The 57,671-nt window shown below is 54.6% G+C and carries 47 protein-coding genes, 1 pseudogene and 1 riboswitch (1 of these 49 running past the window's edge); of the genes and pseudogenes, 18 read left to right on the top strand and 30 right to left on the bottom strand.

What is annotated here, in order from left to right:
* Positions 1-121, top strand: partial view of a Sir2 family NAD-dependent protein deacetylase gene (locus ACTOVJ_RS06755; RefSeq protein WP_449503477.1) — the 3' end only. The gene continues 713 nt to the left of window position 1, outside the view; 121 of the gene's 834 nt are visible here — the last part of the coding sequence; its start codon lies off the left edge, out of view; it ends in the stop codon at positions 119-121.
* On the opposite strand, the gene ACTOVJ_RS06750 is transcribed toward ACTOVJ_RS06755, so the two are convergent.
* Genes ACTOVJ_RS06750 through ACTOVJ_RS06740 form a run of 3 tightly spaced genes read right to left on the bottom strand, consistent with a single transcriptional unit; the run spans position 110 to position 2,189 of the window.
* Positions 110-859 carry a TrmH family RNA methyltransferase gene (locus ACTOVJ_RS06750; protein WP_449503476.1) on the bottom strand — a complete coding sequence of 250 codons (750 nt, stop codon included), beginning with the start codon at positions 857-859 and terminating at the stop codon, positions 110-112. The two genes, ACTOVJ_RS06755 and ACTOVJ_RS06750, sit on opposite strands and share 12 nt — an antisense overlap.
* Positions 856-1,377 (bottom strand): type I phosphoribosyltransferase, encoded by a 522-nt coding sequence (locus tag ACTOVJ_RS06745; RefSeq protein WP_449504312.1) that lies wholly within the window; start codon positions 1,375-1,377, stop codon positions 856-858. The genes ACTOVJ_RS06750 and ACTOVJ_RS06745 overlap by 4 nt, the downstream gene beginning before the upstream one ends.
* Before the next feature lie 44 nt (positions 1,378-1,421).
* Positions 1,422-2,189 carry an SDR family NAD(P)-dependent oxidoreductase gene (locus ACTOVJ_RS06740; RefSeq protein ID WP_449501812.1) on the bottom strand — a complete coding sequence of 256 codons (768 nt, stop codon included), beginning with the start codon at positions 2,187-2,189 and terminating at the stop codon, positions 1,422-1,424.
* Positions 2,190-2,248: 59 nt separating this feature from the next.
* On the opposite strand from ACTOVJ_RS06740, the gene ACTOVJ_RS06735 reads away from it, so the two are divergent.
* Entirely contained in the window at positions 2,249-3,070 is an 822-nt protein-coding gene (locus tag ACTOVJ_RS06735) for an exodeoxyribonuclease III (protein ID WP_449504313.1), read from the top strand.
* Positions 3,071-3,175: 105 nt separating this feature from the next.
* Here the strand turns inward: ACTOVJ_RS06735 and ACTOVJ_RS06730 are convergent, their stop codons facing one another.
* The 6 genes from ACTOVJ_RS06730 to ACTOVJ_RS06705 all read right to left on the bottom strand — a co-directional run bounded on the left by ACTOVJ_RS06730 (position 3,176) and on the right by ACTOVJ_RS06705 (position 9,668).
* The gene (locus ACTOVJ_RS06730; protein ID WP_449504314.1) at positions 3,176-4,609 is read right to left on the bottom strand and encodes a coiled-coil domain-containing protein; all 1,434 of its coding nucleotides are present in this window, start codon (positions 4,607-4,609) and stop codon (positions 3,176-3,178) included.
* Positions 4,531-5,763 carry a hypothetical protein gene (locus tag ACTOVJ_RS06725; RefSeq protein WP_449504315.1) on the bottom strand — a complete coding sequence of 411 codons (1,233 nt, stop codon included), beginning with the start codon at positions 5,761-5,763 and terminating at the stop codon, positions 4,531-4,533. The genes ACTOVJ_RS06730 and ACTOVJ_RS06725 overlap by 79 nt, the downstream gene beginning before the upstream one ends.
* A 220-nt stretch (positions 5,764-5,983) precedes the next feature.
* Positions 5,984-6,826, bottom strand: coding sequence for a MetQ/NlpA family ABC transporter substrate-binding protein (locus tag ACTOVJ_RS06720; RefSeq protein ID WP_449504316.1), 843 nt, complete (start codon positions 6,824-6,826; stop codon positions 5,984-5,986).
* Between the two features lie 167 nt (positions 6,827-6,993).
* Entirely contained in the window at positions 6,994-7,665 is a 672-nt protein-coding gene (locus tag ACTOVJ_RS06715) for a methionine ABC transporter permease (protein WP_449503471.1), read from the bottom strand.
* A complete protein-coding gene (locus ACTOVJ_RS06710) occupies positions 7,665-8,651 on the bottom strand; it encodes a methionine ABC transporter ATP-binding protein (RefSeq protein ID WP_449504317.1) in 987 nt (328 codons plus the stop codon). Before ACTOVJ_RS06710 ends, ACTOVJ_RS06715 begins: the two co-directional genes overlap by 1 nt.
* 5 nt (positions 8,652-8,656) lie before the next feature.
* Positions 8,657-8,742: riboswitch (SAM riboswitch) on the bottom strand.
* Positions 8,743-8,864: 122 nt separating this feature from the next.
* Positions 8,865-9,668, bottom strand: coding sequence for a serine hydrolase domain-containing protein (locus tag ACTOVJ_RS06705; RefSeq protein WP_449504318.1), 804 nt, complete (start codon positions 9,666-9,668; stop codon positions 8,865-8,867).
* A gap of 87 nt (positions 9,669-9,755) precedes the next feature.
* Between ACTOVJ_RS06705 and ACTOVJ_RS06700 the strand changes: the two genes are divergently transcribed.
* Positions 9,756-10,376, top strand: coding sequence for an NUDIX hydrolase (locus tag ACTOVJ_RS06700; protein WP_449504319.1), 621 nt, complete (start codon positions 9,756-9,758; stop codon positions 10,374-10,376).
* A 44-nt stretch (positions 10,377-10,420) separates the two neighbouring features.
* On the opposite strand, the gene ACTOVJ_RS06695 is transcribed toward ACTOVJ_RS06700, so the two are convergent.
* The gene (locus ACTOVJ_RS06695; RefSeq protein WP_449504320.1) at positions 10,421-11,293 is read right to left on the bottom strand and encodes a 3-hydroxyacyl-CoA dehydrogenase NAD-binding domain-containing protein; all 873 of its coding nucleotides are present in this window, start codon (positions 11,291-11,293) and stop codon (positions 10,421-10,423) included.
* A 426-nt stretch (positions 11,294-11,719) separates the two neighbouring features.
* Positions 11,720-14,365 (bottom strand): ATP-dependent chaperone ClpB, encoded by a 2,646-nt coding sequence (gene clpB / locus ACTOVJ_RS06690; protein ID WP_449504321.1) that lies wholly within the window; start codon positions 14,363-14,365, stop codon positions 11,720-11,722.
* Between the two features lie 177 nt (positions 14,366-14,542).
* Here clpB and ACTOVJ_RS06685 point away from each other — a divergent pair, with 177 nt between their 5' ends.
* From ACTOVJ_RS06685 to ACTOVJ_RS06665, 5 genes are all read left to right on the top strand, one after another.
* Positions 14,543-15,181 carry a TetR/AcrR family transcriptional regulator gene (locus tag ACTOVJ_RS06685; RefSeq protein WP_449501822.1) on the top strand — a complete coding sequence of 213 codons (639 nt, stop codon included), beginning with the start codon at positions 14,543-14,545 and terminating at the stop codon, positions 15,179-15,181.
* Between the two features lie 107 nt (positions 15,182-15,288).
* Positions 15,289-16,971 carry an MFS transporter gene (locus tag ACTOVJ_RS06680; protein ID WP_449504322.1) on the top strand — a complete coding sequence of 561 codons (1,683 nt, stop codon included), beginning with the start codon at positions 15,289-15,291 and terminating at the stop codon, positions 16,969-16,971.
* Positions 16,972-17,318: 347 nt separating this feature from the next.
* On the top strand, positions 17,319-20,183 hold the full coding sequence (locus tag ACTOVJ_RS06675; protein WP_449504323.1) for a CAP domain-containing protein: 2,865 nt from the start codon (positions 17,319-17,321) through the stop codon (positions 20,181-20,183).
* A gap of 199 nt (positions 20,184-20,382) precedes the next feature.
* Complete coding sequence (locus tag ACTOVJ_RS06670) at positions 20,383-22,236, top strand: BCCT family transporter (protein WP_449501825.1); 1,854 nt, start codon at positions 20,383-20,385, stop codon at positions 22,234-22,236.
* A 115-nt stretch (positions 22,237-22,351) separates the two neighbouring features.
* Positions 22,352-22,525, top strand: a complete 174-nt coding sequence (locus ACTOVJ_RS06665) for an Rv0909 family putative TA system antitoxin (protein WP_449501826.1) — start codon at positions 22,352-22,354, stop codon at positions 22,523-22,525.
* 135 nt (positions 22,526-22,660) lie between these two features.
* Here ACTOVJ_RS06665 and gluQRS read toward each other — a convergent pair whose 3' ends face one another.
* From gluQRS to ACTOVJ_RS06650, 3 genes are all read right to left on the bottom strand, one after another.
* A complete protein-coding gene (gene gluQRS, locus ACTOVJ_RS06660; RefSeq protein WP_449504325.1) occupies positions 22,661-23,593 on the bottom strand; it encodes a tRNA glutamyl-Q(34) synthetase GluQRS in 933 nt (310 codons plus the stop codon).
* On the bottom strand, positions 23,590-24,030 hold the full coding sequence (locus tag ACTOVJ_RS06655) for a hypothetical protein (protein ID WP_449501828.1): 441 nt from the start codon (positions 24,028-24,030) through the stop codon (positions 23,590-23,592). The genes gluQRS and ACTOVJ_RS06655 overlap by 4 nt, the downstream gene beginning before the upstream one ends.
* 127 nt (positions 24,031-24,157) lie before the next feature.
* On the bottom strand, positions 24,158-27,961 hold the full coding sequence (locus ACTOVJ_RS06650) for an ExeM/NucH family extracellular endonuclease (protein WP_449504658.1): 3,804 nt from the start codon (positions 27,959-27,961) through the stop codon (positions 24,158-24,160).
* 343 nt (positions 27,962-28,304) lie between these two features.
* On the opposite strand from ACTOVJ_RS06650, the gene ACTOVJ_RS06645 reads away from it, so the two are divergent.
* A complete protein-coding gene (locus tag ACTOVJ_RS06645) occupies positions 28,305-28,949 on the top strand; it encodes an NADPH-dependent F420 reductase (RefSeq protein WP_449504657.1) in 645 nt (214 codons plus the stop codon).
* Positions 28,950-28,979: 30 nt separating this feature from the next.
* Here the strand turns inward: ACTOVJ_RS06645 and ACTOVJ_RS06640 are convergent, their stop codons facing one another.
* The 5 genes from ACTOVJ_RS06640 to dnaK form a co-directional block, all read right to left on the bottom strand.
* Complete coding sequence (locus ACTOVJ_RS06640; protein WP_449501831.1) at positions 28,980-29,549, bottom strand: NUDIX hydrolase; 570 nt, start codon at positions 29,547-29,549, stop codon at positions 28,980-28,982.
* A gap of 7 nt (positions 29,550-29,556) precedes the next feature.
* Complete coding sequence (locus ACTOVJ_RS06635; protein WP_449504326.1) at positions 29,557-30,384, bottom strand: heat shock protein transcriptional repressor HspR; 828 nt, start codon at positions 30,382-30,384, stop codon at positions 29,557-29,559.
* Between the two features lie 9 nt (positions 30,385-30,393).
* Positions 30,394-31,386, bottom strand: a complete 993-nt coding sequence (locus ACTOVJ_RS06630; protein WP_449501833.1) for a DnaJ C-terminal domain-containing protein — start codon at positions 31,384-31,386, stop codon at positions 30,394-30,396.
* A 35-nt stretch (positions 31,387-31,421) separates the two neighbouring features.
* Positions 31,422-32,054, bottom strand: a complete 633-nt coding sequence (locus ACTOVJ_RS06625; RefSeq protein WP_449504327.1) for a nucleotide exchange factor GrpE — start codon at positions 32,052-32,054, stop codon at positions 31,422-31,424.
* Positions 32,055-32,132: 78 nt separating this feature from the next.
* Entirely contained in the window at positions 32,133-33,995 is a 1,863-nt protein-coding gene (gene dnaK, locus ACTOVJ_RS06620) for a molecular chaperone DnaK (protein ID WP_449501835.1), read from the bottom strand.
* A gap of 294 nt (positions 33,996-34,289) precedes the next feature.
* Here dnaK and ACTOVJ_RS06615 point away from each other — a divergent pair, with 294 nt between their 5' ends.
* From ACTOVJ_RS06615 to ACTOVJ_RS06600, 4 genes are all read left to right on the top strand, one after another.
* On the top strand, positions 34,290-36,353 hold the full coding sequence (locus tag ACTOVJ_RS06615; RefSeq protein WP_449504328.1) for a prolyl oligopeptidase family serine peptidase: 2,064 nt from the start codon (positions 34,290-34,292) through the stop codon (positions 36,351-36,353).
* A 98-nt stretch (positions 36,354-36,451) separates the two neighbouring features.
* Positions 36,452-37,408, top strand: a complete 957-nt coding sequence (locus ACTOVJ_RS06610; protein ID WP_449503511.1) for an ROK family glucokinase — start codon at positions 36,452-36,454, stop codon at positions 37,406-37,408.
* Positions 37,409-37,534: 126 nt separating this feature from the next.
* Entirely contained in the window at positions 37,535-37,993 is a 459-nt protein-coding gene (locus ACTOVJ_RS06605; protein ID WP_449504329.1) for a hypothetical protein, read from the top strand.
* A 1-nt stretch (position 37,994) separates the two neighbouring features.
* Entirely contained in the window at positions 37,995-38,189 is a 195-nt protein-coding gene (locus ACTOVJ_RS06600; protein WP_449501839.1) for a helix-turn-helix transcriptional regulator, read from the top strand.
* Between the two features lie 11 nt (positions 38,190-38,200).
* On the opposite strand, the gene ACTOVJ_RS06595 is transcribed toward ACTOVJ_RS06600, so the two are convergent.
* Together ACTOVJ_RS06595 and pyrB are read right to left on the bottom strand one after the other, a co-directional pair.
* Entirely contained in the window at positions 38,201-39,451 is a 1,251-nt protein-coding gene (locus tag ACTOVJ_RS06595) for an MFS transporter (RefSeq protein ID WP_449504330.1), read from the bottom strand.
* Between the two features lie 57 nt (positions 39,452-39,508).
* Positions 39,509-40,585, bottom strand: a complete 1,077-nt coding sequence (pyrB, locus tag ACTOVJ_RS06590) for an aspartate carbamoyltransferase (RefSeq protein WP_449501841.1) — start codon at positions 40,583-40,585, stop codon at positions 39,509-39,511.
* Positions 40,586-40,842: 257 nt separating this feature from the next.
* Between pyrB and ACTOVJ_RS06585 the strand changes: the two genes are divergently transcribed.
* A complete protein-coding gene (locus ACTOVJ_RS06585) occupies positions 40,843-42,147 on the top strand; it encodes a DUF4921 family protein (RefSeq protein WP_449501842.1) in 1,305 nt (434 codons plus the stop codon).
* Between the two features lie 63 nt (positions 42,148-42,210).
* Here ACTOVJ_RS06585 and ACTOVJ_RS06580 read toward each other — a convergent pair whose 3' ends face one another.
* The 8 genes from ACTOVJ_RS06580 to ACTOVJ_RS06545 form a co-directional block, all read right to left on the bottom strand.
* Positions 42,211-42,474, bottom strand: a complete 264-nt coding sequence (locus ACTOVJ_RS06580) for a DUF4235 domain-containing protein (protein ID WP_449501843.1) — start codon at positions 42,472-42,474, stop codon at positions 42,211-42,213.
* Positions 42,475-42,571: 97 nt separating this feature from the next.
* Positions 42,572-42,922 carry a monovalent cation/H(+) antiporter subunit G gene (gene mnhG, locus ACTOVJ_RS06575; protein ID WP_449501844.1) on the bottom strand — a complete coding sequence of 117 codons (351 nt, stop codon included), beginning with the start codon at positions 42,920-42,922 and terminating at the stop codon, positions 42,572-42,574.
* On the bottom strand, positions 42,922-43,347 hold the full coding sequence (locus ACTOVJ_RS06570; RefSeq protein ID WP_449504332.1) for an MrpF/PhaF family protein: 426 nt from the start codon (positions 43,345-43,347) through the stop codon (positions 42,922-42,924). The genes mnhG and ACTOVJ_RS06570 overlap by 1 nt, the downstream gene beginning before the upstream one ends.
* Positions 43,344-43,991 carry a Na+/H+ antiporter subunit E gene (locus ACTOVJ_RS06565; RefSeq protein ID WP_449504333.1) on the bottom strand — a complete coding sequence of 216 codons (648 nt, stop codon included), beginning with the start codon at positions 43,989-43,991 and terminating at the stop codon, positions 43,344-43,346. The genes ACTOVJ_RS06570 and ACTOVJ_RS06565 overlap by 4 nt, the downstream gene beginning before the upstream one ends.
* Positions 43,975-45,528: a Na+/H+ antiporter subunit D gene (locus ACTOVJ_RS06560; RefSeq protein WP_449504334.1), complete on the bottom strand. Its 1,554-nt coding sequence runs from the start codon at positions 45,526-45,528 to the stop codon at positions 43,975-43,977. Before ACTOVJ_RS06560 ends, ACTOVJ_RS06565 begins: the two co-directional genes overlap by 17 nt.
* Positions 45,528-46,055, bottom strand: a complete 528-nt coding sequence (locus tag ACTOVJ_RS06555; RefSeq protein WP_449503505.1) for a Na(+)/H(+) antiporter subunit C — start codon at positions 46,053-46,055, stop codon at positions 45,528-45,530. Before ACTOVJ_RS06555 ends, ACTOVJ_RS06560 begins: the two co-directional genes overlap by 1 nt.
* Entirely contained in the window at positions 46,052-49,459 is a 3,408-nt protein-coding gene (locus ACTOVJ_RS06550; RefSeq protein WP_449504656.1) for a Na+/H+ antiporter subunit A, read from the bottom strand. Before ACTOVJ_RS06550 ends, ACTOVJ_RS06555 begins: the two co-directional genes overlap by 4 nt.
* A gap of 229 nt (positions 49,460-49,688) precedes the next feature.
* On the bottom strand, positions 49,689-51,557 hold the full coding sequence (locus ACTOVJ_RS06545; RefSeq protein ID WP_449504336.1) for an LTA synthase family protein: 1,869 nt from the start codon (positions 51,555-51,557) through the stop codon (positions 49,689-49,691).
* Positions 51,558-52,142: 585 nt separating this feature from the next.
* Between ACTOVJ_RS06545 and ACTOVJ_RS06540 the strand changes: the two genes are divergently transcribed.
* The 4 genes and pseudogenes from ACTOVJ_RS06540 (at position 52,143) to ACTOVJ_RS06525 (ending at position 56,136) form a co-directional block, all read left to right on the top strand.
* Positions 52,143-54,230: an exo-alpha-sialidase gene (locus ACTOVJ_RS06540; RefSeq protein ID WP_449504655.1), complete on the top strand. Its 2,088-nt coding sequence runs from the start codon at positions 52,143-52,145 to the stop codon at positions 54,228-54,230.
* A gap of 233 nt (positions 54,231-54,463) precedes the next feature.
* Positions 54,464-55,069: pseudogene (locus tag ACTOVJ_RS06535) on the top strand (terminase TerL endonuclease subunit); the annotation flags it as partial.
* Between the two features lie 264 nt (positions 55,070-55,333).
* Positions 55,334-55,921 (top strand): DUF4258 domain-containing protein, encoded by a 588-nt coding sequence (locus ACTOVJ_RS06530; RefSeq protein WP_449504338.1) that lies wholly within the window; start codon positions 55,334-55,336, stop codon positions 55,919-55,921.
* Positions 55,918-56,136, top strand: coding sequence for a DUF2283 domain-containing protein (locus tag ACTOVJ_RS06525; RefSeq protein WP_449504339.1), 219 nt, complete (start codon positions 55,918-55,920; stop codon positions 56,134-56,136). Before ACTOVJ_RS06530 ends, ACTOVJ_RS06525 begins: the two co-directional genes overlap by 4 nt.
* A gap of 215 nt (positions 56,137-56,351) precedes the next feature.
* Here ACTOVJ_RS06525 and ACTOVJ_RS06520 read toward each other — a convergent pair whose 3' ends face one another.
* A complete protein-coding gene (locus tag ACTOVJ_RS06520) occupies positions 56,352-57,251 on the bottom strand; it encodes a GIY-YIG nuclease family protein (RefSeq protein ID WP_449504340.1) in 900 nt (299 codons plus the stop codon).
* Positions 57,252-57,671 lie beyond the last annotated feature (420 nt).

The following is a 57,671-nucleotide window of genomic DNA, read 5'->3' as shown; positions in this document are numbered from 1 at the left end:
TGGAAGCCCGGTAGCAATCATCAATCGCGGCGCAACGGCTGGAGATCAGTTCGCCGATCTACGCATCGAGGCAGGTGCGAGCGAAGTTCTCACTCGCGCAGCGGAGATTTTAGGACTCTAACGCGCCGCTTCCCACCACGCATGGCAACCAGTGCTGACGCATCCACTCGTACTGGACCACAGCCGCCGCGGCTGCCACATTCATTGAACGGGTGGAACCGAACTGCTCAATATACACTTTCATTTGGGCGAGACCTTGAAGCTCGGGCGAAAGGCCAGTGGATTCTTGACCAAAAACCAGCACGCATTTTTCAGGAAGCGCCGTGGTCTGCAAAGGGGTGGATCCGTCCGTATTGTCCACCGCCACCACCGTATAACCTTCCTCGCGAGCCCACTGCTCCAAAGATGCGGCATCGGGATGGTTCATCACGTTCATGTAGCGATCAGTCACTAACGCGCCGCGTCGGTTCCACCGTTTCTTGCCAACGATATGCACACCGGCCACATTGAACGCGTTTCCCGTGCGAACAATCGAGCCGATGTTGAGATCATGGGCAAGGTTTTCGATCGCAATGTGCAGTGAGGTTCGAGTGGTGTCGAGATCAGCTTTGATCGCTTCCACACTCCAGTAGCGATATTTATCAATCACATTACGTCGGTCGCCATTTTCCAAAAGTTCGCGATCATAGCGCGGATCGTCTGGAAACTCGCCCTGCCACGGCCCGACACCGACAAGGACTTCTTTGTTGAAGTCAAAGCGCAAGGGTTCGTGTTCGGTTCCACCTGACGCCTCCGATGCAGGGTTCAGCTCCTCAGAGAGTGATGACTGGTTGGACTGTGTTGTCGAATCGGCACTCATGCTGACTCCTTCGCAAATGTGTCTTTTTCAATCGCAACGTAAAGCGGAAGTTCGCCCGTGATGTCAGCGTCGGCAGGGCGGACGTAACCAGGCCAACCGAGGACGGCGACAGCGAGGGGGTTTGCGCCTGCGCTACGCAGTCGTTGAACAAGCTCGCTGATCTGATCGGCGCTGGTAGCGCCGGTATCGATCACGACAACGTCGGCACCTGCGAGTCGTTCAGCACCGATTAACTCCTGCGACGCCTCGCGTGCGAGTGCCACGTGATATCCGAGCCCGCGCGAACCTGCAGCCGCCTGGACATGCATGGCAAGCAGACCAGCGCTGTCACCGATACCAGCGATCACCTGAGCTTCTTCAGGGCCAGCACCGTTTTCTTCGAGGAGGTCAAGAAGAACGTGTCCGGCGAGGGGACCACGTTCGGCGTCGAAAAGAATACGGGGAACAATCTCGCAGGCTTTGTTCAGCGGTGACATCGCAGAGATCATCGCCGCTTTGAGCGGATCGTTGGTGAACATCAGCTACCCTTTCGTGTCAATGGATGTCGAGAAGCGCGGCGCCATCACTGGCGACCAGATAGCCCCGGACCGGCAAACTTACGGACAAGCGAACGCGGCGCTGCTCGCAGGAGAGCGGCTGCCACTTTATACAGCGGCGTCGGCGTGGTGATGACGCGGCCGACGCGGGCAGCATGGAGTGCGCTGGCGACGACGTCGGATGGGTCAGCAAAGACAAAATCCGGCCACTGCGAGGCGTCTACGCCTGAACGCTCATGAAATTCAGTACGGATCAGGCCGGGTGTCACGGCACTGACGTGGACTGCGCACCCGGAGAGTTCCGCAGCGAGCGATTCGGTGAACGTGCGCAACCAGGCTTTATGCGCGGAGTATGTGCCTTGAGCTGTCAGCGAGGTGAGCGACGAGACATTAATGATTGCTCCGGCTCCGCGTTGTGCCATCACCTGTGCTGCTGCATGGGAGAGGACAAGTGGCGCGCGAACCATCACATCGAGACCTTCGAGTTCACGTTCGACAGACCCCCCAACGAAGTCCTGGCCCAGCCCAAATCCGGCATTGTTTACGAGCAGCCCGATTGGGCGTTCCTGATCGCGCAAACGGTTCGCTACCCGGGCAACGTCGTCGGCACGGGAAAGATCAGCCGGCAGAACTTCCACTTCCACACCGAGTGTGTTGTGAATACGCATGGCAAGGGTGTCGAGCCGCTGCGCATTGCGAGCCACGAGCACGAGGTCAGTGTGTTCGGCCGCTAGTTGCCATGCGAACTCAGCGCCGAGGCCGACGCTTGCGCCCGTAATCAATGCTTGTCCCATAGAAAATAGGGTACCGCGGATATGGGTGTGTACTGAACGCGACGGGTAGGGTTGTGGGTATGAAGATCGCAACGTGGAATATCAACTCGATCCGCACCCGCTGGGAGCGGGCTTTGGCCCTGCTCGAACGTCATGAGCTCGATATCTTGGCACTCCAGGAGATTAAGTGCAAGCCGGAGCAGTTTCCTCTGGCCGCTTTTGAGGACGCCGGCTACCATGTGGCAGCTCACGGCCTCAATCAATGGAATGGTGTCGCACTGATTTCGCGACTTCCGCTCGATGACGTTCGCACGTCCTTCCCTGGCCAGCCAGGCTTCACAAAAGGCGAAGTGGCCGGAACCGAACGCGAAAACGTAGGGTATTTGGACGGGCCACTCGAAGCACGCGCGATCGGAGCACATATCAATGGGGTGGACGTGTGGAGCGTCTACATACCAAACGGACGCGCGATTCACGACCCCCACTACCGCTATAAGCTCGACTTTTTAAGCGCACTGAAAGACACCGCCCGCAGCTGGCTCGAAGACAACGCCGACGCACAATTCACGATCGTCGGCGATTGGAACGTCATCCCCACCGACGCCGACGTGTGGGACCCGGCCGCCATGGACGACGGGCTCTACCTCACGTCAGCCGAGCGCGAGGCATTCTTCGCGTTTGAGCAGGTAGGACTGACAGAGATGAGCCGTGGCTTCGCCACAAACTACACGTATTGGGATTACCAGCGTCTGCGATTCCCCAAGAACGAGGGCATGAGGATCGACTTCCTTTATGGTTCACCAGCACTTGCTGCGCGTGCAATAGCAGGAGAAATCGACCGCGACGAACGCAAAGGAAAAGGCGCCTCAGATCATGTACCGGTGATCGTGGAGTTTGAATAGGTTAGGCATCGCCTGACTATTCGACCGAGACTGCGGGTTAAACAGATAAAAAATGGGGTTGGGCCGTGGAATTGCTCCAAGACCCAACCCCATTTTTAGTATTGATCAGGAGTTGCGGCGATGACGCGGCGAGTATGACGTGGTCATCAAGCCCAAACCACCGAGAATAGCTGCCAGGGAGAGACCTGCAGCGAGACCGGTCGAAGCACCCGTGTTCGGGAGCTGCTGTGCGGGCTTCTCAGTCTTGTTTGTCTTCTTCTGAGGCGACGCGGAGGTGTCCTTCGGAGCAGGCTGAGGCGACGCGGAGGTGTCCTTCGGAGCAGGCTTCGGATCAGTCGGAGCAGGCTTTTCCTTCTTCGGTACGTCCGGAACCGCAGGCTTTTCCTTCTTCGGTACGTCCGGAACCTCAGGCTTTTCCTTCTTCGGCACGTCCGGAACCTTCGGATCAGCCGGAACCTTCGGGTTAGCCGGCTTAAGCGGCATCTGCGGTACCTGGCAAATCTCAAGGTCCTTCGACAGCTTCAGTTTGGTTTCCATCGCGGTAACGCGATCCTTGGCAACCACAAGTTGGCCTTCAGCAGCCTTCACTGCTTGAGCAGCCTTCACGATCTCCGGAGCATCCATGTTCAGGGCACCAGCATTATTGGCATTTGTCTGCGCAGAGGCCCAAAGAGCAAGCTTGACATCCGGATCGCCAGCATCCAGCGATTCCTTCAGGGCTGCGTTAAACTTTGCAGCCAAAGCCTTTGCATTATCCAGTACCGCCTTCAGTGCGCTTGAATCACCAGCGGCGATCGACTTCTTGTTCGCTTCAGCCATCTTGTTGTAGAGCTCGCCCACTTTATCGAAGGCGGCGACGGCGTCGTTGTAGGTGTGAAGAGCCTCTTCGGCGGCCTCATCCACGGCCAGCGCAGCATTGTAGGCAGCGAGTGCATCCTCAACAGCTTTATCCAGGGCAGCTACCTGCTCGTATGCCTTGTTAGCCTCTTCAGCAAAAGCATCAGCCTTGCGCTTAACTTCCTCCAACTTTACCAACTTCTCGCGAAGCTCCTTGACATCAGCCTTGTCAGCATCTGCCTTTGCTTCTTTCAGCCGCTCCTCAAGAGCCTGAACAACTTCGCTTGCACGAACAGCACTGTGGTTCAAAGTCTTCCGAGTAGATTCAAGTGTAGGAAGTTTTTTCGCAGCTTCAACTGCTGCGATCCGGCTTTCTCCCCAAAGCTTGCGCTTCGCACTCGTTTCCCCTGCGGCAGCAATTGAAGCATTGTTTTTCTTTGTAAAAGCCTCTTTAAGCGCTGCCACACGATCCTTGGCACTTTTGGCATTATTCTCAGCGGCAGTCAGCTCTTGTTCAAGCTGCCGTTGGATTTTATCCTTTTCACGCCATAGCAAATCGGCTGCTTTCTGCTTTTCCTCCAGCTCTTTCTCATTCACGCCAGCAGCATCTTGCTGAGCCTGTTTCACGGCAGAATCGGCTTCCTCAACCTGCTTCTCCCAAACGGAAAGGTCATTGTTGTGGTTTGCCTTGGCTTTAGCCAAATTCTCCTTAGCCTCGGCCAATGCAGCTTCAGCTTGTCCAGCTTCTGTTGACCATTTTCTTTCGCTTGTTTGGCGACAACGCTAGCTTGCCACGCTTTCTCTTCTTCTGAATGAGCAGCACGATACGCTGCATCCGCCTTTGATTTGTCTGATTCAGCCTTTTTAAGAGCCTCTTCTCCATTTTCAAGTTCAGTAGTTGCTGACGCCAATTCTTCATCGGCCTTCTTTTCAGCTTTGACGGCGGCATCATATTCTGCCATCAACTTTTCAGCCTGAGCGATTGTCTCCTCAGCCTTCGTCACGGCTTCGTGAGCAGCGGTCGCATCATCGTCCGCCTTTGTCAAATTTTCCTTCGCCTTCGCAAGCGCATCCTCGGTATCCACGACTGCCTTATCCTTGGCAGCGGCGTCCACAATAGCCTCACGCATCTTCTCAACGCGCTCACCGGCAGCGATAGCGTCCTTGTTTGTCTTATCGCGCTTAGCCTTGCGAGCCTCGGTCTTCGCAGCAATAGCTGCCTTATTCTTCTCTGAAAGATCCTTACGAAGAGCATCGGTATCGACAGCAATCGCAGCCTTGTTCTTCTCTGAAAGATCCTTACGAAGAGCATCAAGGCTGATTCCTTCAACACCCTTTGCGGCGGCCTTCCACGCATCATACGCAGCCTGAGCTTCAGTTTCGGCTGCTAGTGCCTTATCAAATGCAGCTTGTGCACGATCAACCGGAGCCGACTCAGTCGCAGCCTTCGCAGCCTTGTATGCCTGATCGGCAGCAACAGCCTTGTCGTAAGCAACGCGAGCGGCGTCAACAGCACGCTTAGCAGCATCAACAGCACGCTGTGCTTTTTCACGCTCTGCAGCGATGGCGCCATCATGCGCCGCCCGAGCTTCCTTCAGAGCCTTCTCAGATGCTGCAAGTCCACGCTTCGCCTCAGCAAGCATGGTTTCAGCGGCTTTAAGTTGATTGAGCTTCTCGGTGGCTCCAACACATTGAGTGTTAGCTTCGGACAATACTGCCTCTGGAGCCGCAACCGCAGTTCCTGCAGTTCCAGCCACCACTAACACAGACGTCACAGCACCTGAAAGCGCACGATTATACATTTCACTCCCTTGGAAGATCACCTCAGGGAACATCCCCTTGAGCCTCTTAAACACGTTGAGAGGCTATGGTGTGCATACCTCCCAATTCCCTAATTTTAGCAAAGCTCCATGTAAATTTTCAGCATTCTTGCAATGAGAGGCTACTTACTTTAGCCCTGTTCACTGACTGTTTTCGCTACTCCTCCCTCTTTTGACCGATGAAATCACTGAAAAAGTTGTCATCAGCATGAGGGGGAGGGCGAGTTTACTCGCCCTCCCTCCCTCATGAATATTGTCAGTTACCAAATGCTGGGATCACAGCACCATCGGCGTATTTCTCCTTGATGAACTTTGCAACCTCTGGCGAATGCAGGAGATCATCAAGCTTCTTCACCGCGGCCTTCTTCTCAGCTGGGACATCAGCCTTCCAGGCAAGGAAGTTAGCGTAAGGATTGTCCTTACCCTCTTCAACTACGATCGCATCCTTCGATGGTGTCAAGCCACCTTCCAATGCAAAATTGCCGTTAATCACCGACGCATCCACTGAATCGAGAGTACGCGGAAGGTTCGGCGCCTCAATCTCCTGGAAGTGGATCTTCTTCGGATTCTCCGCCACATCGTGAATCGTCAGATCCTTCTTATTCTCGTCCACCTTGATCACGCCTTGCTTGGCAAGCAACACCAGTGCACGAGCTTGGTTCGCCGGATCATTCACAATCGAAATCGTGGCACCTTCAGGCAGATCCTTGAGATCTTTTACCCGCTTCGAGTACACAGCATACGGTTCGATATGGATGCCTTCACCATGCTCAAACTTGTAGCCGAACTCCTTCTCCTGAGCTTCGAGGTAAGCGAGATGCTGGAAGTAATTCGCATCAAGCTGGCCATTCTCCAGATTCTTGTTCGGAAGCACATAGTCGGAGTATTCAACAATGTCCAGGTTCAATCCAGCTTTCTTGGCAAGGTTGTCCTTGACAAACTTGATGATGTCACCGTGCGGAACCGGGCTCACACCTACTTTAAGCGTTACGGTTCCGTCCGCGTTCTTCGTCGTCCCTGTCGACGACGACGTTCCGCACGCGCCCAGCGCAAGGGTAGCAGCAGCGAGAGTAGCAACGATGGCAAGTTTGCGATTCATGATTAATCCTTTGCAAATAATAAAGAGGGACATATCCCGAAAGTTTGTGTGGCCACGCCTAGGCGTTTGCGGGCGAGCCGATACGTAGCCGCAGTCGCGGCGCGAAAAGATAAGCGGATCCCGCTGTACAGTGCGGCACTGCAGCCGCGAATTTCCCGGTATGTCTCTCAGCGGTGGTCGACATACCGGCTCAGCATGTCTCCAACCATCTGGATAATCTGCACAATCACAACGATCACAACGATCGTGATCACCAAAACGTCAATCATGTAGCGGCTATAGCCATAGTTATAGGCCAGACCCCCCAAACCGCCGCCACCAACTGCGCCACCCATTGCGGAGTAACCTACCAAAGTGATGAGCAAAACCGTCACCGACTGAATAATCGACGGCATTGCTTCTCGCACTTGTCGCCACAGAATTGACCAACCCGTCGCACCCATCATCTGCAGACCTTCAATCTTGGACGGATCAACTGCCAGCATGTTCGATTCCACGAGGCGCGCAAAGAATGGCACGGCCGCCACCGTGAGCGGAAAAACCATACCCTGCCAGCCAAGATTCGTTCCCATAATGATGAGGGTCAACGGGAAAAGCACAATGAGCAAAATAATGAACGGAATCGATCGCCCAAGATTCACAATGAACCCCAGCAAACGATTGATCACGATGTTCGGCGCAATCCCCTCTTTACGGGTTGCCACCACAGCCATACCGAGCGGCACGCCGAGCACCACCGTCGCCAGACCAGAAATCCCCACCATGAGAAGGGTCTCCCAGATCGACCACGCCAACGATTCAGTAATCGCCGGGTTATTCAACCACATCTGATCGCCCATCAGGCCGCCCTCTCCTCAACATGCGCTCCGCGCTGGCGAAGCTCCTGCGCAAACCGTGCGGCCGATGAAGTCGGCACAGACAGAACCAGGCGCGCAACCTGTGCTTTGCCCACGGTTTCAAAACGCCCCGAAGTCACGTCAGCACCCTTGTCAGCTGCAAATTCAAGAATTGCTGAAGCCGCAGGCTGACCAGGAGTTGCGGAGAAAGCCACGTCCAGGAGCGTTGTTTGCTCAGCGACGACGTCGGGAGACACTCTCGGAGGTGGCACAAGTTCTGCGCCCAGGCGCGAGGTGACGTCGGAGACGACCTCTTCAACCCTGCCGGTTTGCGCAATTTTACCGTGGTCAAGCATGGTGACGTTGGTGCAGATTTCGCGTACGACTTCCATTTCATGGGTGATAATGACGACGGTGACGCCGGTGCGCTCGTTAATCTCCGAGATCAACTGCAGAATCTGGTATGTGGTGGCCTGATCAAGAGCCGAAGTCGGCTCGTCACACAGGAGAACCTTCGGGTTCGCCGCAAGGGCTCTGGCAATCGCAATGCGTTGACGCTGTCCCCCCGAAAGCTGTCTAGGGTAAACATCGCCACGGTCAGGAAGACCAACAAGTTCGAGGAGTTCAGCCGCGCGCTGACGGCGCTGCATCTTCGGTACACCTGCGATCTTCATTGGATAAGCGATATTTTGAGCGTTGGTCAGCGAATCAAGGAGGTGTCCGCCTTGGAACACCATGCCGATCGCCCGGCGTGCGTGGCGAAGTTCTTTCGTCGACACAGCAGCTAAATCTTGACCATCTACGATGATCCGACCCGACGTCGGCCGCTCAAGAGCCGTCAGGCAACGAATGAGAGTAGATTTTCCTGCACCCGATTCGCCTACAATTCCGTGGATCTCACCAGGAGCAATCTCAAGCGAAATACCGTCAAGTGCCATAACCTCGGGCGTGCCAGAGTAAACCTTGGTGACTGAATCGAGTGTGATCATTTCTTCCTCCATCGGTCCTAGCTGTAGCACCGCTCTTGCGCGGTTGCTGTAGCGTCATCGAGCTAGGTCTCTCAGCTACTCTTGATGGTCAAGTGAGCTCCACCTTAGGCACGTAATCGGAATGTGTCAAGATTTCGCCGCTTCGCGTCCACATGATGGACGTTCGCGTCGGAGGTGCAGGAGCCAGGGCTGGCACGCCAGCCGGACTAGCTGTTAGCAGGCACGCATCGCGTTCGTTAGCGCTGGCCAGTTCGCCGCGTGCACCTCACCCCATGGCTGTGCTCCCACAAAGACTCCAGCTTTTCCCACATCAGGATCCACAAAAATGAAGGAGCCGGATTGTCCAAAATGCCCGAATGTACGCGCAGAGAAGTCAGAGCCGGTCCAGTGCGGGGCCTTATGATCTCGAATTTCGAGGCCGAGCCCCCACTGACAATCCGTCTGCCGGCCGTATCCCGGAACCACACCGGAAAGACCAGGAAGGAAAGGAGTGCTAGCAAGTTTAGCCAGTTCAGACGGCAAAAGAGTGGGATGCAGGAGCTCAGCAGCAAATTTCGCAACATCGTCCGCACTACCACGCGCATCCTTCGCAATCGAACCGTCGAGCGTCACCGTCGCCATACCGAGAGGCCCAAAAAGCGCGGCGTGCATCCACTCTTGCGCACTGATGCCTGTTTCGTTTTTGAAAACCGTGGCCAGGAGATCATAGCCGTAGTTGGAGTAGATGCGTTTGGTGCCGACGCGAGTGATCGGCGCACTCGGATCGGGGCCAACCCCGGAAGCATGTGCGAGGAGGTGCGCGATAGTGGAACCTTGAGGTCCTGCTGGTACATCAAGCGAGATTTTCCCTTGAGAAACGGCGATAAGAATTGCCCACGCCGCCATGGGCTTCGTCACTGATGCCAGAGGAAACACCTGATCAACATCCCCACACATAGCGTTCACGCCGTTGACATCGAGCGCAATATACGCATGGTCGAATGGAAAGTGGTCGCTCGTCAAAGGAAAGGTACGCATGTATGTGATTCTACCGCGCCACACACACGTATCAGCCACAGGTGATATCACCCTCCAGCTCATGCCTTCGCGTGCGAGACTTAACTCATGAACGAAAACCTCACTCCCCCGTCGCACATGTCCGCCTCGAACAACACGGTGCTTTTTCCACAGGAAGTCATGAGAGAAATTGACGCCTGGAACAGCGTGCCCAATACAGGTCACACCACACATTCCGCAGCTGATTACGCGAGATATGTTCGCCACGCGGGCGAGGACGCCCTCTTTAAGGGACGCAAGGATGCACACCTGACGGCGTCGGCGATTATGCTGAGTGAAGATTTGTCGCAAACGCTCCTCGTATTCCACAAAAAGGCACAGATGTGGCTTCAGCCGGGTGGTCACCTGGAAGAAGACGATCTATCGCTGCGCGAGGCAGCTTTGCGCGAGGTGCGCGAAGAAACCGGCGTCAGCGATTTCGTCGGCGTTATCCCGACGCCGGCCGATATCAACGTTCACCAGCTCGGCGACGGTTTCTCGCAGTGCCGTGAGCATTGGGATATTGGATTCGCCGTGATCGCGAGCACGCAGGCTCGCCTGCACATCTCTGACGAATCAGCCGGACTCCGCTGGTTTGCTGTGGACGCACTCCCCCAAGACACCGACGTCGCACCGCGTGTCGCTGCAGCGATCAGCGCAGTGCGACGCCACCACTCGGAGCGCGCATAACGCTCAGACGAGAAACGGGGGCGGGCGCCTCACACACTAAGCGCTCAGCCTTCGTTTTCGTCAATTACCTCAAGGAATCCGCGCATCTTCGCATCGCGTGTCTCAGCGCGTGCAGTGAAGCTCGACTCATTGTTTCCGTAAGTCTGTTCGACTTGACGGTAGACCTCGTCCATATGGGTAAGATCAGGTTGGAGCGGCGCAAGCGTGGTATCCCAATCCCCGGCGATCGCTTCGATGAGTTTGCGCATCCCTCCGGTCGGTCCGCCACCAAGTCGGTTCGCTTCGAACGGGCCGACAGCTGCGTAACGCAGTCCAAGCGAGTGGCGCACGATCCGGTCAAGATCTTCGACGTCGATTACGCCTTCCTGAACCAGCGCGATTGCCTCCCACATAACGACTTTCTGGATCCGGTTGCCCACAAATCCGTTGATCTCCTTCTTCAAGCGTGAAGGATCGAAGCCAAGTTCGCGGTAGATTTCCATCGCACGATCCACAATCTTCGGCTCGGTATCCTTTCCTGGAACCACTTCAAGCACTGGCATGATCGCGGGCGGAGTGAAGGGATGCCCGATAAGAATCCGGTGTGCATGTGGATTTCCTTCAGCGATCTTTGAAGGCAAAATCGCCGACGAGGAGCTAGCTAAGACGACTCCCTCGCCTGTCAGTTCCCCAAGTTGCATGAAGAGTTCACGCTTAGCCTCAAGGTTCTCTGGTCCAGCTTCCTGAACGAAATCCACGCCTTTTGCTGCCGTTTCGAGATCGGTGAAAAAAGCACCGCGATCACCAAAATTCTCTTTGACCACGTGTGCTAGTTCGGGGCGCACATCAACAATGTGGACGTCCCATCCCGCGTCAACGAAACGCTGCGCAAACGACATTCCGATCAGACCGCCACCAACAATGAGTGCAGTGCTCATTCTTCCCATCTCCATTCGTTACTGAACTTCGCGAAAGCGACGCCTTCGTGCTCTCTTTCAGTGTATTCCTTGCGGCTCATGTGGGTTGGCCATCTGATCACAAGAACACTTCTTGGAACACCAACACACATTGTTGCTCTGAGCGCCTTATGACTGGTAGGCATGGATTTTCTGGAGTCAGTGTCTTGCTTACTGCTATTTTCTGGAGTCAGTGTCTTGCTTACTGCTATTGCGAGCGTGCTAATTCTTGAATCACTTTCAACAGCATTTGACCAGTATTACGCGAGGAAGCGTCGCCATCATCAGCCTGGTGGATGGTGACCGCTCATTGTGCGAATGGTCGCCGTACTAGTTGAAATGACATCGAAAAAGTGCCTGGCGTCGAGAAAACACACCCGACGCCAGGCAACCTGTGCACAAACTGCATCACTGAACGCGCAGCCTCAGCTCGTGGCCATCACGGCCAAAGCCCAGAGCGTTTGCACCCTTCATCTCAAGCGCGGACGTATCGAGTTCAGCAGGCTCCACCACCACGGTATCGCCGTCGACCACCTCACCCGCAAGAAGCATACGTGCGAGCTGATCGCCGATTTCGCGCTGGATGAGTCGGCGCAACGGACGTGCACCAAAAGCAGGAGAATACCCACCAAAGGTGAGGACATCGCGAGCATCCGGCCTCACTTCGAGCGTGACGCGCCGATCTGCAAGACGCTTGGCAAGCTGAGCCACCTGGAGCTCGACGATTGTGCCGATCTCGCCCACCGAAAGTGGCTCGAAAACAATCACGTCATCGAGACGGTTAAGGAACTCAGGCTTGAAGTGTCCATGAACTGCTGCCATGACAGCCTCGTTCTTGGCGCTCTCATCCATGCCCGGATCGACAAGGAACTGCGAGCCGAGGTTCGAGGTCAAGATGAGGATTGTGTTGCGGAAGTCCACCGTGCGGCCTTGTCCGTCAGTCAAACGTCCGTCGTCGAGCACCTGAAGCAGAATATCGAAAACTTCCGGATGAGCCTTCTCGACCTCGTCAAGCAAGATCACCCCGTAGGGGCGACGGCGCACTGCCTCAGTGAGCTGACCACCCTCTTCGTAGCCCACATACCCCGGAGGAGCACCAATGAGGCGCGCCACCGAGTGACGTTCGGCGTACTCAGACATGTCAATACGGACCATCGCGCGCTCGTCATCAAACAAGAGCTCCGCGAGCGACTTGGCTAGCTCCGTCTTGCCGACGCCAGTCGGTCCGAGGAACAGGAACGAACCGGTAGGACGATTCGGGTCAGCAAGCCCCGAACGGCTACGGCGAACCGCATCCGCGACGGATGCAACTGCACGCTTTTGGCCGATCAAACGCTGTCCGATGAAGTCCTCCATCTTGAGTAGCTTCTCGGTTTCACCTTCCATCAAGCGACCAACCGGGATACCCGTCCAGGCGGAGACAACTTCGGCGATACCGTCAGCGTCCACTCGTTCAGCGATCATTGGCTCGCCACCCGACGATTGTTCAGCAGCCTCAGCCTGCGTAATCTGGCGCTCAACCTGTGGAATCTCACCATTTTGCAAACGGCCAGCATCCTCGTAGCGCCCTTCACGCAAGGATTTCTCCAACTGCGTGCGCAACTCATCGAGTTTCACACGCAGATCGCCGACCTTGTTGCGCCCGGCCTTTTCCGATTCCCAACGCGCGTTGAGCGAGGCAAGCTCCTCACTCTTGTCCGCGAGTTCGGCGTCGAGCTTCTCCAGTCGATCCTTCGCACCGGCGTCGAGATCCTCCTCGGTGTCTTCGAGGTAGGACTTCTCCATCTTCAATCGGTTGACCTGGCGTTGGAGGGCATCGATTTCTTCTGGCGAAGAGTCGAGTTCCATCCGTAGACGTGAGGCCGCTTCGTCGATCAGATCGATCGCCTTATCGGGCAGTTGACGCTCGGTGATATAACGATCCGAGAGGGTCGCAGCAGCAACGAGAGCGCCGTCGGAAATCGTCACCTTATGGTGTGCCTCGTACTTCGGCGCGATACCGCGCAAAATTGCCACGGTATCTTCCACACTCGGTTCACCAACGTAGATCTGCTGGAAACGACGTTCGAGTGCAGGATCTTTCTCGATATGCTCGCGGTATTCGTCGAGCGTAGTTGCACCGACGAGCCGCAGCTCACCGCGCGCGAGCATTGGCTTGAGCATGTTTCCAGCATCCATTGCGCCATCGCTGCCGCCACCAGCGCCGACGACGGTATGAAGCTCATCGATAAAAGTCACCACTTCGCCGTCGGACTGCTTGATTTCTGCAAGTACAGCCTTCAAACGCTCCTCGAATTCGCCGCGGTACTTTGCACCTGCCACCATCGAAGATATGTCGAGGGAGATCAGACGCTTGCCGCGCAGAGATTCGGGCACATCGCCGTCGACGATACGCTGGGCGAGACCCTCCACAACCGCGGTTTTACCGACGCCAGGCTCACCGATCAGAACAGGGTTGTTCTTCGTGCGGCGCGAGAGTACCTGAACGACGCGGCGAATCTCGGAATCTCGTCCGATGACCGGATCAAGCTTCCCTTCACGAGCCATCTGGGTCAGGTCAGTGCCGTATTTTTCGAGTGCCTTGTATGTTCCTTCCGGATCTGCGCTCGTCACCTTTGCTCCTCCGCGCACCGCCGGAAGCGCCGAGGCGAGTTGATCGCGTGTCACTCCGGCTGCGCGCAACAAATCGCCCGCACCAGAAGCCGACGAGGCCAGCGCCATGAGGAGATGCTCCGTTGAAATGAACGCATCTCCGAGGGCGGTTGCCTCCTTACCAGCGTCAGCAAGGACGAGGGAGAGATTACGCGAAGCCTGCGGCTGCGCCACCGTATTTCCCGACGACGACGGCAACGCAGCAAGAGCTGCGGATGTTCGCTGCGTGATCGCATTACGGTTTGCGCCGACGGCGTCGAGCAGACCATTTGCTACTCCACCTTCTTGTTCGAGCAGAGCGGCGAGAAGGTGGACGGGTTCCAACTGCGGGTTGCCCGCCACCGTTGCCGCTTGGATTGCACTAGCGAGCGCTTCCTGCGACTTGGTTGTTAATTTATCCATGGATTCCTCCGAAATCTTTCCCGCGCTTTTACGCGGTATTGCTTTGTTCCATCATAAAGAACGCCTCTGAAGTTGAGTCTATTCCACTCAAGAAAAGATGTAAATAGCGTCATCAGATACATTCTCCAAAGTATTACCTGTTGCACTCAAGTGCATTTTTGCACTAGAGTGCAACATATGACAAACACGACGCAGCCGATAACCCCCGATGTGATCAAAAGCAACCAGCCAGCAGACCACCCGTGGCATGAAGAAAAATATTTAGCCCGGCGTCGGGAGATTTCACGCGCCGCAATCACCTTGGCAGAGCGGGCCCAGTCGATCGACAACGTCTCTATTGACGACATCGCCAAAGAAGCCGGCATCTCAAGGCGAACGTTCTTCAACTACGTCCCCTCGAAAATGGCCGCGCTCTTGATGCCGTACTTCATTGCACGTTCGACTTACATGGGGATCGCTCTGAGCCAGCCGGAAAATGTCAGCGCACTTGATGCAGTCCGCGCCGGGATCGAAGGAGCAATCGAGCGGACAGAAGATTTTGATTTAGCAGCTCGATCCGAACGGATCTTAGATCGTTACGTTCATGCGGCAGGCTCTGGCGGAGAAATTCCCAACGCCGAAGCAACCCGATCGCATATTGACGCACTTGAACGCAATCTTGCTACTCGCCAGGGCGGTGAGAGCCCCATCGAGCGATCACTCATTATGTCACTCGGAGATCAGATCCTCCGGCTTGCATTGCGTTCACAGCTTTCATCCGACACGACACCACCCGCCGACGTCGTTAACAAAGGATTCGCTTTTCTTTCACGGTAATGACGCGGCGCGATGCCTTACTGACACTCGCTTTTCTTCGAGTCCGCCTGCACAACCGGCATAAAAACTTTCGCCACCTAACGGCGATTTTAGAAATGGATACCCACATGACAATCAAAAATCCGTGGCAAGCTCTTGCCACCGTGGTTCTCGGAGTCAGCTTGATCGTACTTGACGGCACGGTCACCTCTGTCTCGCTTCCCACAATCATTTCCGATCTGGGACTCACGCTCACGCAGGCACAGTGGGTGTCGTCACTGTATACAGTGGTGTTTGCTGCCCTCCTCCTTCCACTCGGCACCCTTGGTGATCGAATCGGACGGAAGAAAATTTTTATCGCGGGCCTGGTGGTCTTCGCAGCGGCATCAGCCCTGGCGGCAGCGTCACGCACACCTGGGCTGTTGATCACTGCGCGCGGATTGCAAGGTATCGGCGGAGCACTTGTTCTCCCCTCCACCCTGTCCACAATTAACGCAATTTTCCGGGGAAAGAAACGTGCTACTGCATTCGGGCTTTGGGGAGCTGCAATGGCTGGCATGGCCGCCATCGGTCCACTGCTCGGTGGATGGTTGACGACAGACTTTACCTGGCCATGGATCTTCCTCATTAACGTCCCCATCGTGATCATCCTTGTCCCGTGGGCGATGTGGGTACTTCCTGAAAATGCGGGAGCACGCGAGCCGATCCACATCGGTGGCGCTCTCCTTTCTACCGTTGCATTTGCGCTGATCGTCTTCGGATTGATCGAAGCCACCACCTACGGCTGGTTCACACCGAAGTCCGCACCCATCTTCGGCTCATTTACGTGGACTCATGCGATTTCATTCTCAACAACTGCACTGATGCTTGGCGTAGCACTCCTCGCCGTATTCGTGATAAACCAAGTGACGCGCAAGCGCGCGGGTAAGCACGTGCTGCTCGACTTCTCACTCTTTCTCATCCCCACTTTCCAGCGCGGCAATATCGCGGCACTCACCGTCGCCACAGGCGAATTCGGCGTGCTGTTCGCGCTGCCGCTGTTCCTCGTCAACGTACTTGGCTTATCTACGATGCATTCTGGATGGGTTCTGTCAGCTCTAGCTCTGGGAGCCATCATCTCCGGCGGTGCTGCCCGCCATATCGCACGAGCCCTCGGCTCTGCCGCGACAGTCGCCCTTGGCTTGGCAATTGAAGTAATCGGCATTGCTGTAACGGCACTTGTGGTCACACCAACAATCTCTCCAGTTCTCCTGGCAGCCTTGCTCGCTTTCTACGGATTTGGTACCGGACTAGCCTCAGCACAGCTCGCATCCGTGGTGCTTGAGGAAGTTCCCGTTGAAAGCTCGGGCATGGGATCAGCTACACAATCGACGTTCCGACAAATTGGCTCTGCAATTGGCGTGGCACTCGCTGGGACAGCAATGGCGGCAAGCCTCGATTCACATCTGCCAGGAAAACTCGAAGACGCCGGCGTGCCGTCACAGGCAGTAGCTGGAATAACAAAGGCAACCATCGATTCTGCCGGCGGTGCGATTGAGGGGCTTGCCCAGGGCAATCGTCAGGTACTCGATGTGCTTCATTCTGCATTCTCCAACGCCACTGTGACCGTGATGCTCACCTGCGGCGCCTTCTTACTGGTTGGTTTCATTGCTTCTCTCTTCCTCCTCAAAGCCGACCGCGCACACCAGAAAAGGACACGCGCAGGCTGGACCATTGGAATGTCCGAGAAAGAATACGACTCTCACGACAGCGTCGGCCACATTTCTCCACAACCAGCGCACACCAAATCAACCGACGTCGGGGCGCACTAGTCCGCGTGCGTGAGGGAAGCAAGAGACATCTCCCGACCTCCAGCTTCCCTCATGCTCATTGAAAAAAATCGCTCAACAGTTCCCGATGTTCCTCCGCGAGCGCATCTGCGTCAGAGTCAAGCCATATTCTCAATATGCCTTCAAGACATCGACAAACACGCTCTCTACCACACAAAAACAACACACTAAATCGACACGCCGAAAACAGTGCAAGATCTCTTTTCGCCAACACGCTCTAGCCGTTGACACCCACCTCACCAGCCGGGACAATTGAGCCATATGTGACAGCAGTGACACGAAAAGCACGAAACGCTATTTTTACCAGATCACACTCGAAGGAAACGTTAATGGCACGGAAGAAAACCCTGACCACTGCAGCCGCTCTCGGCGCCGGCGTCGTGATGCTTGCACCACTCGCCGCTCAGGCCGCCCCGGATGCACACAATACAGGAAAGGAACGCCTGGTCAGCCCTGCCCCCTCACAAACCCCAGACACACTGACCATTAACACTGCGAAGAATGGCACAACTTCTGCTCCCTCCACAGCGACACAGCCCATCGCCGATAACGACATCGCCAAAAGCAAGCCCACACGAATCGAACTTGAAAAAGCTCTTGAAGAAGCACAAGTAGCTCAAGCTGCTGCACAGGCCAGATATGACACCGCCGTCAAACACTCCGCAAAGCTAGCGAAAAAAGCCCAGCAGGCAGATTCCGAGCTGAAAATCGCCTCAGAAAATCAGAAAAAACTCGCTGCCTCTATTCCAACAACTGAGCAGCTCAATTCCGCCAAACAATCTGCCCAGGACGCCGCCAATATTCTCAAGGCGAAGAAGACCGAGCTTGGCCAAGCAGCGAAAGACGCTGCGAAGGCTGATGAGCTCGCCAAGGTCGCACAGAAGGAGCAGAACACGCTGGCTACGCTCACAAACGAGCAGAAGTACGCGGAGCAGGCACAAGCGACAGCACTTGCCGATGCAGAAAAGGCAAAAGCGAAAGCTGACACCACTGCAGCCACCACAGATAAACTCGCTCGCGCAGCTGAAACCGCCAAGGCGCAAATGAATGCTGCAGTGGCGCAAGCCGGGCCGGATGGCGGCCGTGCTGCCGTGGACGCTGTCTCTGTTGAAGAGGCAAAAGCACAGGTAGCAAAGGCGCAGGCAGCACTCGAACTATCGAAGTCAGCTGCACAAGATCAACTCGCACAAGGATCACTGGGCTTCTTCAAAGAGCGCGCAAAAGCGGGAATTAACTCCGCAGCACAAGCAGTCAAAGTTCTCACTGTTGATACCACAGCGAAGAATGACGGCACGCGTATGCTCCAGTTCACCAACATCGGCAAGAAAGGTGATGCCACATCGTTGGAGAACATGCGCTATTCTTTCGAACTCATTGAGCGTTCCAATGACAAGCGCGTCAGTGGTGGCGGACGAGCTGGTGAAAATCTTAAGCCGCTCCTCGTCGACGATTACCTCACTGCACTGTCCCAGCTCAATGCTAATTGGAGCGCTAACCATAAATGGGATCACGCGTTCCCCTCAGCATGGAAAGGCACAGAGAATCTTTCACGCCGTCAGCCCAACCCTGCTGGCGCCGTTGGGTATTGGTATGACCATGAGAAGGAAATCTACGACAGTCTCGCTGCGAAAAACCCGCGTTTGAACAAGTTGAGCTTCCTCGATATCTATCGAAGCTTCCCTCGCGATTTCCCTAATATCGGCCACTACCTCAATATTGTGGATCCTGCGCATGACGCTACTGGTGCCGCATACTCGCAAGGCCCGAGCTACCACATCATGGGTCAGAATAATGGCAAGTCAAGTTCAGCCGTCCCGCTTTCGCAGTACAAAAAAGAATTCGACACCTACTACTCCAGTGTCACTAGTGCAGCGAAGAATGGCTCCCCTGAAGCACGCGCTGCACTCGAATCAGCTAAAAAGGCACTCGCTGACGCACAAAGCGGACAAACACCTGAAAGCATAAATCTTGAGCGTGTGCGCGCCGCTTTCGCTCAAGCAGTGAAGGAACGCGACGCCGCCGCCCAGATTTCGAAGAAAGCTGGTGCAGAGGCAGAGGCCGCACAGAAGAAAGCAGAAGCTGCTGCCACGCGTGCCGAACAAGCAGCCGCAGCAGTTGTTGCCCAGGAAAAGATCGCGCGTGCGGCAACCGAGGCTGCGGCTACCGCTGCGCAGTCGTCGGCTCACATCACCGCGCAACTCGCACCTCTCGATGCTGAAGCCAAGCGCCTTGCCGCCGAGGTTACGAAGCTCAATGGGGCAGTGTCCGCCGCGAAGGCTGCTGACGCAGAACTCCAGCGCCGCACGCAGTCGGCACAGAACGCGGCATCGAAAGCACAAGCTGCGAAGGTGGCTCTCAAGGAAGCACAAACAGCTCTCACCCAGGCAAACGCCAAGCTCGACGCTGCACAAGCAGCTCTGGAAAACGCACCTGAGCCAGAGGCTGATCCCGAGGATTCCGCAACGTCCGCACCGGCGAATCAAAAATCTGGTACGTCTCATCAGCAGGCACCAGCGAGTGAGACTGCTCCTTACACAGACTCCACACAGGTGGTGGCCGCAGTGGCAAAGGGCGAAGCCAAGATGGTTGGTGAAGGCAAGGTAACTCAAGGTAAACCTGCCGTGTTCACATTCACGAACCTCGCACCGAATACGAGGGCAGATGTCTACTTCTATTCCACGCCAATCCTCGTTGCCAGTGGCGTGGCTAATGCCGACGGTGTGCTGCGCATCGGCATGGATACCTCGGTTTCCACACCGGCAGGAATTCACTACCTTGTAGCTCGTTCGCTTGCTGAAGGGGCGCCGACGTCGGTCTATAAGCTCACTGTTGTGGACGCATCGGCAGCAGAGGCTGTAGGAAAAGCAGCGAAGGAGCGTACCGAGCACCCACACGGTGGCACCCAGCCGATTAACCAACATCCGCAGAAGGGAGCCAATCCTGCTGGTGGCGGACAGAGGGAAGAACGTGCAGCAAAGGACACAGAACCTTCCCCGACACCCACGCCAGCACCCACGCCAGCACCCACGCCAACCGTCCCGACCCCAATGCAGGTGGCTCAGCACGCCTCGTCAGAAGATTTGGCTTACACGGGAGCATCAAATCTCCAAGCGATGTCGCTGGGCATTGTTGCCGCAAGCACCGGACTAGTAATGTTCGCGTCGCGTAAGCGCACACTCCGTAAGGAAAAGTAAACCAGGCAAGTATCCTTGAGATCTGAGGGTAGGCGGAGATATTGTTTCTCCGCCTACCCTCCTTCAAACATTGACAGACGAATATATGCAGAAATTGCGCACAAATATTCATCACATCAGCAGGTAGTCAAATGTTGAAATGCCCACGATTTAGCTGACACACTTGGTTTTCCCAGCATTCTCCCATAAGAATGGATAAGTGATTGAAAAGAATAATAACGAGAATATGACAATGGCTCCGCCCGGGTCTGATACAGACTCGGCACACACTACGGCTGAGGGCGCACACATCGACCCCAGCACTGCGCAGCCCACAAGCGCAACTTCTGTCCTCGCAGCAATGATTTCCGCCGACGAGAACGTTCATGTTTCCGAATACAGCGAAAAACCCATCGAATTGGCTTCCGAAAATGACGATGCGCCGATTTCTTGGGGTGTGGTACTGCCAGCAATGATCCTCGTCATCGCCCTCGTGGCTGTCGGCCTTATCACGCCGGATGCGTTCGCTGCCGCCTCTGCTACAGCGTTCAACTGGGTCATCACCAATCTCGGCTGGGCTTTTGTCCTCTTCTCCACATTGTTCGTGATCTTCGTCGTGGCCTTGTCCGCTTCGAAGTTTGGCACAATCCGACTCGGCGCTGCCGACGAGCAGCCCGAATTTTCTCATTCCTCATGGGTCGCCATGATGTTTGCCGCAGGCATGGGCATCGGCCTGATGTTCTTCGGAGCTGCTGAGCCACTCGCTTTCTATAAGGACGGCGTCCCCGGCCACAATCCCCAAGAAGTAGGCACAGCAATGGCGACAGCGATGTTCCACTGGACTCTGCATCCGTGGGCCATGTACACCATCGTCGGCCTCTCGATCGCCTACTCCACGTACCGCATTGGACGCAAACAGCTCATCTCCGCAGCCTTCACGCCGTTGATCGGTGAAAAGGGCGCAAACGGCTGGAGTGGAAAGCTCATCGATTCACTCTCCATCTTTGCCACCGTATTCGGCACCGCGTGTTCTCTCGGTCTTGGCGCGCTTCAGATCCGCACAGGTCTCAAAGCAGCAGGCGTGATCTCCAACCCTGGTACCGGGATCATCGTGGGAATCGTCGTCGTCCTCACTGTATGTTTCTTGCTGTCGGCAATGAGCGGCGTCGGACGCGGAATCCGCATCCTGTCCAACACCAACATGGTTCTAGCTGGCGCATTGGCTGTCTTCGTCTTCGTGATCGGCCCGACGATCACCGAGCTCAATCTACTTCCGGGTTCACTCGGTGCATACGTCTCAAACTTTTTCGAAATGGCCGGACGCACTGCAGCTTCGGCAAATGGAACCGCCGGCGAATGGCTCTCCTCGTGGACAATCTTCTACTGGGCATGGTGGATTTCATGGTCGCCTTTCGTTGGCATGTTCATCGCACGCATCTCGCGTGGACGCACTATCCGACAATTTTGCGTGGGCGTGATGCTTGTTCCAGCTGGTCTGTCGACCGCATGGTTTGCCATCTTCGGGGGTACTGCGATCACGATGGAGCAGAACGGCCACTCGATTGCCGACGCCGCCACCACTGAAGGCCAGCTCTTCACCCTCCTGCACCATCTGCCAGGCGGAACAATTTTCGGGTTCGTTGCCTTGCTGCTCTTAGCTACTTTCTTCATCACCTCCGCTGACTCTGCGTCGACAGTGATGGGTTCTCTCTCGCAAGATGGACGCGCGACGGCGACGCCGTGGATCTCTGGCGCGTGGGGGCTACTGACAGCACTCATCGGCCTGGTGCTGCTTGTCTCTGGCGGCTCCGATGCCCTGAATAACATTCAGTCGGTGACCATTGTGGCGGCAACACCGTTCCTTTTCATCGTATTCGCCATGATGTTCTCACTGGTCAAAGACCTACGTAACGACGTGATCTACCTCGATCAGCGCGAGCAGGAGCGTTTCGCTCGTCGGCTGGCACGCGAACGCCGTCACTTGCGCGAACGCGCCGAACGTGAGGCCGCCGCGAAGGCACGTGCACGTTTGCTCCACGCACCTCATCGTTCACGAAAGTCAAAAACACAATAGTCTCAGAGGCGTTTTGCTATGCGCTAAAAGCACAAGCTGATCTGATACAGCAACATCTAGAATGGCACCAGGCCGCGGATTTTTGCGGCACATAACTGAGAGGAAGGAGGCCACGTTGGGTATTTTCGATAAGGCCAAGGAAGCACTGAACAGCGATCAGGCTGAGAAACTGAGCGATCAGGCTCTCGATGCCGCCGAAGGCTTCGCTACCGATAAGCTCGGCGCGGACAAAGCCGACACGGTCAAGAACATTCGCGATCAAATCGATTCGAAGATCGGGAACGAGTGATTGATTTTCATCGTCCCACTCACAGTGCGTGAACGGTGGGGCAACACTTGCGCATTGACTCATCTCAGTGCAACCGAAAGCCAAGGGTTGGACGGGAAATTTTCCCGTCCAACCCTTTTTCGCGCTCCCGAATCTCTAACTTCTCAAAGTTTTATCAGGCCCTGTGCGTAGTGCATCAACATTCACAATCCAGGGCTCACGCGGTAGCGTGTGTGGATCAAACTCAGTAAGGAATTCTTCCGCACTGCGCACCGGGGCGTATCCAAGGGATGTTGCCAGCAGCGCAACCACGTCGGCGCTAGTCCACCCGAATGGAGCTAGTTGCGACAGCGTTACCGCCCCATCACGCTTCGCAAGCCGCTGTCCACGAGTGTTGAGCACCAGAGGAACGTGAGCATATTGCGGAGTCGACACATCAAGTTTGCGTTGCAGATACACCTGACGTGGCGTAGATGGAAGCAAATCATCACCGCGCACGATCTGGTCTACCCCCGTGCGGGCATCGTCAACGACGGAGACGAAGTTGTAGGAAAACACTCCGTCCCCTCGGCGAATCACAAAGTCATCAACTGCGCCAGTGTAAGACCCTAGTTGACGATCTTCAATTCTGAGTTCGACGACGTCGGTGGCAAGCCGTAGTGCAGGGCCACGGTTCATTGCAGCCAGTTTTTCACGCCCAGCTGCGCGCTCTGTCTCGTTCACATGCCGACAGGTCCCCGGATAAGACCCCGGAGGTTGATGCGGCGCCGAGGCAACCTGAGAAAGTTCCTTGCGTGTACAGTAACACTCATACAGCGCACCGTTGCGCAGGAGATCACTGACGACGTCGGCGTAATAATCCAGGTGTTCGTGCTGGTAGAGCACGCTACCATCCCATGTCAGTCCTATCGCCTCAAGATCGCGCAACTGCGAAGTAACGAATTGCGGACGCGAGCGTTCATCGAGATCTTCCATGCGCATCACGAAACCACGCGAATCATAGCGGGCAAACGCCCATGCAAGGAGCGCCGTTCGAAGATTACCGATGTGAAAGTCGCCGGTTGGCGAGGGAGCAAAACGGCCACTCATCGAATCATCAGTTTTCCGACGCCGATGTACGGGCTGGTGTCGCCAACTTCGAAAATGGTCTCCGTAGCTTCGAAGCCGAGCTCGGTGAGGGATTCTTCTTGTGCGGTGGTCAATGCCCAGGCTTGAGCTGTGAGATCGCCGAGGGCAAAGCTGGCGAGTTTGGCAGCAGTTTGGGCCGAATCAGTGTTGATCCAGTCAAGGGCGATCAGTGCTGCGTGTCCTGGCCCCAACGCGCTGACTTTCGCTGCACCGACGATTGCGCTGTTACTCGTCGCAACCCAAAACGTGCTCGGGCCACCATGAACAATCGTGTTGTCAATCGTTGAAAGTGCGGATTCAACATTGTCTGGGCTAATTTCGCGGACATCTTTTTCCATACGATTTGCAATCTGAGCAATATCGAGGGCATTGGCTTGGCGAATAAATACTTGTTCCACGCCCTCTATTATTGCACGCAAAAGGTCCTCTATTATTGCACGCAAAAGTAGGGTCTGTGTCCGACGTATCTGCCGGCCACAGACCCTACTCTATGGTGCGAATATTATTCGCAGAGCACTGGTGTCATCAGTTCTCGCGACGGCGAATCACCATCGTGGCGCCCGCAAGGAGAACGGTCAGCGCAACCACTCCAAGCCCTGCAACGCTTGCACCTGTCAGGGCGAGGCCGCCCTTGTGCTTAGGTGCTGAGGTTGACTGTGACTTGGTAGTAGGAGCCTTCTGAGTTGGCTCCGGGCTCGGAGTCTGGGTTGGATCCTGGCTCGGAGCCTGGCTCGGACCCTGGCTCGGAGTCTGGCTCGGAGCCTGGCTTTGCTCCGGGGTTGGATCCTGGCTCGGGGCCTGGCTTTGCTCCGGAGTTGGATCCTGGGCACCCTTGTCTGGATCCTTACTGATATTCGGCAGAACTGTCACCTTCACCAGCGCAGTTGCCTGATCACCTGGAACAGTTGAGGCAGCTACCACATAGTGAGCACCAAGCTCAGTGTCCTTTGTCGTTGGGACGTTCACCGACACCTTGCCCGCTGCGTCGGCCATCTTCTTCACCAGCAGAACGGGATCGGAGTAGAAGTACACGCGTGCTTCCGTATTCGCCTTGAGGCCTTCGAGAGCCACATCGACGCTTTCACCACGAACCACAGTGTATTCGTCAGTGATCTTGGCCTTGCCCTCAGTCAGTGCCTTCTCAATTTCATCGGAATTTGCGAAGACTGGGCCGACGTTGGTGGACGGAGTGAGCTCAGTCCACGGCGTGGTCTCCTTCTCACTCGGAGTAGATGGCTTCTCGCTCGGATCTGCCGGCTTCTCGCTCGGATCGGCCGGCTTCTCCGCTGGCGGAGTCGACGGCGTATCAGTCGGCGGAGTCGGCTGAGTCGGCTTAGCTGGGATCAACTCGATCCACGGAATGGTTTCTTTCTCGCTCGGATCTGCCGGCTTGTCGCTCGGATCTGCCGGCTTGTCGCTCGGTTCTTCCGGCTTGTCGCTCGGATCGGCCGGCTTCTCCGCTGGCGGAGTCGACGGTGTATCAGCCGGCGGAGTCGGCTGACTCGGTTCCTCGCTTGGCGCTGACGGTTCATCCGGCTGCGACGGAGTTTCACCAGGGGTCGGATCAGTTGGGTCAGCCGGCTGCGACGGAGTTTCACCAGGAGCTGGCTTGTCCTTATCGTCGATAAGCTTCAGACCCACTTTGATCGGATCGTGATCCGAAGAACGGTATGCGCTGAGATCAAAGGTTGTGACTGGATCGTTGATCGTCGTGCGGTAGCGTGCATACTCAAATGCCACTGGTTCGAGAGCGTTAACGTTCCACACATCAGCAGTAGTCACATGCCCGAGGAGCGACTTATTGACAAGTGCATGATCAAGCGAGCCGATCACGCCCTTGAACTGATAAGACATGTTCTTGATCTTGGCATGCTCCGCCACTGAGGTATAGCCAGCATCCTTAATGGCCTGAACTGGCGACTCCTTCGAGTAGGAGTTGAGGTCGCCAAGGATGATCACTGGTTCATTGGCAAAGTTTTTCTTCACCCACTGGGTCATTTCCTTCGCTTGTTCAACACGCAGGAGGTTATTGTTACCAGCGAGGGTCTTGTTATCGCCCGTAATGAGCGGAACTTTGCTCCCCTTCTTCCTCGATGAAGCGACTGAGCCCTTTGACTTGAAGTGGTTGACGACAGAAACAAACTGCTTGCCAACCTTCTTGCCATTAACAACTGGGCTCCACTTTTGAGCGAGTGGCTGACGTGCCCAGTTCTCGAACCATTTGTTGTCACGGAAGATCAAAGAATCCCCAACCGGAGCGACCTTGTCCTTCTGATAAATGTAGGCAAGGCGGATGACATCTTCTTTCATGCCAATCACCGAAGGTGAGGGAACGAACTCCCACTTCGTTTTTCCTGCCTTCTTGTTCAGAGCGTCAGTCAGATTCTTCAATGCTGCGTCACGCGACTTACCAAATTCTTGGGAATTCTCGATCTCTTCTAATCCAACGACAGTCGAATCGAGTTCGGTGATTGCCTCAACGATCTTCGTCTGCTGACGGTCGAAAGCCTCCTTTGAGTACGCACCACGAACCTTGCAATAATCCGTGGAGATTCCCTTCATATCAATGCCCGGGAGAGACTTGCAGCCTTCCTCATTTTCTCCGAGATCAGTGAAGTAATTGAGCACGTTGAACGAAGAAATGGTGACATCACCAGGAATCTTTGGAGCAGCAGGGCGCTCGTAGTTTGTTAACTCAATAACATCCCATGAACGGTCCTGGAATGTTTTGCCGGTCTTCTTCTGGATCGGAGAAGTCGGCTGAAGATTCCATTGGAAGCGGTAATCAAGAATCATTGCATCCTTGAACGATACATGTGCCCCGACTCGAACCGGTTTCTTCACATCGAGGTACGAAGCAGGCCAATCAGGTGCCACATAATGCTCTGGAGTCCCCTTCTTCTTATCTGCGTATACCTTCCTCACGGAAGTTTCGCGAGAAGCACCGTCATCGAGCGTAATCCTATCAGCTGTATTCTTTGCATCGACTTCTTTGGCTTTAGGATCATTTTCTGAATAGAGCTCTGTCGGCTGATAGAAAGGCTTATCTCCCGGGGCAAGGCCAATCTGTCCGTAGCGTGCCGTGGAATAGTTGTCAGTCACGGTGTGCGTTCCCGTAAGCTTAACAAGCATTCCTTCGAGCTTCTCGCGCTCTTTAGCGCCAGATGGAATTTGTTTCAATTCCACCGGAACCGGCTGCTTCACATCCGCCTTATTGAGAACCTCTACGGAAACCTTACCCGCGATCTCCGTCATTTGTGTAGCAGGATCAACAGGCTTCTTCTGGTTTTGTTTGGGCTTAGGGTATTCTGTGACCTCACCCCGAACTTTGACCAGCTGCCCAATCTGCAGTTTCGCAATATCCTTGCTATAAACAAATATTCCGCTCGAAGCTTGGCGATCTTTTTCGCCACCAGTACCTTCAGTCTGGATATAGGCACCATCAAAGCCACCATCTGGATAGACAGCGGTAATGACACCAGTTGTCGTCACGACCTTACCGTTGTACCCGCTTGTGAGACCTTTACCCTGGATCTTCTCGATAGAGATTTCCTGCCCCGGTGTGATGGGCTCTACTTCTTCTGTTGACTCTGAGCTGTCAGCACCAAGGTTATCCTCGGCATCAAAATCCTCTTCAAACTCTTCGTCAGGCTGTGACTCAGGCATCGATGGCTTTGAGCCTGCTACTCCCGAGCCCTTGGGCGTAGCAGGCTTTAGTGTAAAGTCTTTCGAATTATCATCTGTATCAGCGCCCTTGTCACGCTGGTACGAGCGATCGTCGTTCTCTTTTTTCGCTTTTCCAGCCGTTACGGGTTGCGATTCATAAGCTGTTGCTTCACCAGAGATGCCAACAACATCAACGTATTTCCCCTCAAGCTTCCCAGCTTTAAAGTCACCCTTGACGACTTCCTGTCCCGCCGAAGCGAGGATAACGATTCCACCATTGTTGGGGAAATCAAGCTTATCTACTACTAAATCCGGCTGAACATCTTGTGGAAGTTTTTGGGCTGGATGTTTGGGCGAAGTTTTTTCAACAATAAGAAAGTGCCCACCAGCCTCCACTGTGCCTTTTAGCTGAATTGATTTCTTCGGGGTTCCCTTTCCGGTCGCCGGCACCAAAGTCATACCATCAAGCTGAACCGGGGAGTCTGTCGGATTATATAACTCGACAAAATCCGGATACACACCCGCATTTGTTCCACCAAACGTATAAACCTCATTGATCACCACCTTTGTGGCGTCCTTGATGGCGCTCGCCATGGGCGCCACAAAGGGCGTCAACAGCACCGCCAGGCCGCCGCCAAGTGCAGCAGCTCTCGTGAATTTCATCGTCATCGAGGCACCTTTCCCTCAGGGAACAAAACGTACTGGGCGTCATACATTACCCACGGCACTAGAGTACACTTTCAGCAGTTAAATAACTTGTTTTCAGGATTTTCCCAGGTTGAATAAAGTGCTCAAATCATGCGGTTTGCTCAACTTTTAAAGTAATTTCGCGGTTATTTCACCGCATATTTGATTGCCACAATACGAGATATAGCGTCGCACATACTGACACACGCCCTTCGCATTCGCCGGCCCTACCCCGTGCGGAAACGGTCGCCACCGCCGTCATCCACACAACGGTCGCCACCGTCGTCATCCACACATCACAAACAGTTAAAATCGTGGGGTGGAAAAAATAACAGGAGCAGCGGTTATCGGCGCAGGAGTGATGGGAAGCGCCTTGGCAGAACACATTGCCGAATGTTCCTTCCCCGTCTGGAACGCCGCGAGACGCCCAGCCAACGAACTTGCCGCTGAACTCCCTGACAGCGTCAGCGCCATCAATGTTGCGGACATCGCTACGCTCCCCGATTCGACCGCTATCATCTTGGCCATTCCACTTTCCTCGACGCTTTCCCTACCTCCCGAGATTGCCACTGGGCGTATCCTCATCGACGTTGCTAATTATTGGCCACGCCTAGACTCCGCAAGTGCTTTCGCCACTTCACCGCGTGATTCATCGCTCACCGTGGCTGCTCATTTTCCCACCGCACAGGTAGCAAAAACACTCAACCACCTAGCTTTCGATGCCCTCGCCTTCGATTCGCGCCCACCGGGTAGCCCGAGCCGTCGCGCTCAAGCGGTCGCCGCCGACAATGACGATGTGCGCGACGCAGTGTGCACATTTGTCGACGCACTTGGCTTTGACCCTGTCAACGCCGGCGCGCTAGTCAACGGTAGACTCTTCGCTCCGGGAACAACCATTTTTAACGGCGGATGGAGAGACGCCACCTCGATGCGTCGCATCCTTTCACGGGCTGCGTCACAATAGTTCGCTCAGACCACCACGTCTGACTTGGCATCATTGACGAAAATCGCTCGGCACTTCACGCACATCATCAGTGTCCCACTGCTCGTCATATCCGTGTTCGCGAAGCAGATTGTCTAGCACACGAGCAGTAAACCCCCAGATTACAAGCCCCTCAATGAAAAATGCCGGCCCAACTTCCACACCGTCACGCATTGCCGTGAAGCGATTTTCGCTGCGTGCAAGCGTGCTAAGCCGAATACGGTAGATCCCCTCCACCTCGGAGTCGGAAGGAGCGATATCACCCTCGCCATCCCACCGCGCAAGCACGGCGACAATATCAAGCAACCGATTCCCCGCCTGTGCTGGCGCCAAACGTCCACAAATTTCGACGCTTGCAGGATCGAGAGAAATTTCCTCCCATGCTTCACGAAGTGCAGTTTCTTCTGCGCTCTCCCCCGCATCACGCATACCGCCGGGAAAGCTCATTTGCCCAGGCTGGCTACGCAATGTGAACGCGCGACGGGTGAGCACAACGCTCGGATCCGCCGCGCGATCAATCAACACGAGCACCGCCGCCTGGAGTCGATCCTGGGACGTTTTCGCTCTTGGACTATCACTCATCTGGCTCTTAAACGCCGTCGAATGGCTCTTCAACGCCGTCGAACTCATCGTCGTCAGCTGAGTCAGCAGAACCACCGAGTGCTTGGACAAAATCATCAATGTCGGCGTCGGCAGAATCCACAAACTCGTCTTCAGCGCCGTCAGCATCGATAACTACGCGGTGTGCACTCGCATCCATGCGAGCCGGGAACGCAGGCTCGCAATTTTCGTCGTAAACAACGTAGTCGTCGTCGCTACCGAGCGACTCAAAATCGTCCACGTCACCATCAAAACCGAGAGCCTCCTTCGAAAAACCTGCATCAGCCAAGCCTTTCGCAGACACTTCAGACTTGACCTCGCGATAAGGGGCTGTCTCAACCAAGCGCCTCGGACGGAACACCACCATCTCATGGCCAGAATCTTTGCGCAGAGCCTTACGTAACTGGTCAATTCTCTCAGCAATGGTGACATCACCATCAGGGCCGGCGGCGAAGACACGCTGCTCAGTGGCACGATAACGAGCCAGCTCTTCGCCCATGTATTCACCCAACGCCTGCATCTTCTCTATGTCACGCTGGAGGCGTTTGTTGGTGCGCGTCAGTTTCTCAACTTTCTCCGTCAGTTCCAAGATTCGCAAAATACCAGCCAAGTTGATGCCGTCTTCTTGGCTCATCCGCTGGATTTCCACGAGCTTATCGACGTCGGCAAGCGAGTAGCGCCGCCCGCCACCCTTCGTGCGCTTGGCAACCACCAAGCCCAGGCGATCATACTGACGAACCGTCTGGGCATGCATCCCTGCCAGTTCAGCCGCAACTGACACTGAAAGAATCGGAGAATTCTTCGAAACCTTCGCCATCATTCCTCCTTAGAGCGTGGCCATGGAACGGAAAGTGGCACGCGGATCAGCTTCAGCAGTGGCCTCGCGGAACTTTTCCACAGCCTCACGCGCTTCATCAGAAATCCGCTTAGGAACCACAACATGGAACTTCACATACATGTCGCCTGTGGCACCTTTCGGCCCCACAATGCCCTTGCCACGAACGCGCTGATTCTTCCCATCCGATAAACCTTCTGGCACTTTGATTGTGACAGGAGTTCCTGAGATCGTTGGCACGTCAACCTTGCCACCGAGAACCGCCTCATCAAACGACACAGGCACATCGACGTAGACGTCGTAGCCCTTCACATCGAAGACGGGATGCGGTTCAACTGTGACTTCTACGAGAATGTCGCCTGCTGCTCCGCCGTTGCGTCCGGGCTGGCCTTTACCGGCGATACGAATCTTCTGGCCAGATTTCACACCTGCAGGGATTCGCGCAGTAACCTGACCGAGACCTGAGCCGACTTTCACTGTCGTACCTGAAACCGCCTGAGAGAGCGGAATCGACACTGACGCGTGCACGTCTTCGCCCTTCTCCCGACGTCGGGAGCCAAAGCCGGTGAAACTTGCACCAGCGTTTGTTCCGCCACCAAACATTGACGAGAACACGTCCTCAAATCCGGCACCACCGCCTGTAGAGAACTTTCCGCCGGCAAATGGGCTAGCTCCGCCGCCACCAAACATTGACGAGAAGACGTCCTCAAATCCGGCGCCACCGCCACCGGCAGAGAACCGAGCTCCCCCACCCATTGCGCGGATCGCATCATATTGTCTGCGATCCTCATCATTGCTGAGCACTTGATAAGCCTCAGAGACCTCTTTAAATTTCTCTTCAGCAGTTTTGTCACCAGGGTTTTGATCCGGGTGATATTTGCGTGCAAGCTGACGGTAGGCTTTCTTGATTTCGTCTTGGGTGGCCGTCTTCGACACGCCCAGTGCGGCGTAAAAGTCTTTACTCATCCAATCTTGGCTTGCCATCACGCCTCACCTCTTTTCTTTGCGTGCGACAATTTTCACTCCGGCGACACAACGCCCACGCGAGCCGCGCGCAGAACTTTGTCGCCAATCTTGTAACCTGGCTGAATCAGTTGCGACACCTGTTCGCTCTCAACGTCAGGAGACGTTGAGTGCATCAGTGCCTCGTGTAATTCTGGGTCAAATGCCTCACCTTGCTCACCGAAACGAGCAAGCTGGAAGTTGGTGTGCAAAACATTCTCCAACTTCTCCACGATCAGAGCGCTGGGACCTTCGAGGTCACCGTGAGAACGAGCCAGCGCTGCGTCGTCGAGAACGGAAAGCAAAGTCTCGATGACTTTTGCCTGGCCAGATTCATAACGGTTAACGCCCTCTGCCTTCGCTCGCTTCACGTAACCGTTGTACTCCTGGCGCAGGTTGTACTCAGAAGCGTTCGCACGTGCAAGCTTGTCTTCCAGATCAGCAACCGCGACCTCAAGTTCCGCGACACGCATCAGCGCAGTATCGAGTTCGCTCATCTGCTCTGGGGGCGTGGGATCGTTAGGCTGTGACGAGTTCGATTCAGCATTTTCCGACGCCGGCGTATTTTCAGCGTTCGCCCCCGCAGTGGCATCCGTGGTGTTGGCCGACTCCTCGTTGGGCTCGTCTGGCGTAAAATCGTTGACGCTCATTACATGTCCTTTCTGTGAGTTTTGAGGTGGGGGCAGGAGCTGCGCTCCTGCCCCCGACATCAATTCACGCGAGAGAAATTACTTCTTCTCGTTCTCATCGTCGACGATCTCGGCATCGACCACGTCATCATCTGATGGGGACGAAGATGCCGAAGCGGCAGCCTCGCCTGCAGCTTGATCCGCTTGGGCGCTGGCGTACAGTGCTTCGCCAATCTTCTGTGCGCGCGTGTTCAGATCTTCGAGAGCCGACTTGATCGCCTCAACATCTTCACCCTTAAGAGCCTCACGAACCTTGTCGTTCGCCTCCTTGACATCGTTGACCACGGAGTCATCGAGCTTGTCCTTGTTGTCCGTCAGGAGCTTGTCGATTGCGTAGACCTGCTGCTCCGCCTGGTTACGAACATCAGCTTCCTCACGACGCTTGTCGTCCTCAGCTGCGTGCTCTTCAGCTTCTTTGACCATGCGGTCGATATCTTCCTTGGACAGAGCCGAACCGCCGGTGATCGTCACTGACTGCTCCTTGCCTGTGCCACGATCCTTCGCCGAGACGTGCACGATGCCGTTGGCGTCGATATCGAAGGTGACCTCAATCTGCGGCACGCCACGCGGAGCTGGAGCAATCCCCGAAAGCTCGAACGTGCCAAGCAACTTGTTGTCACGCGCAAACTGGCGCTCGCCCTGATAGACCTGGATCAAAACTGACGGCTGGTTGTCTTCAGCGGTGGAGAAGACCTCAGAACGCTTGGTCGGAATGGCCGTGTTACGCTCGATCAGCTTGGTCATCACACCACCCTTGGTCTCAATGCCGAGGGACAGCGGGGTGACGTCAATAAGAAGAACATCCTTACGATCACCGGTGATCACACCAGCCTGAAGAGCAGCACCAACAGCCACTACCTCATCCGGGTTCACACCCTTGTTTGGTTCACGACCGCCGGTGAGTTCCTTCACGACGTCGGTCACTGCCGGCATACGGGTGGAGCCGCCAACAAGCACAACGTGATCAATTTCGGAAAGCTTCACGCCAGCGTCTTCAATGACCTTATGGAACGGAACCTTGGTGCGATCAAGGAGATCCTTCGTCATCTCTTCGAAGCGAGCACGCGTCAGTTTCTCGTCCAAGTGGATCGGGCCATTTTCGCTCATCGAAAGGTACTGCAACGTAATGTTGGTGGAGGTTGCCGAGCTGAGCTCCTTCTTAGCCTGCTCAGCAGCTTCCTTCAGACGCTGCAATGCAATCTTGTCCTTGGATAAATCAACGCCGTAGTTGTTCTTTGCCTGTCCGACGAGCCACTCAACGATGCGCTGATCCCAGTCGTCACCACCAAGCTTGTTGTCACCCGACGTAGCGCGAACCTGAATGGTCGAGAAATCATCGTCATCCTTGCCCACTTCCAGAAGGGACACATCGAACGTGCCACCGCCCAGATCGAAGACCAGGATGAGTTCATCTTCCTTACCCTTTTCAAGGCCGTAAGCCAACGCTGCCGCAGTCGGCTCATTGACAATACGCTGAACATTCAGGCCGGCAATCTGACCTGCGTCCTTTGTTGCCTGACGCTGAGCGTCGTTAAAGTATGCCGGAACCGTAATCACGGCGTCGGTCACCGGCTCACCAAGGTAAGCCTCAGCATCCTTCTTCAGCTTCTGCAAAATGAATGCGGAAATCTGCTGGGCGTTGTAGGACTTGTCGTCAATCTCAATCTTCCACGACGAGTCACCCATGTGGCGCTTCACCGACGAAATCGTGCGATCGACGTTTGTCACTGCCTGGCGCTTTGCAATTTCACCAACGAGGACTTCGCCAGTTTTTGAAAAACCAACCACCGACGGGGTTGTACGTGCACCTTCTGCGTTTGCAATAACTGTGGGCTCGCCACCTTCAAGTACCGAAACCACAGAGTTGGTAGTACCAAGATCAATACCAACTGCTCGTGCCATCTGAAAACTCCTTCTCATCTGCGGCATTTCTATACCGCTCAAATCTTCAACTCCTTCATATTGCCACATCAGATTAGTTATGTCTAGACCTTAGTGTTTTTCTTGAGCGAACAACGCTCAACTATTTGTTCTCAGAACACGCACCCTACCCACATCCACCCTCAGCCCCCTCGCAATGCCGAGCATTGACCCCGGTTACTGCCAAGCCTTTCCCCACCCCGCCCCACATCAGAATCATTCTCACTGTGTGGACAAACATTGTTCACACGAACACCACCCCGTAAACTTGCCCGCATGGATAAATACCTCCACCTCGAAGAGTCAGATTCGGCCACGATGGAGTGGGTGGAAACGCACTCAACAAACACGCTCAATCACTTTGCAGGCAAAAAATTTGATGCACGCCGTGACGAACTCGACGCCATCTTGTCAGCCTCTGACCACCTCATTGTGGCGACGAAACGTGGCAACTACGCCTATAACTTTCACACCGATGGCGAACACCCCCGCGGTTTATGGCGACGCACCACGTGGAGCGCATACCTCAACTACGTCAGCCCGGAAACCGAACCGGAATGGGACGTCCTCCTCGACGTCGACGCTCTGGGCCGCAGCGAAGGACGCTCGTGGGTTTTCCGCGGGGTTCAACTCCTGCGTCCGGAGTACACGCGCGCTCTCGTGACACTGTCCGACGGCGGTCAAGACGCGTCTGTCACGCGCGAATTCGACATTCCCTCTCGCGCATTCGTTAATCCGTCTGACGCCTTCGTGAAACCCGAATCAAAGGGCACGATGCAGTGGTATGACATCGATACAACCGTGGTGGCAGCAGACTTCTCTTCTGCCGATGCTACGGATAACGGTCCGTACACCACCACTTCCGGATACCCGATTTCGGCACGATTGTGGCTGCGTGGGATCCCGCTTTCTGCGGCCGCCGAAATTATCCGCGGTGAAACCACCGACGTCGCCGTCGGCGCTCACTACGACACGACACCCGGATACGAGCGTCTCGTGGCCTACCGCATTCCCGATTTCCGTACCTCAATTGTGTATGTGGTCAACCCCTACACACTCGAAAAAACGAAACTTGCACTACCCGAAACCGCTGAAGTGTCACTATGGCACGAATGGGCACTGGCCGATCTCCGTTACGAATGGAACGTGAACGGACAGACCTTCCCCGCCGGATCACTCATTGCAGTGCCGCTTGAGCAGGCACTTTCTGGCGACATTACAGAGATTCACACACTTTTCACTCCGACGCACTCGACTTCATTGGTCGGAATTTGCCCGCTGCACACGTCTCTCGTGTTGACTACACTCGACAACGTCTCCAACTCGCTCCACCTCGCCACACCGATGTCGGGAACATGGGCAGTGACCACACTAGACACGCAGCTGGGTGACTTCCTATCGATCTCCGTCGGCGCCGTCGAACCCGACGCCAGCGACGATGTGTGGATCACAACTTCCGGCTTCACCACACCGACCACTCTTTTCCACGGCACGATCGCCGACGGTGAGCTTCAGTTGCGCAAGTTGCGTAGCGCTCCGGCGCGTTTCGACGCCGACGGCCTCGAAGTTCGTCAGCGTTGGGTGGCTTCCGACGACGGCACGAAAGTTCCCTACTTTGTGATCGGCAAGGCACGCGTGCTCGACGGCGATGCGCCAGCTCGTACACTACTGGACGGCTACGGCGGGTTCGAAGTTTCGCGTCTTCCGGGCTATGTCGGCACCTACGGAAAAGAATGGCTTGAGCGTGGTGGCGTATATGCCGTCGCAAATATTCGTGGTGGCGGTGAATTCGGCCCAGCCTGGCACCAGGCAGCCCTTCGCGAAGGACGGCATCTAGCCTATGAAGATTTTGCGGCGGTTGCGCGCGATCTCGTCGAGGCAGGAATCACCACTGTCCCTCAGCTCGCCGCGATCGGCGGATCGAACGGCGGATTGTTGATGGGAAACATGTACACCACATATCCGCAGCTCTTCGGCGCAATCGTATGCCGTGTGCCGCTGCTCGATATGAAGCGCTTCTCGCATCTCCTCGCGGGAGCTTCGTGGATGGATGAGTATGGAAACCCTGATACCGCCGATTGGGATTACCTCAAGGCATACTCTCCCTACCATAACGTCAGCGACGGGCCACACCCGCCAATTTTGATCACCACGTCAACACGCGATGACCGCGTTCACCCTGGTCACGCACGCAAGTTCATGGCGCTGCTCGAAGAAAAGGGATTCGACGCCCTCTATTACGAGAACACCGAAGGCGGACACGCGGGCGCGGCTGATCCAGTTCAGCAATCGCTCATGCTCGCATTGATTTTCTCGTTCCTGGATGAAAAACTCGCTTGAGATGCGCAATCGGCGTCGGCTTTGAATCTGCCGACGCCGATTGCGTATCTAGGTCTTCCGGCGCGCGTGGCGATGAAAACCCGTGCAATAATTGCAGTATGACTTACACACTTGGTGTTGACATCGGTGGTACGAAGATCGCCGGTGGCGTCGTTAATGAAGACGGCGAAATTGTTGCCATGACCCGCAAGCCCACGCCCGCACTCGATCCTGATTCCACTGCTGGCACAGTAGTTGCCGTCATCGAGGAACTGCGCAAGAGCTACGACGTCGAGGCAATCGGAATCGGTTGTGCGGGTTTCGTCGCTGCCGATCACCGCAAGATCGCATTCGCACCCAATTTGAATTGGCGCAACGAACCACTCGCGGACAAAGTTGAAGCCGGAGTTGGGCTGCCTGTGTATCTTGAAAATGATGCCAACGCAGCTGCCTGGGGCGAATACCGTTACGGCGCTGGGCGTGACCATGCCTCCGCCGTCGCTGTGACAGTTGGTACGGGCATCGGCGGCGGAATTATTATGGATGGTCGCCTGATCTCTGGTTCCTTCGGGCTTGCCGGCGAAATCGGACACCTCAATATGGTTCCTGACGGCTTGCAGTGCGGGTGTGGCCAGCTGGGATGCTGGGAAGTGTACGCCTCAGGCAATGCGCTTGTGCGCATCGCCAAGCAATATGCACTCGCCCAACTTGAGAAGGGCGAAAGCTCGCATATTCTCGACCTTGCGGGCGGCGACGTCGATGCCATCAACGGGTTGATGGTCACTGCGGCAGCTGCCGAGGGCGAAGCTGGAGCGATTGACTTGTTTCATCAGATTGGCACGTGGCTTGGTCGGGGTATGGCAGACCTTTCCGCAATCCTTGATCCGCAGATGTACATCGTGGCGGGTGGAGTGTCCGAGGCAGGAAATCTTCTCCTCGATCCCACGCGCGCAGCTTTCCTGAAGTATCTCACTGCAGCGAATTCACGCGAGGTTGCTCCCATCGTCCAAGCACAGCTCGGGAACGATGCCGGCATGATCGGCGCAGCAGATCTCGCGCGTGGGTTGCTTGCCTAATCACGCCTGAAAAGAGCGCTGATACACCTCACAAGGAACAAAAAGAAAACCACCAGCCCTTGATGTAAAGTTTCTTTTACTGTAAAGTTTACTTTACTTTAATCCTCTGGTGAAAGGACGCCGGAAATGTCAAAGGAAAAGACTCCCAGATTTGGGCGAGTCAAATTCGGTTCGGGAGAGCGCCATTCTGCGCTCTCGATTTCGATACCGGCGGGCATCATTCTCGCAGCTCTCATTTCAATTCTTCCCCCTCTTTTCCGTACTGACGATCTGGCCCGATGGATCGCTTTTCTCGTCTTCTTTATCGCCACCACTCCGGTGTGTGTGGCGATTGTGTGGGTGTGCGTCGTCGATCTCAAAACGATTCCAGGACGACTAGCCAAACCAGAGGAATCTGTTGAATCTCAGTGGGCGAGTAAAGCGGCCGAAAACACTTTCTACGTAATTCTCGGTGGACTTGGACTGGTCACCGCCGGATTCTCAATTTTTGGAGCTGGCAGTGTCACCGAGATTCTCTTCTGGGTTCTACTCGGCATCACATGTATCTACGGGCTTTTCTACGCTTGGGCAAAGTACGGAAAGTGACATGCGCAATTCACTCATTACTCTGCGAAAAGAACGCGGTTACTCCCAAGAAGATCTTGCACAGTTACTCGGCGTCTCACGTCAAACAATCATCTCGATTGAGAAGGGCCGCTTCGACCCGTCTTTGCCACTCGCTTTTGCCATTGCAGGGGTATTCCACTTACGCATCGAAGATATTTTCACCCCTGACGAGTAAGCCCGATGGCCTTAATCGCGCTCACAGTTGGCTCGTTCCTCGCGCGTCACAAACCACACCAAGGCTGAAGTCAGAAGCATGACGCCAGTGAGCGCGAATGCCACACCGAAACCAGCGACGTCGGCGATCCAGCCGGCAACCACTGGCCCGAGAATCTGCCCGAAATCACCCGCCTGTTGGAAGGCTGAAAACACACGAGAACCTTGCCTCGCCCCGACCACATCGGCCACGGCTCCTTGCTGGGACGGCATCACGAAACCTGCGCCGATTCCCGCGACGAATGAGGCGACGATCAAGAACCAGATGCTGCTCATCCAGCCGAATCCAAAGGTGAAAATTCCTGAGATCGCCAAACCGAGGACAAGTAATGGCCGCCGCCCATAAAAATCGCTCCACGCACCAGCTCGGATCAAAGCGATTGCGTTACCTGCTGCGAACGCCGTCATGATGCCTCCGGCCACCCATTGTTGTGTCGCAACCGCTGCAGCAAGGAGAGGAACGAGCGAGACTCGCACACCGAAGTCGGCCCAACCTTCAGCAAAAGAGCTGACGAGAACCGCACGGAACCTGTGATCTTCCCACGCCTCGCGCACACTCATGGGAGAACGATCGACTCCTGATCTCACCTGAGCTGCTGCACGTTTCACCCGGGCACTCGCATCTTGCGCGAGCGCCCGCCGTCCCACAGGAGCAACGCTCACACCCGCGTCGGGACGAATAAGCACGCCGACAAGCAACATCGCGACGAACAGCGAACCCGCATAGATAAAGAACGGAGCACGGTAGCCAAGGGGCGTGATAAACGCTCCGATTGCTGGACCGCCGATATTGCCCACCAGCCACCCAGCACCGTAGAGCGCGCTCGCGCGGCCGCGAGCGCCAGCTGGAGCTACACGGAAAATTAAGCTCATCGCCGCAACGGAAAAAATCACTGAGCCTACTCCACCCAGGCCGCGATAAAGAACCAAATGGGAGTAGTCATTTGCTAGACCTGCAGCGACAGACGAGACACCCACTAAACCGATGCCAAGCATGTACATCGCGCGTTCGCCGAACCTCGTGGTCATACGGCCAGAAACTGGCGCGAAGACAAGCCGTGTCAAAGCAAATGCGCTAACGACAATGCCCGCTTGAAAGGTGGTAGCCCCGAGCGTCGAAGCAAAAATCGTGAGCACGGGAGCCACGATTCCGAACCCGAGTGACACAATCACTGCAGAGACGACGAGCACCCAAATTTCACGAGGCATTTTTGTTTTCGGCATGGTGGCTATTATCTCAGGTGTCCCCATAGACGACACCTGAGACACAGCCAGTCCTTGTCACAACCTTGTGTCACAGAAACCGCAACGAGGTCCTTCAGGCGATGCATAAGCAAACGGAACAGCACTTCGGTCAGATCGGCTGACACACCTGGGGTTCGGACAGTCCCCCGCAGGAGCCTGTTCGCGGATACGCTCCGGGCGCACCTCCGCTTCCGGGCGCGCCTCGGCGTCGCGAAGAAGAAAATCAATCAACGCCATACGAATCAACATGCCATCCCGGGTCTGCCCGAAGTAGCGAGCACGCGGATCAGAATCCACATCCATGGCAATTTCATTCACACGTGGCAGGGGGTGCATCACGATCATGTCCGGGCGGGCATAACGCATCACATCGGCGTCGAGCACAAACACTTCCTTCAAACGCTCATACATGACCGGATCACCGAAACGCTCTTTTTGGATGCGCGTCATGTATAAAACATCCGCCTGCGACACTGCTTCAGCCAGCGAAGACACCTCGATCACTTCGGTGCCGTTCGCACGCAGGTGACGCACGGTGCGCTCACCAAGCGCAAGCTCCGGAGGACTCACGGCAACAATGCGGTTACCTTCGAAACGCGAAAGCGCGGAGATCAGTGAGTGGACAGTTCGCGAATAGTGGAGGTCACCGGCGAATGCCACCGTGAGGTGGCCGAAACGTCCAAACTCTCGGTGAATCGTCAGCAACTCGGTCAACGTTTGCGTGGGGTGGAAGTGTCCGCCGTCGCCAGAGTTGACCACCGGCACAGTTGCCGCTTCAGCAGCGACGAGGGCACTGCCGTCGGCTGGGTGGCGGATGGTGAGCAGATCAGCGTATTCGCCGACGACGCGGGCCGTGTCGGCAACTGTCTCACCTTTAGCTGCACCGGAGGATCCTCCGTCGGCGACAGAAATCGTTGCGCCACCCAGCCGAGCCATCGCAGCTTCGAAGCTCAGGCGGGTGCGAGTGGAGGGTTCGAAGAAGAGTGTCGCCAAGAGCTTGCCGCGAGCGCGATCCGCCCAGGCTGCCGGATTCGCCGCGATTTCTTCGCCCGTTGCGATGAGTTGGCGGATTTCCTCCAGCGTGAAATCTGCGATGTCGATAATCGAACGCATCGGTTCCTCCCCCGTGATGTGCGTGTAACACGCGTGACTCTAACAAAGGAAAAACCTCTACACAAGGTACCGGGATTGAAGTGAGTCAGGTTTTTCTTGACGTTTACCCTGTGTCCCATTATCTCTGACGGTACCGAACTGGTGGCCCAACGGATAGTTCTCTTGGACTATTCCACTGCATCTTTACCCTCAAAGTTTCCAGGATCCCCATATCCTCTTCCCATGAACGTCTGCGTATGCGTACTAAAATGTCACCCATGGCCACACATATGACTGAGCCTCTGCGGCGCATGGCGGACGGCACGATCAAACAGATCAACCCTTTTTCCGGAACCGAAGTTTGGACGGTACCAGGACGCGCAAACCGCCCCATTGCACATCCAGTAGAAAATCCAGAGCCGATCAACCCCGATGAGCTAGGGCACTACTGTATTTTTTGCAAACAGCGAGTACTCGATACCCCACCAGAAAAATCGAGGATCGTTCCCGGATCACAGGAGATTATTCAACACGCCGGGGTGGATGCCCTCAGCCAAGAGTGGCAGTTCCGCAGAGTGGCAAACCTCTACGAAATTCTGACGTTCGACTATTGGGCGAAAAACTATGGCTACCAACTTCCGCACGATACTCAGTCGTGGATGGAGTCCTACCTCGCTGACCCTGCAGGCCGCGCGCATGTCACTGGGGTTCTGCGCGCCAAATTCAAAGATGACAATTTTGATGCGAAAACTGAAGCAGAGCTTCACGACGCCGCTCTCTCCCTTTTCGGCGGGGGCCACGATCTCATTCTGGCTCGACGTCATTTCGTTAAGGGCGCGAAAGACACCTCCCAGCTCGCTTCGTCGGGAACACTGACCCCGGAAGAACATGAGGCTTACTTCAGGCTCACGACGAGCGCAATGCGCGATCTGTACCGCAACCGCTACGTACGTTACGTCCAGGTCTTCCAAAACTGGATGAAGCAAGCCGGAGCCTCGCTCGATCACCTGCACAAGCAACTCGTGGCAATCGACCAGCGCACCCCCAACCAGGCGTACGAAATCGAACGCACCCGCGAAAACCCCAACTACTACAACGAATGGGGTGTGGACTACGCCGGATACCAGAACCTCACGATCGCTGAAAACGACTACGCGGTGGCTATCGCCGGTTTCGGGCACCGTTATCCCACGCTAGAGATTTGGTCAAAATCGGCTTCATGCCAGCCATGGGAGCATTCGCCTGCAGAACTTCGCGGAGTGTCAGATTTGGTTCAAGCAATGCACGCGGCGACCGGCCCTGACGTGCCGTGCAATGAGGAATGGTTCGCCAAGCCGATCGATTCAGATGTGGATATTCCCTGGAGAATCCTGATCAAATGGCGTGTTTCCACACTTGCCGGTTTCGAAGGCGGCACGAAGATCTACGTCAACACGATCGACCCCTGGACGTTGCGCGACCGCGTGGTTCCTCGTCTACTCGAACTTCGAGCTGAGGGAGCAATCGCGTCAAACATCAACATTGCCACTGAGTGCCAGATTGAACGCAACTGTCTCAAATACAACCGTTTCCTTCAAAGATAAAAATATCGCCGGCGTCGGGAGATGTTTGCCGACGCCGGCGAGATTTTTTACTGCTATGCCCGCTCAGGCTTCCAGTGTGGCGTCCTGGCGCCCTGCATACCACTTCTGAGTTTTGCGGCGAACCACTTCCGTGACGGCCGCATTCACTGCCGCTGTTACCACCGCAAACATCACGATCTGCGAGGTTGACTTCTCCAGATCTGAGTCATCACCGGCTGGCTTTTGCTTGCCCAAGCCCTTTTCCCAAATGACGTCGGTGACTTTCTGAGCCACGAAACCCGCAGCAGCACCCGTCGCAAGCGAAATCAGTTTCCATCCAAGATTCATTGTTCCTCCTTGACATCCCTAGCGCCCATCGTATCGCGAGTGAATAGAGCATGGCGTACGATTCGCGATACGCATAGTTTGTGTCGCATGAGGAAAGTTATCGCTGGCTCATTTCATAGTCCTCAGCCAACTCGTCAATGACATACTCTTCACGCCTCACACGCCCTGTTCGATACGCGGCTCGCGCAAGAACATGCGCAGAGATTGGAGCCGTTACCAGCTGAAAGACAATCACCAACAGCATCGTCCAGGTAATCTGGGAAGAGCGAACCACAAGTGCAATCCCCACAAAATACAGAAGCAATGACAGAACCTGCGGTTTTGTTGCGACGTGTTGCCGAGCGAGGAGATCGTCATACCGCCACACCCCAAGCGCAGCGATCAGGGTCAAAATCGCACCTGCCGTAATCGCACCGACGCCCACAATATTCATAATCTCGTCCATCATCAGCTTTCCTCCCTTGCATCCTGTGACGCAGAATCGGCGTTTTGCCCATCGCTCTCCACCAACGGTGCATCGACATCGTGCATTGGCGCATCGTCGTCGGAATTGTGCGCGAGGAATTCAGCATCCGCGGCTGCGACTTCTGCCGCTGTGAGCACACGGCGCTCCTGATCACTGGTTTTTTTGGTGAAGCGTGCTAACGCAGTGGATCCGATGAACCCCACCACTGCGAGCACCACGAGAAGCGGCATGAGATCTGCTCGGCGAGTAAATGCCGCGGTGACGGCGATAGCCCCAATGAGAACAGAGGTCAGCATGTCGACGGCAACAGCGCGGTCAAGAGTTGATGGGCCACGCGTAATCCGGAACAAAACAGGAACTGCAGCCACAGCCAACATTGCCCCACAGAGAATAAGAACGTAGGTCATTTCATCTTCTCCACTGCCATATCGTCAGTCGGCGGCGCGAACGGCGTCGGCAAGCGTCCAGCGGTTGTTCGCGCCCCTGGCACAAAACCGGCTGCTAATAGTTCGTTGTGCGAAGCGAAAGCGCGCATCACATGTTCCTCTACCAGGAGGACACTACGATGCACGCCCTCAATGCCTCCAGCTTGGCCGACGTCGAAGACATGGACATAGAGCATCGACGTCGGTGCGTGGGTGTCGATAACGACCGAACCAGGAACGATCGCCGTCAGCCCAGCGACCATCGCCATCCGCACGTCAGATTGACTACGCAACTGGACACGGATCACCGCACTTTGGGGACGTTTTCCTTGCAAAATAAACCACGCCAGCTGCAACGATGACACCACGATGTCGCGCAGTACTGAGCACACCAGAATCACCACACCGAGCGGGCGGAAACGGCCATCAAAGTGAGCGGTGGGAAACGGAGTCGCAGTGGTCACGAGTAACGCCACAATGAAGCCAGCCACGACATTGCCTGTCGATGGATCGCCCCAGAGGAAGACCCACACTGCAGTCAACCCAACGAGTAGTCCCATCGAAGCGTGCGGGAATCGTCCAGGACGACGCGTGGCATATCGAATTGCGTCACTTGCTTTGCTCATCACTACCCCCTGACTGTGGCGCGTACTGGCCTGCACCAATCCCACGATCCGGTAAAACAGCCACAATATAGGGCGACCTGGCAAAGAGTCTGCCTGCAGTAGCATCGGCGTAACCATTGATTGGCCCAGCTGCGAGCGACAGACCAATCGAGACAACCACCAATCCCCCAGCTGCTACAGTCATCAGCGGCGGAATAGGCTTCGTTTCGAGTTGCTCTGGCGCGTCTTGCCAGAACGTCATATTCCACGCACGCGTCACAGCGTAAAGCGTGAGCAACGAGGTGACCAACCCTGCCGCAATCAACACCCAGTCGATTCCCCAACCGCGGTCAGCACTTGCCCCGATCAGCCCAACTTTGCCGAAAAATCCCGATAGCGGCGGGATACCGGCCAGATTCAATGCAGGAATGAGATAAAGTACGGCAATTCCGGGGGCCAGTTTGAGCAGCGAGCCGAGCTTCGCCAAATTGGTGCTGCCGCCGCGCCGTTCGACAAGGCCAACGACGAGGAAAAGGGCAGTTTGCACCGTAATGTGGTGAATCGCGTAATAAATCGTCGCTCCAATACCGCTCGGTGAGGAGGTGGAAATACCCCAGAGCATATATCCGATGTGAGAAACGAGCGTGAATGACAATAGACGCTTGACGTCTTGCTGGGCAACAGCGCCGAGGATTCCGATCACCATCGTCACGATGGCAAAGACACCCAGGATATGGTCGAGCTGTGGTCCAGGAAAAAGCAATGTTTGGGTGCGGATCATTCCATAGACACCGACTTTGGTTAACAGTCCGGCGAATACCGCAGTCACTGGAGCCGGTGCAGTCGGGTACGAATCAGGGAGCCAGGCGCCAAGCGGAAAAACTGCCGCTTTGATCCCAAAACCAACAAGTAACATCACCTGAATCACTGTCGCGAGCGCGGGATCAATATCCGCGATTCTCAATGCCACCTGCGCAAGGTTGATAGTTCCAACCGCTGCATAAACCAGTGCGATTGCCACCAGAAAAACCACAGACGATATCAACGACACCACCACGTAGACGGTTCCCGAGCGGACACGATCACGCGTTCCACCCAGAGTGATCAACACGAATGAGGCACACAGCAAAATCTCGAAGCCCACATAAATGTTGAACAAATCCCCCGACAAGAATGCGTTAGACACGCCTGCCGAAAGTATCAAGAATGCGGGGTGGTAGACGGCGATCGGGGCTGCTGTTTCACCATCGGCAGCACCTTGCGCAAGTGAATAAATCAGGACAACTAAGGTCACTGTCACTGATGTCAGGAGCATGAGTGAGCTCAAGCCGTCGGCGACAAGCACGATCCCAACGGGTGCAGCCCACTGCCCGATGTTCAGCACAACCGGACCATCTGCCGCCATCACAACCAATGCGATTGCAACGAGAAGAACTGCAGTAAGGACTGTGCCCGACACCCACGCCTGATGACGCCGAGCTTTTCCGCTGAGCAATGATACTCCTGCGCCAAGAAGTGGAAGCACGACGGGAAGAGCAATCAAAAAATTCCACGTCATCACGCACCTCCCTTGCTGTTGGTATGGTCGGGTCGGCATGTTGCACGTGAGCTACCCGACACACCGACGGCTCCGTCGGCATCGAGATCACCTTCTGTTTCGTCGTGCGTCTGGGAAGCGTCCTCCTCCACACTGGCTTCAGCGTCTGCGCGAGCAGCCATTTTTGCGCGCTCGGTCATTCGGGACACACGGCGATCTTCAGGGTCATCTTGCACTTCGTCATTGCCGGTGAGCTGCCAACTCCGGTATGCCAGAGCCAAGAGAAATGCTGCTGAGCCCAATGAAATAACGATGGCAGTGAGCATCATCGCTTGTACGAGAGGGTCTGCCATTCTCTCAGCTGGAACAACACCCACAAGAGGCGGTTCCCCTGAAGGGCCACCTGCAATCAAAAAGAGGATATTGACACCGTTGGTGATCGAAGTCAGACCCAAAATGATGCGCGTCAGTGACCGTTCAAGAACAAGATAGACCCCCACTCCAACAAGCACAGCAGCGAGGAACACCAAAACAAGTGACACGCTCATTCCTGGCCTCCCTTCTGGTGTACAACAGCGGGGTCAATGCCAACGTGGTCATGCGAATCCTTGTCATGTGACACATTAATCCCCCGTGCGCTCGCCGCTGCGTCGAAGCGTTCCAGGCGCGAATCTGCTGCTGGGGTCAGCGAGACGGCGTCGTCGTCGGAGATCCCCTCAAGTTCGCCGTGCCGGTCGATCTCGGCCCCTAAAGAACGCAAAATATCCAAAACCAGTCCAAACACCACGAAATACACTCCGATATCGAAGAAAATCGCCGTCGCCAAATGAACGTGGCCGAACGCAGGAAGGACAAAGTCAAGCTTCGCAGTTTGTAGGATAGTTCCACCTAACGCCACCGGCGCCAAAGCCGCAACTGCCGCAATACTCATGCCCGCCCCCATGAGGTGACCAGGATGAAGCGGCACAGCGGCACCAAGTTCGTAGCGTCCACCAGCAAGGTAACGAATCGTGAGGGCAATTCCTGCGAGCAGGCCGCCGGCAAAACCACCACCTGGCTGATTATGCCCCGAGAAGAGGAAAAATACCGACACCACCAGCATTGCGTGGTAAACCGAACGCGTACCGATTTCTAAGATTACGCTTCGTGACGATCTCCTCAGTGCTTCAGTCCCCACAAGCCATAGTTGTGAGGTTGCGCGAGATTTGCGCACGTGTGCCGACGGCGTCACCGATGCGGTCTGTCCACGTGGAGTATCGGTCGTCTGCAATCCCCTCTTGTCCCAAAACATTCGCGAACGTGGCGAATGCAAAGGTTGAATATCCTGACTACGAGCATCACAAAAATTCACTTCACGACGGAAACCGGAGCGTTCGCGAACCTCTACAGGGATTGCCACGTTACGCAGCCGATCCACGCGACCAATACGATCACGGATGAAGAGCAACGACGATACGCCAATGGCACATGCAATGAGCACTGAAAGCTCACCCATCGTGTCCCACGCACGGATATCCACCAAGGTCACATTCACGATGTTCTTTCCATAGCCATGGCGATATGCGAGATCATGGAAGTCATGCGAAATCGGATCGGCAACGCGCACCCCGGCTGCGAGTGCACCAATCACTGCCACCGTACCCCCTGCCAGCGTTCCTAAACCAACTCTCCACCACCGAGTCACAGGGAGTGGACGGTTCGAAAAATATGCGGGCAAACGCCGTAAGACCAGAACAAAGACGACGAGGCTCATGGTCTCCACAAGCACCTGCGTCAGCGCAAGATCCGGTGCGCCGTAAAGCTCGTAGATCAATGCGACGCCGTATCCTGCCGTTCCCAGTAGAAGCACGGCTTTCATCCGGTGTCGAGCACGGGCACCGAGGAGCGCAGCAAGCGCAGTGAGCACAACCACGCTGGCTTGAGCCAGCGAATCCCATGCACGCACACTCGCCCAGGTATTCGGCCCGACGGCAATGAGTGCACTCGTTGACGCCACCAACATGAAGACAAGGATCGTCGTTAAATATGCAGGAAGCGACCCGCGTTGGGTCAGGGCGGTGGTAACGCCAGATGCATTCTCAAGCCCATGGATGGTACTGGCATATACCCGGTGGGCAGAAAGCGGAAATTCCCATTTACGGGTCACTTTTTCAAATCTCGAACTCCACACAAAGATTGCGCCACCAGTTCCCCAGATGACAGCAGAGATCAGAAGGGGAAGTCCCAGATGGATGGCAGAGGTGAGATGAGGTGTCTGCTCACCGAAGACGCTCTGACCACCGGTGTGCGCATAGCCAGCAACTCCACCTGGACTAAAACTTCCTAGCGCATAGGGTGCAAGCACATGGTCGAGAATGCCACCACTCCATCCGAGTATTAGCGAGGCGAACGCCAACACAAGAATCGGTACTGTCATCATCGCATTCGTTGGACGAACGGAGGTCTTCACCATAGGGAGACTGTGCCGATCCTCAGCCGTGTTACCAGTATCGGCGTAGATGCCCCAACTCGTGAAAGCTCCGAACCAATAACGCGCAGTGTAAGCCACGGTGAGAGCCGAACCGAGGGCTATCGATACCCATGCCGTTATTTCGAGTGCGCCACCACCAACCAGAGCGGTCAGCGCGGCTTCTTTCGCGACAAACCCAGCAAAACCCGGCAGACCAGCCATCGAAGCGCAGGCAAGCGCCGCAGCCACCGCCGTCGGCAGCATGGCTTTCCCGACGCCGGAAAGCTCGCGTAAATCGCGAGTGCCAGTTGCCCAATCCACCTGGCCCACCGAGAGAAAAAGTGCTGCCTTGAACAGTGAGTGTGCTATGAGCATTGCAAGGCCAGCAAGCATCAAGGCTTCGTTTCCGAATCCCACCATGAGGGTGATCAAGCCGAGCTGCGAGACAGTTCCGAAGGCCAGGACAAGTTTGAGGTCATATTGTTTGAGGGCACGATAGCCACCCACAAGCAATGTTCCGATTCCCAGCGGAATAACAATCCATGTCCACACACCAAAATTCGAAAATCCTGGTGCGAGACGTGCCACCAGGTACACCCCGGCCTTGACCATCGCTGAGGAATGCAGATACGCCGAGACCGGCGTGGGCGCAGCCATCGCGGCGGGCAACCAAAAATGGAACGGCACAAGAGCCGACTTACTTGCAGCACCAATCAGCATAAGACCAACAGCAACGCCTACGAGCAGGGGCGACGCAGACTCTACGGCGAGAGCCGCCTGTCCGACAGTCCCGTTCTGAGCTGCGGCTACCAGCTCAGAGAGCCGGTAGGAACCACCAGGAATCTGGCCAAGAATCACGATCCCTGCGAGCATCGCAAGGCCTCCCGCAGTGGTCACAGTCAGAGCAGCCATTGCGGCACGACGAGAGGCAGATTTTGTGAAACTGTGACCGATAAGGAGAAAAGAGAAAACCGTAGTCAGTTCCCAAAACATGTACAGCGCAAGGGTGTTATCAGTGGTCACTAGGCCAAGCATGGCACCCGCGAAGGCGGTAAAGACACCGGCGAAGCGTCCAAGTCCACTCGCCGACGAGGAAAAATATCTGCTCGAGTACACCAGAACAAGTGCGCCCACACCGGTCACAATCAGCGCCATCACCCATGACAGCACGTCAAGTCGAAACGTCAGTTCGAGGTGGACTTGCGGTGCCCACGCCCAGTTTTCAAGAGGAAATACCGACGTCGTCACGCTTGTATGGGCAGATGTGGTCTGAGCCGTAGCAAACTGATCGCCGACGTCGACAAGAGGATGTGGCCACGGAATGAGGCGCGATTGCGGAAGTGAACCGCGTGCAGCAGCAAAGACTTCTGGGCCGCGAGTGAGGAGATAGACGAAAGCACCGGCAGGCACGAGAGCAAGAGCAGAAAACCCGAGCCGCCCCCATCGCATCATGGCTGGAGCGACGAGAGCCGCGAGTGCGAAGATCGCGAGAACGAAAAGCATAATCCTCCTGGTGCGAACGATTGCATCAGCACCAGGGCCCCGAAGAATGTCGGGTCAAAGGATAATCCGAGCAGAATTCCACTCAGCACACTCGGCACGGCACTCCAGTGTCGACACGTAGATTCTAGCGAGAAATCGCCATTTCCTCCATGATGCATTCGGGCTAACGCCGCAAGCGAACATGCCGACGCTACCGAATCGGCGGCATCGGCGGCATCGGCGCTGGATTCTAGAGCTTGTCATCCTGACGTCTATCGGGCGTTGCCGCTACGGTTTCGCGATGCGAATCGTAAAAATTCGAACGTTTTGCAAACTCCTCATTCAAGTGAGCAACTCCGTCTTTTTCGAGCAAGGTCGGCACTCCAGAGAAAAGATTCGTTCCCAATCCAAGTCGTTCACCCTCGATGCGTGCACCAATTGCAGCCAAAATTGTGGGGTAGAAATCGTAGGATCCGTAAAGACGATTCTGCGTAATCGATGGTGGAAGATTCGTGCCTTGCACGGGATTGAGGATCACATTCACCACTGTGCGGTTATAGTCCTTGTCCCATGTTTTGAAGAAATTCTTGTCCATTGAGCGGTGATCACCCGTGATCACGATCGTCGTGTCTTGCGCCCACGGTTGCGATTGAATCCATTCAACAAGTTTGACTGTCTGCTCCTGAGAATAATAGATCACATTTTCGTACTGCGTTTTAAAGGGGCGTTCCTTCATCTTCGGAGAAAGGTAGCCATCTGGGAAATGCGTATCAGCATTTTCGAGGATGAAATAGAAGGGTTTGTCCTCGCTCGCACGCTTGGTCATGAGTTCTTTGGCATATTCATAGACCTTGTCATCTTCGACACCCCACCATACGTGGTAATCAGGTGGGATACGGCCTTCAGCTTTAAAAGTGTTGATGTCATGCACAGTGAAATTTCCATGGCGGCGGTAATAATCACCTAAGCCTGCCCACCGGGAATCTGATCCAAGCATGAAATCCGTGGTGTAGCCGTCCTCGTGAAGGAAATCGCCAATCGACCGGAAGTCGGGGAAGGACATCTGTGAACCGTTGCCCGCTCCGGAAGCGAGCATTGGGGTTCCTGCCCACATCGCTACCATCGCGGCCACAGAGTGTCCTGTCGCATACATTTGCTGTGGACCACCATAGTGATCAGTGTTGGAAAACTGCACACCACGCTTCGTCAATTCAGCCAAATGCGGCATGATGTTGTGGTCGAGATAGCCGCCCATATCTCGCGAGTAGAAGGAGTTTTCGATGGACTCCATGTAGATGTGGATGAGGTTACGTTTCTTCTGAGGGAAGGTGACTTTGCTATTCGTCGCTTCCACGAAATGTTCGGCAATGTAGGTTGATGGCAGGAAACGTTGGCGAAGAACATCGCCAAGAGGAAGAACCTGGAATGCGTATGTGATTGAGCCCGCCAGGAGTGCAAGCATTGTCGACATAGCCACGGCACGTACGTAACGGAAACGGTTCGACGTCAGCGTTTCGGAAATGCTCGGCGCTTGAATATATCTAGGGCGCGTAACGAAATCGCTACGGATCAGCCCTATACATGCACCCATGAGCGCAAACCAGACTACGGGAGCAACCATCCAGTTCGAAAACTCAAGGGCGCGTTCACCTGTAGTTTGACCATTCCCTTGCGTGAAAATGAAGGTCAATTGAGCAGCAGTAACGTTGTCAACGGAATCGGCGATAGCTTTGGGGACAAAGAAGAACAGTGCAACAAGCGCGCCGATAACCGCGCCAATAATAATGGGGAAAATATTGCGAGCTCGCCATGCGGCGGGTTTCGCGCGCAGCCAATTGTGGAACGCGTAATTCATGGCCACGAGGATGGCGCCACCCGCTGCAATTACCACGGCACCATAAAGCAGGGAAAACATCACAGTGTGTGGGGTGCCGTAGACGAAGACCCCGTCAGGGATAAAAGTTGCGCCGAGGAAAGTGAGCGCGTTTGCGATAATCCCCGCACTGAGTCCCCTCGCGACGGCAGCTCCCCTGGTCACCGTGGTGCTTGCGCGACCAAACAACGACACTGCGCCGACAATGAGACCCACAATAGAGAATATTTGAATGGCAACAATCACAAGAATTAATCGTATCGATGTTCTCGGATAAAAACTCCGTTCCCAGTATGACAATTGCCATTGATATTTGGTCAACAATCAGCAGTGAACTAGTTCCTTGAAAGTTGGACTGATTTTATTGCCGACGGTAAGGGTCTCAAGATCTGATTCTGGTATCGCAGACAGTGAAGCGCGGGCTGCGTTGGGGACGTTTATTTTTCGTGTTGAGGTCAGCCACAATTCAGTTGCAAATCCAGATATTGCTCCATGAGGCTTCTCTAGTAGCGACGACGGTGTCATTTCTTTTTTATGTTTCTTCCGTTATTTAACATACTGAGGAGAGCTAACACTGCAGAGATTTCAGATCTTGGCGAGTATCGTCTTAGATCGCCTTTGTTTGGATGTGATGTTCTGTTAAGCCTCTACTTCTTGCAGGTGTCGCTTACTGCGATCGGAGCTCGCCCCAAAAGCATACGGTTGTGAGAAAAAGCTATAAAAATTCTGAAAAAATACAAATATTTTTACATTTTTATTTGTTAGATGTCGGACAAATATTTTTCTTACAATACCGGTGAGACACTGATGTCCGACACTCTAGGAGAGAAAATGAGGAAATTTACCTCGACATTTATCGCCGGTTTGGCAACTGTTGGCCTGTTGTTGACGCCATCACTTCCCGCACATGCTAGTGACAAAGCCCCAATTCAGATACCCCCCACTTCTGTTGTCACTGCTGTGGGAAAGAATGGTCAAGGACAACTCAGCTTCCTTAATCCTCCGGCAGAAGGAAAATACAAAGTCGGTGACGAGATTCAGGTTAAAATTCGTTTTGAGTCCAGTATTGAAGAAAATCAAGATGTGACCGTTTCTTCAGAAAAAGTCAGCCATGTCAGTGGCTGCGGATGGAAGAATTTGCCTGCTAAGAGTAAAGGTGGGCGCTACACATGCCAGCAAGGCGCTCAAAATTACACGGGCCAACCGATATACAAGGTCACTAGTGAAGATCAAGAACGAGGCAATGCTCAAGTCACTGTCACCTTCACAGCACAAGTTGAAGGTAAGCCTGTTGACAATTTAACAGTAACTAAAACAGTGCCCGTCTTCGGTAAGAATGAGACTCAGGGATTACAAGAATCTCACCCGGTAAGTCAACTTGCTGTTGCCGATGCTGCAGGATACAAGTGCCATCGCATCCCAGCATTAGCAAAGGTTAACGGGCGGCTTATCGCAGCGTGGGATGGGCGCCCCAATGGGTGTGGCGATGCCCCGAATCCAAACAGCATTATCATGAAGTACTCAGACAATGATGGTGAGACATGGAGCGATTTTCAGACTATTGCTCAAGGGCAAACAGGTAAAGAAAAATTTGGATACTCTGATCCGTCTTTCGTGGTAGATGAAGAAACAGGAACTATTTTTGCTTTCTTCGTGAAAAGTTTTGACCAGGGAATCGCCGGTTCTGTTTCTGGTTCCGATGCAAGTAACAGAAGCATTATCCACACTGTCTACGTGAAATCATCAGATCGTGGAAATACGTGGAGTGAGCCAAAACTTGTCACTGCAGAAATTTCAGCAGGACAGGATCAGTATGCTCGTTTTGCCGCGTCTGGCCAGGGGATTCAGCTCAAGTATGGCCCCCATAAAGGACGGTTAATCCAACAGTACACAGTTGTCAATGGAGGAAACTGGGGTAAAGGAAAGCACCAAGCGGCCTCTTTGTACTCTGATGACCATGGTAATACATGGAAAGTCGGTACCCCGATTGGCGGCGAGCCGGGTGCCCAGATGGATGAAAATAAGGTGGTAGAACTCTCTGATGGGCGTGTTCTTCTTAGCTCTCGCGTTTACGAGCAGGCTACTGGAGGGCGTCATTACGCTATTTCCAAGGACGGTGGCGTCACATATGAGCTGGATCCATCAAACGATCTCCGCCTAAAAGATCCACGCAATAATGCATCTATTCTGCGGGCATTCCCAGACGCAGAACAAGGATCCGCTTTGGCGAAAATTCTCTTCTCGTCTCACGCGAATAACACAACTCGTCGAGTCGACGGAGTTGTTAGCTACAGCCTAGATGATGGCAAGACCTGGAAAGATGGAGCATATTTCAAGAAAGGACAGATGCAGTACTCAACCATGACCCCTCTGGGCGCTGGTAAGTACGGTATTCTCTTCGAAGGTGAAAGCAGCACTATCAACTACAAGAAGGTCGATCTGAATTGGATAAGCCCTGAACTTGCTTCTTACGTAGAAACGGTAAAGCTCAAGGACGCTAACCGAGAACTGGAAGAATCAAATAAGCAATTAGAGGCGGAAAAGATCAGGCTGCAAGAGCAACTTGATAAAGCAAAGCAGGAAGCGGAAAAGGCTCGTGCAGATCAGAAGGCTGCAGAAGAGGCTAAGGCTAAAGCCGAAGCCAAGGTGAAGCAGCTCGAAGCTGAAAACGCTGAGCTAAAGAAACAGCTCAACGAAGCCAAGAAGACTCCAAAAGCTGATGTTCCGATGGTTCCATTGACTCCAGCCCAGCCAATCGAAAAGCCAGACCTACAGCCGAAGTCAGAAGTGACGAAGCCTGCTAAGGGTGAGTCCAAGGAAGCTCTCGCAAAGACCGGTTTTGAGGGCTTTGCCTTGGCTACATTGGCTAGTTCAATGATTCTTGGTGGCGCAGTTATTATCCGCCGTAAGAAGGCGTAATGCCAGGTAGTTGAAGAAGTTTCAGAGTCCGTATCGGAAAAATTTCCGATACGGACTCTGTTTTTTATTAGTCGAGACCGATGACAACGCAACCCAAGAAGAGCAGATCGATATCAAAGCGTTTTCACCGAAGAAACTCAGCAGAAACTCCTCTGATCTCAAACGCCATGGTAATAGTTACTCAAGCAAAAGAACATGCAATTACTCTGGACAATCAAGTGACTGCGTAGACGTATGTGATTGCGCCGTGGTTTTGGATACTGCACGACAACCTCACACTCCGCGTCGCCCGTGATCACGTTCCCTACGACCTGTGGTGCCAGCAAGGTTTTCTGCAGACTACGGAGGGTAACGTTGTCCACTATGGCGCGATTGAAGCGTTCATCGAACACCTCGGCACCCGGTTTGATATTCGCCAGATTGCGTTCGACCGGTGGGGCGCGGTCCACATGAGTCAAAACCTCGAAGCCTTAGGTTTCACCGTCGTTCCCTTCGGGCAGGGTTTTAAGGACATGAGCCCGCCGTCGAAAGAGCTGATGAAACTCGCCTTGGAGGGTAAGCTCGCACTCGAAGGCAGGCTCGCCCACGCAGGCCACCCAGTCCTGTCGTGGATGGTTGACAACATTCACGTGCGTACCGACCCTGCCGGCAACATCAAACCCGACAAACAAAAATCCACTGAGAAAATCGACGTCGTCGTCGCCACCATCATGGCACTCGACCGCGCGATCCGATGCGGCCAAGGCACCCCAAGCGGGTCGATTTATGATGAACGAGGACTGCTTTTATCTAGCACTACGGAACGCTCTATCGTATCGAGATTCATTTTAGTAAACTGATGATGTCTCTAAGAGGCAACGCGACCCAGATTCCCTGTCGCGCACCCGCCACAATGTTGCGGCATGACGAAAGGAACAGTTCATGATTACTAGAAATTATCGCAAAGCGTTTCTGCGGATATTGAAGCTGCTGTAAAGACTCAGCCTAATGTTTTTCTCGACACGAGTGATATTGATGAAGCAAAGATCACGATTCAAGATGGGGTTATCACAGCTCCATCAGCAACAGAAACAGAGTTCTCGTTAACTTTTCCGATTGAATCGTTGAACGATTTTCAAACTCCGAGCCTAAGTGAAGCAGGCGACTATTCAGTAGAAGTACACGATGAAGGAGACGGTGCTTTCAGATCTCTATTTCATATTCCTGATGCGAAATCTCCAAAAGAATACTCAATTTCGGTAGATTCAGATTTTCATTTAACTTATTTGGAAGATGGCGGAATTGCCGCATGGGGTCCAAATGAGAATCTTGTAGGACCTTTTACTGCGCCGTGGGCTGTTGATGCAAACGGATCAAAAGTTAACACTGACTATATAATTGATGGTAACCGCATAATTCAGCGTGTCCATACTGATGCTGCCACTGTTTATCCTGTAGTTGCTGGTCCTTTCTGGATTCCCGCTTTAGCTGTCGTGGCACACTTTACTCGTCACGCATTAACTCAAGCTGCCGCAAGGGGCGTAAGCCAAGCATTAATTAGACAAGTGGTGTCGAATGGTGTGAAGACTGCGGGCAAGAAAGGGACATCAGTATTCACTCAAGGTAAAGGGAAGAATAGAATTCGAGTTGTTGTAGCCAACAAAACTGGAAACATTATCACGGTTACAAAAGGGCGAGACTTATGCATATGACATATGACAGAGAAGCTGATGCTGCATATATGACGTTCGGTGACAAGATAGCACCAGAAGAAGCATCGCAGCAGGTAGCTTTTATTGATACTCCGAATGGGCAGACTCAAGTGACGATAGACGTTGATAGTGAAGGGTATCTTCTCGGTATCGAAATACTTGCAGCGTCAGCTGGTTTGCGTGCCGAAGTTTTGAACAAAGCACAGCATCTGTGACTCCTTTACCTTTATGCGTTTGCTGTGAGAAGCAAAATGCCTAGTCGGATGTTGCTACTTGTTTTCCGGCCAAGGAACAGTGATGGGTTTTCTGAATTGGTTGCGCGGGGATACTATCCGTATCTCTGACGATCACGGGCCGCAGCTACGTCGGATTTGAAGATGACGCCGGATTTCAGCATTACGTGATAGATGCCAGCGAACTGGGTGTTGTTCTAGGATTGTGTCGCTTCCCAGTCCCCAAGAGTTTGTCCAGTGGGTGTGGCCCATTCGGTTCGCCCGTTGGTGGAAGTCCCGAGAACTATGTTAGAAGCTGCAGATGGGGACGAGAAGGGGAGATCTCGAATTACTCGCGCATAGGCTCCTTCGATGGTTAGTGAACCATCATCGATGAGCTTTTGATGTGAAGCTGCGATTTTCTTGGCGGTGCGCAGCGTTGATTCCGTTCGACCTCGAAGGTTGACCTTTGCGGCTACCGTAGATCCTTCTAACAGGAAGTATTCGCCATCGACGACTTTAAGCAGTGCATCAATCTTTCGCTTTGGGCGACTAATACCAAACACAGGAGATTGAGCGGATGGGGGAGTGCTTTGTACAGCGGGCTGATCTGCTGAGCGTAAAATATCGACGCTCAAAAGTGGCAAGACGATTTTCACTTGTTCATAGAACGACTCGACGGCTGCTTCTTGAGCCTCGGATAATCTACGCCCTTGCGGATTATTCTTGTTTTCATCGAGTGAGCATCGTTGCGCGGCTCGAGCTGCGTTAATTAGGCGGGCTTCCATGTATCCCCAGTGCCCCTCATTGAATGAATGATGAAGACTCGAAATAATCACTACTCGATCCCACTGGGACTTTTTGGCCTGATGATTACGAAGACGCTCAGTGAAATTCTCGGTACGTCCGATATAGCACCATGTGGAATTGATGGAAACAGGATCATCACCTAAGAGCAAGTAAACGCCGTTGTTACTTGCTTCTTCTCGGGCGAGCAGCTGGTTTAATCGCGACCGTGGGGCGGCAATAATTTTCCCGGTCCAACCGGAGACCTCTGCGGTGATCAACCCTCCGGGAGTGCTGTCAGCCAAAAACAATTCAATGGATCGCCCCGCCACGCTGCTTCCTCCTGCCGATCTCTTGTCCCATTCATTGTATTGCACGCTGCATACAAGCAGCATCACAACGACAGTCACCAATGTATCTACGAAAGGAACACCATCATGGCAACGATTGGTTTAGATAAACTTTACTACGCGCGCGTACCGAAGCCCCGATACGGGCGAGGAAACCTACGCCAAACCCAAACTACTGGCTAAAACCATCAGCGCAGAGGTCTCCGCCGAAGTCGCTGAAGCGATCCTGTTTTGACCGCACTGTTGGAAGGCATGATCGAGTTTCTCCCGTAGGTAGCGAAAAGATGGCGGTCTTTGATTGTTGCGTTGGTGGGGGCGATCATCGAGGATCTCCCATGGATCGTCACCGGCATCGTGTCGTTTCTTGTGGATGAGATTTGGCAGATCATTCAAGCAAGGGTC

It is taken from the genome of Arcanobacterium sp. (ex Cirak et al. 2026), assembly GCF_053585065.1.
Note: the sequence above shows the minus strand (reverse complement) of the source record. Positions and strands in the feature narration are given on the sequence as shown.

Excerpts from the sequence above, each read along its gene's own strand:
- ACTOVJ_RS06695 (WP_449504320.1), bottom strand. The coding sequence starts at position 11,293 with ATGAGCACTGCACTCATTGTTGGTGGCGGTCTGATCGGAATGTCGTTT.
- ACTOVJ_RS06565 (WP_449504333.1), bottom strand. The coding sequence starts at position 43,991 with ATGAGCAAAGCAAGTGACGCAATTCGATATGCCACGCGTCGTCCTGGA.
- ACTOVJ_RS06610 (WP_449503511.1), top strand. The coding sequence starts at position 36,452 with ATGACTTACACACTTGGTGTTGACATCGGTGGTACGAAGATCGCCGGT.
- clpB (WP_449504321.1), bottom strand. The coding sequence starts at position 14,365 with ATGGATAAATTAACAACCAAGTCGCAGGAAGCGCTCGCTAGTGCAATC.
- ACTOVJ_RS06585 (WP_449501842.1), top strand. The coding sequence starts at position 40,843 with ATGGCCACACATATGACTGAGCCTCTGCGGCGCATGGCGGACGGCACG.
- ACTOVJ_RS06630 (WP_449501833.1), bottom strand. The coding sequence starts at position 31,386 with ATGGCAAGCCAAGATTGGATGAGTAAAGACTTTTACGCCGCACTGGGC.
- ACTOVJ_RS06580 (WP_449501843.1), bottom strand. The coding sequence starts at position 42,474 with ATGAATCTTGGATGGAAACTGATTTCGCTTGCGACGGGTGCTGCTGCG.
- ACTOVJ_RS06710 (WP_449504317.1), bottom strand. The coding sequence starts at position 8,651 with ATGATCACACTCGATTCAGTCACCAAGGTTTACTCTGGCACGCCCGAG.
- ACTOVJ_RS06700 (WP_449504319.1), top strand. The coding sequence starts at position 9,756 with ATGAACGAAAACCTCACTCCCCCGTCGCACATGTCCGCCTCGAACAAC.
- ACTOVJ_RS06540 (WP_449504655.1), top strand. The coding sequence starts at position 52,143 with ATGAGGAAATTTACCTCGACATTTATCGCCGGTTTGGCAACTGTTGGC.
- ACTOVJ_RS06550 (WP_449504656.1), bottom strand. The coding sequence starts at position 49,459 with ATGCTTTTCGTTCTCGCGATCTTCGCACTCGCGGCTCTCGTCGCTCCA.
- ACTOVJ_RS06625 (WP_449504327.1), bottom strand. The coding sequence starts at position 32,054 with ATGAGCGTCAACGATTTTACGCCAGACGAGCCCAACGAGGAGTCGGCC.
- mnhG (WP_449501844.1), bottom strand. The coding sequence starts at position 42,922 with ATGATGGACGAGATTATGAATATTGTGGGCGTCGGTGCGATTACGGCA.
- ACTOVJ_RS06685 (WP_449501822.1), top strand. The coding sequence starts at position 14,543 with ATGACAAACACGACGCAGCCGATAACCCCCGATGTGATCAAAAGCAAC.
- ACTOVJ_RS06640 (WP_449501831.1), bottom strand. The coding sequence starts at position 29,549 with ATGAGTGATAGTCCAAGAGCGAAAACGTCCCAGGATCGACTCCAGGCG.
- ACTOVJ_RS06675 (WP_449504323.1), top strand. The coding sequence starts at position 17,319 with ATGGCACGGAAGAAAACCCTGACCACTGCAGCCGCTCTCGGCGCCGGC.
- gluQRS (WP_449504325.1), bottom strand. The coding sequence starts at position 23,593 with ATGAGTGGCCGTTTTGCTCCCTCGCCAACCGGCGACTTTCACATCGGT.
- dnaK (WP_449501835.1), bottom strand. The coding sequence starts at position 33,995 with ATGGCACGAGCAGTTGGTATTGATCTTGGTACTACCAACTCTGTGGTT.
- ACTOVJ_RS06715 (WP_449503471.1), bottom strand. The coding sequence starts at position 7,665 with ATGGGCGATCAGATGTGGTTGAATAACCCGGCGATTACTGAATCGTTG.
- ACTOVJ_RS06560 (WP_449504334.1), bottom strand. The coding sequence starts at position 45,528 with ATGACGTGGAATTTTTTGATTGCTCTTCCCGTCGTGCTTCCACTTCTT.
- ACTOVJ_RS06650 (WP_449504658.1), bottom strand. The coding sequence starts at position 27,961 with ATGAAATTCACGAGAGCTGCTGCACTTGGCGGCGGCCTGGCGGTGCTG.
- ACTOVJ_RS06680 (WP_449504322.1), top strand. The coding sequence starts at position 15,289 with ATGACAATCAAAAATCCGTGGCAAGCTCTTGCCACCGTGGTTCTCGGA.
- ACTOVJ_RS06750 (WP_449503476.1), bottom strand. The coding sequence starts at position 859 with ATGAGTGCCGATTCGACAACACAGTCCAACCAGTCATCACTCTCTGAG.
- ACTOVJ_RS06740 (WP_449501812.1), bottom strand. The coding sequence starts at position 2,189 with ATGGGACAAGCATTGATTACGGGCGCAAGCGTCGGCCTCGGCGCTGAG.
- ACTOVJ_RS06635 (WP_449504326.1), bottom strand. The coding sequence starts at position 30,384 with ATGGCGAAGGTTTCGAAGAATTCTCCGATTCTTTCAGTGTCAGTTGCG.
- ACTOVJ_RS06720 (WP_449504316.1), bottom strand. The coding sequence starts at position 6,826 with ATGAATCGCAAACTTGCCATCGTTGCTACTCTCGCTGCTGCTACCCTT.
- ACTOVJ_RS06605 (WP_449504329.1), top strand. The coding sequence starts at position 37,535 with ATGTCAAAGGAAAAGACTCCCAGATTTGGGCGAGTCAAATTCGGTTCG.
- ACTOVJ_RS06615 (WP_449504328.1), top strand. The coding sequence starts at position 34,290 with ATGGATAAATACCTCCACCTCGAAGAGTCAGATTCGGCCACGATGGAG.
- ACTOVJ_RS06570 (WP_449504332.1), bottom strand. The coding sequence starts at position 43,347 with ATGACCTACGTTCTTATTCTCTGTGGGGCAATGTTGGCTGTGGCTGCA.
- ACTOVJ_RS06600 (WP_449501839.1), top strand. The coding sequence starts at position 37,995 with ATGCGCAATTCACTCATTACTCTGCGAAAAGAACGCGGTTACTCCCAA.
- pyrB (WP_449501841.1), bottom strand. The coding sequence starts at position 40,585 with ATGCGTTCGATTATCGACATCGCAGATTTCACGCTGGAGGAAATCCGC.
- ACTOVJ_RS06745 (WP_449504312.1), bottom strand. The coding sequence starts at position 1,377 with ATGTTCACCAACGATCCGCTCAAAGCGGCGATGATCTCTGCGATGTCA.
- ACTOVJ_RS06735 (WP_449504313.1), top strand. The coding sequence starts at position 2,249 with ATGAAGATCGCAACGTGGAATATCAACTCGATCCGCACCCGCTGGGAG.
- ACTOVJ_RS06595 (WP_449504330.1), bottom strand. The coding sequence starts at position 39,451 with ATGCCGAAAACAAAAATGCCTCGTGAAATTTGGGTGCTCGTCGTCTCT.
- ACTOVJ_RS06555 (WP_449503505.1), bottom strand. The coding sequence starts at position 46,055 with ATGAGCGTGTCACTTGTTTTGGTGTTCCTCGCTGCTGTGCTTGTTGGA.
- ACTOVJ_RS06525 (WP_449504339.1), top strand. The coding sequence starts at position 55,918 with ATGACATATGACAGAGAAGCTGATGCTGCATATATGACGTTCGGTGAC.
- ACTOVJ_RS06705 (WP_449504318.1), bottom strand. The coding sequence starts at position 9,668 with ATGCGTACCTTTCCTTTGACGAGCGACCACTTTCCATTCGACCATGCG.